This is a genomic window from Nocardioides aequoreus (assembly GCF_000720335.1).
Classification (GTDB): Bacteria; Actinomycetota; Actinomycetes; order Propionibacteriales; family Nocardioidaceae; genus Marmoricola; species Marmoricola aequoreus.
On sequence record NZ_JOJN01000001.1, the window covers coordinates 57,672 to 114,810 of the forward strand.

51 protein-coding genes (2 of these 51 only partly in view) are annotated in these 57,139 nt (G+C 73.4%); 16 read left to right on the plus strand and 35 right to left on the minus strand.

Going from position 1 to position 57,139, the window contains the following annotated elements; all coding sequences use genetic code 11:
• The 3 genes in view from IG63_RS0100245 to IG63_RS0100255 are tightly spaced (at most 57 nt apart) and all read right to left on the minus strand, a layout consistent with a single transcriptional unit that may run on beyond the window.
• A protein-coding gene (locus IG63_RS0100245) for a hypothetical protein (protein ID WP_030482371.1) crosses the window boundary here: on the minus strand, positions 1-629 show its 5' portion. Its footprint begins 391 nt before the window's first position; only the first 629 of its 1,020 coding nucleotides appear in the window; it begins with the start codon at positions 627-629; its stop codon lies off the left edge, out of view.
• Positions 626-1,600 carry a bifunctional riboflavin kinase/FAD synthetase gene (locus IG63_RS0100250; RefSeq protein ID WP_051706064.1) on the minus strand — a complete coding sequence of 325 codons (975 nt, stop codon included), beginning with the start codon at positions 1,598-1,600 and terminating at the stop codon, positions 626-628. The genes IG63_RS0100245 and IG63_RS0100250 overlap by 4 nt, the downstream gene beginning before the upstream one ends.
• 57 nt (positions 1,601-1,657) lie before the next feature.
• Positions 1,658-3,628: a PTS mannitol transporter subunit IICBA gene (locus IG63_RS0100255; protein WP_030482373.1), complete on the minus strand. Its 1,971-nt coding sequence runs from the start codon at positions 3,626-3,628 to the stop codon at positions 1,658-1,660.
• 194 nt (positions 3,629-3,822) lie between these two features.
• Between IG63_RS0100255 and IG63_RS0100260 the strand changes: the two genes are divergently transcribed.
• On the plus strand, positions 3,823-4,881 hold the full coding sequence (locus tag IG63_RS0100260) for a zinc-dependent dehydrogenase (RefSeq protein WP_030482374.1): 1,059 nt from the start codon (positions 3,823-3,825) through the stop codon (positions 4,879-4,881).
• Between the two features lie 674 nt (positions 4,882-5,555).
• Here the strand turns inward: IG63_RS0100260 and IG63_RS0100265 are convergent.
• Positions 5,556-7,280 (minus strand): phosphoenolpyruvate--protein phosphotransferase, encoded by a 1,725-nt coding sequence (locus tag IG63_RS0100265; RefSeq protein ID WP_030482375.1) that lies wholly within the window; start codon positions 7,278-7,280, stop codon positions 5,556-5,558.
• Between the two features lie 100 nt (positions 7,281-7,380).
• On the opposite strand from IG63_RS0100265, the gene IG63_RS0100270 reads away from it, so the two are divergent.
• The 4 genes from IG63_RS0100270 to IG63_RS0100285 all read left to right on the plus strand — a co-directional run bounded on the left by IG63_RS0100270 (position 7,381) and on the right by IG63_RS0100285 (position 11,537).
• Positions 7,381-8,142 carry a DeoR/GlpR family DNA-binding transcription regulator gene (locus IG63_RS0100270; RefSeq protein WP_030482376.1) on the plus strand — a complete coding sequence of 254 codons (762 nt, stop codon included), beginning with the start codon at positions 7,381-7,383 and terminating at the stop codon, positions 8,140-8,142.
• Entirely contained in the window at positions 8,139-9,095 is a 957-nt protein-coding gene (locus IG63_RS0100275; protein WP_030482377.1) for a 1-phosphofructokinase family hexose kinase, read from the plus strand. Before IG63_RS0100270 ends, IG63_RS0100275 begins: the two co-directional genes overlap by 4 nt.
• Positions 9,096-9,146: 51 nt before the next feature.
• Positions 9,147-9,404 (plus strand): HPr family phosphocarrier protein, encoded by a 258-nt coding sequence (locus IG63_RS0100280; RefSeq protein ID WP_030482378.1) that lies wholly within the window; start codon positions 9,147-9,149, stop codon positions 9,402-9,404.
• 66 nt (positions 9,405-9,470) lie between these two features.
• Positions 9,471-11,537: a PTS fructose transporter subunit IIABC gene (locus IG63_RS0100285; RefSeq protein ID WP_030482379.1), complete on the plus strand. Its 2,067-nt coding sequence runs from the start codon at positions 9,471-9,473 to the stop codon at positions 11,535-11,537.
• A gap of 34 nt (positions 11,538-11,571) precedes the next feature.
• Here IG63_RS0100285 and truB read toward each other — a convergent pair whose 3' ends face one another.
• The 4 genes from truB to IG63_RS0100305 all read right to left on the minus strand — a co-directional run bounded on the left by truB (position 11,572) and on the right by IG63_RS0100305 (position 16,416).
• Positions 11,572-12,438, minus strand: coding sequence for a tRNA pseudouridine(55) synthase TruB (gene truB / locus IG63_RS0100290; protein ID WP_030482380.1), 867 nt, complete (start codon positions 12,436-12,438; stop codon positions 11,572-11,574).
• Positions 12,435-12,884 carry a 30S ribosome-binding factor RbfA gene (gene rbfA, locus IG63_RS0100295; RefSeq protein ID WP_030482381.1) on the minus strand — a complete coding sequence of 150 codons (450 nt, stop codon included), beginning with the start codon at positions 12,882-12,884 and terminating at the stop codon, positions 12,435-12,437. The genes truB and rbfA overlap by 4 nt, the downstream gene beginning before the upstream one ends.
• A 136-nt stretch (positions 12,885-13,020) precedes the next feature.
• Positions 13,021-15,942, minus strand: coding sequence for a translation initiation factor IF-2 (gene infB / locus IG63_RS0100300; protein WP_030482382.1), 2,922 nt, complete (start codon positions 15,940-15,942; stop codon positions 13,021-13,023).
• An 84-nt stretch (positions 15,943-16,026) separates the two neighbouring features.
• A complete protein-coding gene (locus IG63_RS0100305; RefSeq protein ID WP_084596424.1) occupies positions 16,027-16,416 on the minus strand; it encodes a YlxR family protein in 390 nt (129 codons plus the stop codon).
• Positions 16,417-16,547: 131 nt separating this feature from the next.
• Between IG63_RS0100305 and IG63_RS0100310 the strand changes: the two genes are divergently transcribed.
• The gene (locus IG63_RS0100310) at positions 16,548-17,291 is read left to right on the plus strand and encodes a glycoside hydrolase family 16 protein (protein ID WP_030482384.1); all 744 of its coding nucleotides are present in this window, start codon (positions 16,548-16,550) and stop codon (positions 17,289-17,291) included.
• Positions 17,292-17,485: 194 nt separating this feature from the next.
• Here IG63_RS0100310 and nusA read toward each other — a convergent pair whose 3' ends face one another.
• On the minus strand, positions 17,486-18,466 hold the full coding sequence (nusA, locus tag IG63_RS0100315) for a transcription termination factor NusA (protein WP_030482385.1): 981 nt from the start codon (positions 18,464-18,466) through the stop codon (positions 17,486-17,488).
• Positions 18,466-18,927 (minus strand): ribosome maturation factor RimP, encoded by a 462-nt coding sequence (rimP, locus tag IG63_RS0100320; RefSeq protein ID WP_030482386.1) that lies wholly within the window; start codon positions 18,925-18,927, stop codon positions 18,466-18,468. Before rimP ends, nusA begins: the two co-directional genes overlap by 1 nt.
• Before the next feature lie 75 nt (positions 18,928-19,002).
• Between rimP and IG63_RS22950 the strand changes: the two genes are divergently transcribed.
• The 4 genes from IG63_RS22950 to IG63_RS0100340 are packed head-to-tail and all read left to right on the plus strand — an operon-like array spanning position 19,003 to position 22,824.
• Positions 19,003-19,518: a hypothetical protein gene (locus IG63_RS22950; RefSeq protein WP_030482387.1), complete on the plus strand. Its 516-nt coding sequence runs from the start codon at positions 19,003-19,005 to the stop codon at positions 19,516-19,518.
• Positions 19,503-19,967, plus strand: a complete 465-nt coding sequence (locus IG63_RS22955; RefSeq protein WP_051705993.1) for a DUF4439 domain-containing protein — start codon at positions 19,503-19,505, stop codon at positions 19,965-19,967. Before IG63_RS22950 ends, IG63_RS22955 begins: the two co-directional genes overlap by 16 nt.
• 23 nt (positions 19,968-19,990) lie before the next feature.
• Entirely contained in the window at positions 19,991-21,430 is a 1,440-nt protein-coding gene (locus tag IG63_RS0100335; RefSeq protein ID WP_030482389.1) for a TldD/PmbA family protein, read from the plus strand.
• Positions 21,427-22,824, plus strand: coding sequence for a TldD/PmbA family protein (locus IG63_RS0100340; RefSeq protein ID WP_030482390.1), 1,398 nt, complete (start codon positions 21,427-21,429; stop codon positions 22,822-22,824). The genes IG63_RS0100335 and IG63_RS0100340 overlap by 4 nt, the downstream gene beginning before the upstream one ends.
• Positions 22,825-22,873: 49 nt before the next feature.
• Here the strand turns inward: IG63_RS0100340 and IG63_RS0100345 are convergent, their stop codons facing one another.
• Positions 22,874-24,136 (minus strand): acetamidase/formamidase family protein, encoded by a 1,263-nt coding sequence (locus IG63_RS0100345; RefSeq protein ID WP_030482391.1) that lies wholly within the window; start codon positions 24,134-24,136, stop codon positions 22,874-22,876.
• A gap of 302 nt (positions 24,137-24,438) precedes the next feature.
• On the opposite strand from IG63_RS0100345, the gene IG63_RS20260 reads away from it, so the two are divergent.
• Positions 24,439-25,245: an aldo/keto reductase gene (locus IG63_RS20260; RefSeq protein ID WP_245604268.1), complete on the plus strand. Its 807-nt coding sequence runs from the start codon at positions 24,439-24,441 to the stop codon at positions 25,243-25,245.
• A 310-nt stretch (positions 25,246-25,555) separates the two neighbouring features.
• On the opposite strand, the gene IG63_RS0100355 is transcribed toward IG63_RS20260, so the two are convergent.
• The 6 genes from IG63_RS0100355 to IG63_RS0100380 are packed head-to-tail and all read right to left on the minus strand — an operon-like array spanning position 25,556 to position 32,768.
• Positions 25,556-26,488 carry a formylglycine-generating enzyme family protein gene (locus tag IG63_RS0100355; RefSeq protein WP_245604205.1) on the minus strand — a complete coding sequence of 311 codons (933 nt, stop codon included), beginning with the start codon at positions 26,486-26,488 and terminating at the stop codon, positions 25,556-25,558.
• Positions 26,485-28,152 (minus strand): dipeptide ABC transporter ATP-binding protein, encoded by a 1,668-nt coding sequence (locus IG63_RS0100360; RefSeq protein WP_030482393.1) that lies wholly within the window; start codon positions 28,150-28,152, stop codon positions 26,485-26,487. The genes IG63_RS0100355 and IG63_RS0100360 overlap by 4 nt, the downstream gene beginning before the upstream one ends.
• A gap of 27 nt (positions 28,153-28,179) precedes the next feature.
• Positions 28,180-29,043: an ABC transporter permease gene (locus tag IG63_RS0100365; RefSeq protein ID WP_030482394.1), complete on the minus strand. Its 864-nt coding sequence runs from the start codon at positions 29,041-29,043 to the stop codon at positions 28,180-28,182.
• Positions 29,040-29,996 carry an ABC transporter permease gene (locus IG63_RS0100370; protein WP_030482395.1) on the minus strand — a complete coding sequence of 319 codons (957 nt, stop codon included), beginning with the start codon at positions 29,994-29,996 and terminating at the stop codon, positions 29,040-29,042. Before IG63_RS0100370 ends, IG63_RS0100365 begins: the two co-directional genes overlap by 4 nt.
• A 7-nt stretch (positions 29,997-30,003) precedes the next feature.
• Positions 30,004-31,578: an ABC transporter substrate-binding protein gene (locus IG63_RS0100375; protein ID WP_030482396.1), complete on the minus strand. Its 1,575-nt coding sequence runs from the start codon at positions 31,576-31,578 to the stop codon at positions 30,004-30,006.
• Positions 31,575-32,768, minus strand: coding sequence for an ROK family transcriptional regulator (locus IG63_RS0100380; protein ID WP_169741737.1), 1,194 nt, complete (start codon positions 32,766-32,768; stop codon positions 31,575-31,577). The genes IG63_RS0100375 and IG63_RS0100380 overlap by 4 nt, the downstream gene beginning before the upstream one ends.
• Positions 32,769-32,945: 177 nt before the next feature.
• Here IG63_RS0100380 and IG63_RS0100385 point away from each other — a divergent pair, with 177 nt between their 5' ends.
• Complete coding sequence (locus IG63_RS0100385) at positions 32,946-35,216, plus strand: arylsulfatase (RefSeq protein WP_211249153.1); 2,271 nt, start codon at positions 32,946-32,948, stop codon at positions 35,214-35,216.
• A gap of 32 nt (positions 35,217-35,248) precedes the next feature.
• Positions 35,249-36,202: a TauD/TfdA dioxygenase family protein gene (locus tag IG63_RS0100390; RefSeq protein WP_030482399.1), complete on the plus strand. Its 954-nt coding sequence runs from the start codon at positions 35,249-35,251 to the stop codon at positions 36,200-36,202.
• Positions 36,203-36,307: 105 nt separating this feature from the next.
• On the opposite strand, the gene IG63_RS0100395 is transcribed toward IG63_RS0100390, so the two are convergent.
• Entirely contained in the window at positions 36,308-38,071 is a 1,764-nt protein-coding gene (locus tag IG63_RS0100395) for a proline--tRNA ligase (RefSeq protein WP_030482400.1), read from the minus strand.
• A 95-nt stretch (positions 38,072-38,166) separates the two neighbouring features.
• Positions 38,167-39,009, minus strand: a complete 843-nt coding sequence (locus IG63_RS0100400; protein WP_030482401.1) for a GNAT family N-acetyltransferase — start codon at positions 39,007-39,009, stop codon at positions 38,167-38,169.
• Between the two features lie 113 nt (positions 39,010-39,122).
• Between IG63_RS0100400 and IG63_RS0100405 the strand changes: the two genes are divergently transcribed.
• Positions 39,123-39,797, plus strand: a complete 675-nt coding sequence (locus IG63_RS0100405) for a hypothetical protein (protein ID WP_030482402.1) — start codon at positions 39,123-39,125, stop codon at positions 39,795-39,797.
• A gap of 53 nt (positions 39,798-39,850) precedes the next feature.
• Positions 39,851-41,290, plus strand: a complete 1,440-nt coding sequence (locus IG63_RS0100410; protein ID WP_030482403.1) for a hypothetical protein — start codon at positions 39,851-39,853, stop codon at positions 41,288-41,290.
• A gap of 120 nt (positions 41,291-41,410) precedes the next feature.
• Here IG63_RS0100410 and ispG read toward each other — a convergent pair whose 3' ends face one another.
• The 12 genes from ispG to IG63_RS0100465 all read right to left on the minus strand — a co-directional run bounded on the left by ispG (position 41,411) and on the right by IG63_RS0100465 (position 53,342).
• Positions 41,411-42,562: a flavodoxin-dependent (E)-4-hydroxy-3-methylbut-2-enyl-diphosphate synthase gene (gene ispG / locus IG63_RS0100415; protein WP_030482404.1), complete on the minus strand. Its 1,152-nt coding sequence runs from the start codon at positions 42,560-42,562 to the stop codon at positions 41,411-41,413.
• 10 nt (positions 42,563-42,572) lie between these two features.
• Positions 42,573-43,853 carry a polysaccharide pyruvyl transferase family protein gene (locus IG63_RS0100420; protein ID WP_245604206.1) on the minus strand — a complete coding sequence of 427 codons (1,281 nt, stop codon included), beginning with the start codon at positions 43,851-43,853 and terminating at the stop codon, positions 42,573-42,575.
• A gap of 223 nt (positions 43,854-44,076) precedes the next feature.
• Positions 44,077-45,405, minus strand: a complete 1,329-nt coding sequence (locus IG63_RS0100425; protein WP_030482406.1) for a M50 family metallopeptidase — start codon at positions 45,403-45,405, stop codon at positions 44,077-44,079.
• Positions 45,402-46,526: a 1-deoxy-D-xylulose-5-phosphate reductoisomerase gene (locus tag IG63_RS0100430; RefSeq protein ID WP_030482407.1), complete on the minus strand. Its 1,125-nt coding sequence runs from the start codon at positions 46,524-46,526 to the stop codon at positions 45,402-45,404. The genes IG63_RS0100425 and IG63_RS0100430 overlap by 4 nt, the downstream gene beginning before the upstream one ends.
• Positions 46,523-47,989 carry an NAD-dependent succinate-semialdehyde dehydrogenase gene (locus tag IG63_RS0100435; protein WP_030482408.1) on the minus strand — a complete coding sequence of 489 codons (1,467 nt, stop codon included), beginning with the start codon at positions 47,987-47,989 and terminating at the stop codon, positions 46,523-46,525. The genes IG63_RS0100430 and IG63_RS0100435 overlap by 4 nt, the downstream gene beginning before the upstream one ends.
• Before the next feature lie 23 nt (positions 47,990-48,012).
• Positions 48,013-48,549, minus strand: a complete 537-nt coding sequence (locus tag IG63_RS0100440; RefSeq protein WP_211249154.1) for an AMP-binding protein — start codon at positions 48,547-48,549, stop codon at positions 48,013-48,015.
• 82 nt (positions 48,550-48,631) lie between these two features.
• Entirely contained in the window at positions 48,632-49,699 is a 1,068-nt protein-coding gene (locus IG63_RS0100445) for an adenylate/guanylate cyclase domain-containing protein (RefSeq protein ID WP_245604208.1), read from the minus strand.
• Positions 49,696-50,121 (minus strand): Crp/Fnr family transcriptional regulator, encoded by a 426-nt coding sequence (locus tag IG63_RS0100450; protein WP_084596432.1) that lies wholly within the window; start codon positions 50,119-50,121, stop codon positions 49,696-49,698. Before IG63_RS0100450 ends, IG63_RS0100445 begins: the two co-directional genes overlap by 4 nt.
• Before the next feature lie 109 nt (positions 50,122-50,230).
• Positions 50,231-51,223, minus strand: a complete 993-nt coding sequence (locus tag IG63_RS20265; protein ID WP_245604210.1) for a glycosyltransferase family 4 protein — start codon at positions 51,221-51,223, stop codon at positions 50,231-50,233.
• Entirely contained in the window at positions 51,172-51,351 is a 180-nt protein-coding gene (locus IG63_RS23425) for a hypothetical protein (protein ID WP_245604211.1), read from the minus strand. The genes IG63_RS20265 and IG63_RS23425 overlap by 52 nt, the downstream gene beginning before the upstream one ends.
• Before the next feature lie 96 nt (positions 51,352-51,447).
• A complete protein-coding gene (gene rlmN, locus IG63_RS0100460; protein WP_051705995.1) occupies positions 51,448-52,608 on the minus strand; it encodes a dual-specificity RNA methyltransferase RlmN in 1,161 nt (386 codons plus the stop codon).
• Positions 52,605-53,342: a YwaF family protein gene (locus tag IG63_RS0100465; protein ID WP_030482413.1), complete on the minus strand. Its 738-nt coding sequence runs from the start codon at positions 53,340-53,342 to the stop codon at positions 52,605-52,607. Before IG63_RS0100465 ends, rlmN begins: the two co-directional genes overlap by 4 nt.
• Positions 53,343-53,425: 83 nt before the next feature.
• On the opposite strand from IG63_RS0100465, the gene IG63_RS0100470 reads away from it, so the two are divergent.
• A complete protein-coding gene (locus IG63_RS0100470; RefSeq protein WP_211249155.1) occupies positions 53,426-54,517 on the plus strand; it encodes a DNA polymerase IV in 1,092 nt (363 codons plus the stop codon).
• Here the strand turns inward: IG63_RS0100470 and IG63_RS0100475 are convergent.
• From IG63_RS0100475 to tsf, 4 genes are all read right to left on the minus strand, one after another.
• Complete coding sequence (locus tag IG63_RS0100475) at positions 54,502-55,374, minus strand: phosphatidate cytidylyltransferase (RefSeq protein WP_030482415.1); 873 nt, start codon at positions 55,372-55,374, stop codon at positions 54,502-54,504. The two genes, IG63_RS0100470 and IG63_RS0100475, sit on opposite strands and share 16 nt — an antisense overlap.
• A 17-nt stretch (positions 55,375-55,391) precedes the next feature.
• A complete protein-coding gene (gene frr, locus IG63_RS0100480; protein ID WP_211249173.1) occupies positions 55,392-55,946 on the minus strand; it encodes a ribosome recycling factor in 555 nt (184 codons plus the stop codon).
• A 36-nt stretch (positions 55,947-55,982) separates the two neighbouring features.
• Complete coding sequence (gene pyrH / locus IG63_RS0100485) at positions 55,983-56,708, minus strand: UMP kinase (RefSeq protein WP_030482417.1); 726 nt, start codon at positions 56,706-56,708, stop codon at positions 55,983-55,985.
• 200 nt (positions 56,709-56,908) lie between these two features.
• A protein-coding gene (tsf, locus tag IG63_RS0100490; protein ID WP_030482418.1) for a translation elongation factor Ts crosses the window boundary here: on the minus strand, positions 56,909-57,139 show its 3' end. The gene runs 582 nt beyond the window's last position; the window shows 231 of its 813 coding nt (coding positions 583-813); its start codon lies beyond the right edge, outside the window; the stop codon is at positions 56,909-56,911.

Sequence of the window (57,139 nt, forward strand, 5' to 3'; positions counted from 1 at the left end):
TCCGCCCGCGAGGCGGGGTCGGCGGCGGGGTCGGCCAGCAGCCGCTCGCAGTCGGCCTGCATCGGCGTGCCGGCACAGGTGCGCCGCAGGAAGGCGTCGTCGACGTGGTCGTCGACCAAGTCGACCTCCTCCGGCAGCCGCACCAGCAGGAAGGCCACGGCCAGGCCGCTGAAGAGCAGCACGGTCAGCCACAGCTCGCCGGGCCGCAGCGAGGCGGTCAGCTGCCACACCTCGGCGTTGATGAAGAGGAAGGTCACGAAGAGCAGCAGCAGCGGCAGCGCGCGGCTGAGCATCGGCAGCATCACGCGGACGCCGACCAGGGTGTGGGTCAGCGCCCAGCCGACGATCGAGCGGGCCCGCAGCGCCGTGAGGGCGTACCAGACGACGCTGCCGATCACGAGGGTGAGCAGCACGGCGGGGCCGACGCTGAAGGTGCTGGCGACCCAGGCCAGCGAGGCGGCCGTGGCGGCGGCGAGCACGACCACGACGAGCAGCAGCGGCACCAGCCGGCGCGGCTGGAGCGCGCGGCGCACCCGCCCGCGCTCCTCGGGCACGAAGTAGGCGAGCCCGTTGCCGGAGAACCACTGGTCGGTGGCCGCCAGCGGGTCCTCGCGGGTCGTCCGCCTCACGAGGGCAGTCCCAGCACCTCGCGGGTACGCCGCACGTCGTCGGCCATCTGCACCAGCAGCGCGTCGACGGAGTCGAAGGCCACCATGCCGCGCAGCTGCTCGACGAAGGTCACCTCCACGAGCCGGTCGTAGAGCTGCAGCTCGGGGGGCCGGTCGGAGCCCGAGGGGTCGAGGACGTAGGACTCGACGCGCCGCTCGCGCTCCCCGGCGAAGGTCGGGTTGGTGCCGACGCTGATCGCCGCGGGCAGCCGCTGCGCGGCCGCGAGCGGGTCGTCGTGGTCGACCACGCGCAGCCAGCCGGCGTACACGCCGTCGGCGGGCACCAGGCCGGCGTCGGCGTCGACGGGCACGTTGGCCGTGGGGTAGCCGAGACCCGCGCCGCGCTGGTCACCGCGCACGACCCGGCCCTCGACCTGGACCGGGCGGCCCAGCGCCTCGGCCGCCGCCACGACGTCTCCGGCGGCGATCCGGTCGCGCACGAAGGTCGATGACCACACCTGCTCCCCGCCCGCGAGGTCGAGGCCCTCGACGGTGAAGTCGTGCTCCCTCCCCATCGCGCGCAGGGAGTCGACGTCGCCCGCGGCCCGGGCCCCGAAGCGGAAGTTCTCCCCCACCACGACCACCGCGGCGTGCAGCGTCTCGACCAGGATCCGGCGCACGAACTCCTCGGGCGGCCACGACGCCACCTCCCGGGAGAAGGGCAGCACCAGCACGTCGTGGACGCCGCAGGCCTCCAGCAGCCGGGCGCGGGTCTCGATGCCGGTGAGCCGCACCGGCGCCCGCTCGGGCAGCAGCACCTGCATCGGGTGCGGGTCGAAGGTGATGGCGACGACGCGGCGCTCGCCCGCGACCTCGCGCGCGCGGCGTACGACGGCCTGGTGGCCACGGTGCACGCCGTCGAAGTTGCCGATGACCACGACGGTCCGGTCGAGGTCGTCGGGCACGGCGTCCCAGGATCGCCAGAGGGGCACGGGCGCCACCCTAGAGGTTGTGGCGCCCGTGCCCCTCGGCCGGGACGGTCGTCCGCGTCAGACGCTCACGCCCTGCAGCACGGCGAGCACGTCGTCGGCGGACTCCGCCGCCTCGAGGCGGGCGATGGCCGCCTCGTCGGAGAAGACCGTGGCCAGCTGACGCAGCAGTGCCAGGTGGTCGTCGCCCGCGCCGGCGATGCCGACGACGAACTTGGTCTCCTTGCCGTTCCAGTCGATGCCGCCGGGGTAGCGCACGAAGCTCAGCGCGGAGCGCCGGATCGCCCCCTTCGACTCGTTGGTCCCGTGCGGGATGGCGAGCAGGTTGCCCATGTGCGTGGAGACCGAGGTCTCCCGCTCGTGCATCGCCGCGACGTACGACGCCTCGACGGCGCCGGCGTCGACCAGCAGCTGGCCGGCCTCGTCGATGGCGCCGTCACGGGTGTCGGCCGCGCCGGCGAGCACGATGGAGTCGCGCGAGAGCACGTCGCCACCCAGGTCGGCCGGGCCGTCGGCGCTGTCGACCTCGGACGTCGTCGCGCCCCCGGAGGCGCCGTTGCGCTCGCGCACCAGCTCGACGATCTCGTCGTAGCGCGGGCTGCCCATGAAGTTGTCGACCGACACGTGCATCGCCGAGCCGGCCCGCTGCCGGGCGCGGTCGGTGAGGTCCTTGTGCGTGACCACGACGTCCTGGTCGTCACCGAGGGAGGCGATCGCCTTGTTGACCACCGTGACGTCGGTGAAGCCGGCGCCGTGCACCTTCTTGCGCAGCACCGAGGCGCCCATGGCGGAGGACCCCATGCCGGCGTCGCAGGCGAAGACGATCCGCTCGACGCGACCGGTGTGGGAGCCGCCGGTGAGCGCCGAGGCGACCGAGGACTTCTTGCCCTTCATCTGCTCCATGCTGGCGGTGGCGGAGGCGAGGTCGCCCTCGTCGTCGCTCCGGTCGGTCTTGAGCAGCAGCGAGGCGACCGCGAAGGTCACCGCCGCCGAGCCGAAGACGGCCAGGGTGACGCCGAGGAAGCCACCGGCGGCGACCTGGGCGTAGACCGCGAAGATCGAGCCAGGAGCGGCCGGCGCGCGCAGCCCCACGTCGAAGGCGACGTTGATGGCGACACCGGTCATGCCGCCGGCGATCATCGCGACGATCAGCTTGGGCTTCATCAGCACGTAGGGGAAGTAGATCTCGTGGATGCCGCCGAAGAAGTGGATGATCGCGGCGCCGGGAGCGGTCGCCTTCGCCACGCCCTTGCCGAAGAAGGCGAAGGCGAGCAGCAGGCCGAGGCCGGGGCCGGGGTTGGCCTCGAGCAGGAAGAGCACGGACTTGCCGGTCTCGGTGGCCTCCTGGATGCCCAGGGGCGTCAGCACGCCGTGGTTGATCGCGTTGTTGAGGAAGAAGACCTTGGCCGGCTCGATGAGGATCGAGGTCAGCGGCAGCAGGTTGTTGTCGACCAGCGTCTCCACGATGCTGCCCGCGACGTCCATGACGCCGTTGACCAGGCGTGCCACCGCGAAGAAGCCGACGAGGGCCATCACGAAGGCGGTGATGCCCGCGGAGAACATGTTGACGAGCATCTCGAAGCCCGGCCGGATCTTGCCGTCCCACAGCGCGTCGAGGCGCTTCATCACGTAGGCGCTGAGCGGACCGAGGATCATCGCGCCGATGAACATGTGGACCTGGCCGAGCGGGGGCTCGCCCTCGGGGAGGGTGGCGTTGAAGTTGGCCACCAGCAGGTCGGAGCCGGCGATCGCGCCCATCGTGGCGAAGGCGCCGACGACCGCGCCGCGGTCGCCGTAGACCATCCGGCCCCCGGTGCCCGCGATGAGGATCGGGAGCAGGTAGTGGATCGCGGGGCCGACCATGGTGGCGAGGTCGGCGTTGGGCAGCCAGCCCACGTCGATGAACAGGGCCGTCAGGAGGCCCCACGCGATCAGTGCCGGGATGTTGGGCATGATCATGTTGGACAAGAAGGTGCCGAACTGCTGCACCTTGACGCGCGCTCCGCCGCTGGCGGGTGCTGTGGTGGCCATGTGAGGGCCCTCTCCATCTCTCGTGCTCGCGTGACGTGGGTCACGCCTCTGCTCAGCAGTATGCAACCAATCGGGCACGTTGCCAAGCACTCGGGCATACTCAAATCGCTGACGTGTGGCTTTTTGTGTGTTTGAGCAGTAGCGTCGCCACGAGAACCCCACAGAACTCACGACGACGTGATGGAGGCCCCGAGATGAAGGCGCTGCGTTTCTACGCTCCCGAGGACGTCCGGCTCGAGGACGTGCCCGAGCCCGAGTGCGGCCCCGACGAGGTGAAGCTGCGGGTGCGCAACTGCTCCACCTGCGGCACCGACGTCAAGATCTTCCACAACGGCCACCAGAACCTCACGCCTCCGCGCACCATCGGCCACGAGATCGCCGGTGAGGTCGTCGAGGTGGGCGACCAGGTCAACGCGACGTACGGCTCCTCCTGGGAGGTCGGCGACCGCGCCCAGGTCATCGCCGCCGTGCCGTGCGGTGAGTGCCACGAGTGCACGAAGGGCTGGATGGCGGTCTGCCAGAACCAGACCTCGGTCGGCTACCAGTACGACGGCGGCTTCGCCGAGTACATGATCGTGCCGAAGCAGGTGCTCAAGGTCGACGGCCTCAACCGGATCCCCGACAACGTGGGGTACGACGAGGCCAGCGCCGCCGAGCCCTTCGCCTGTGCCATCAACGCCCAGGAGCTGCTCGGCATCGAGCCCGGCGACACCGTCGTCGTCTTCGGCGCCGGCCCGATCGGCTGCATGCACATCCGCATCGCCCGCGGCGTCCACGAGTGCGGCCCGGTCTACCTCGTCGACGTCAACGCCGAGCGGCTGCAGATGTCGGCCGACGCCGTCCAGCCCGAGGAGACCATCAACGGCGCCGAGGTCGACGTCGTCGAGCGCGTCATGGAGCTGACCGGCGGTCGCGGCGCCGACGTCGTCATCACCGCGACCGCGGCCAACGTCACGCAGGAGCAGGCCATCGCCATGGCCGCCCGCAACGGCCGGATCTCCTTCTTCGGCGGCCTGCCGAAGACTGACCCGACGATCACCTGCGACTCCAACGTCGTGCACTACCGCCAGCTGCACATCCACGGCGCCAACGGCTCGGCTCCCGAGCACAACAAGCGCGCCCTGGAGTACATCTCCACCGGCCAGGTGCCGGTCAAGGACCTCATCACCCGCCACATCCCCCTCGACGACGTCCTCGACGCCTTCACCATCGTCAAGAACGGCGAGGCCATCAAGGTCACGGTCGAACCGTAAGACCGAGAAACGAGGTCTGACGGTTCAAGACCGGGAGGTCGAGGTGCGAGCAGTCCAGGCCCGACGGAGGAGGGCCAGGACCGCGAGCCTCGAGACCCGGCGAGGTGCGCTTCGTGCGAGGGTCTCGAGACGGTTGCTGCGCAACCTCCTCGACCACCCGAGGCGACGGGGGTAGGTCTCGACCGGCTCGACCGACAGGCCGCCGGGTGGTCGAGGAAGGCGCGCAGCGCCTGTCTCGAGACCCGGCGAGGTGGGCAGGCGCGCGGGTCTCGAGACGGTTGCTGCGCAACCTCCTCGACCACCCGAGGCGGATGGGTCTCGACAGGCTCGACCGACAGACCCCCGGGTGGTCGAGGAAGGCGCGCAGCGCCTGTCTCGAGACCCGACGAGGTGCGCAGGCGCGCGGGTCTCGAGACGGTTGCTGCGCAACCTCCTCGACCACCTCGAGGCGGATGGGTCTCGACAGGCTCGACCGACAGGCCCCCGGGTGGTCGAGGAAGGCGCGCAGCGCCTGTCTCGAGACCCGGCGAGGGGCGCTTCGTGCGGGGGTCTCGAGACGGTTGCTGCGCAACCTCCTCGACCACCCGAGGCGAGGCGGGTAGGTCTCGACAGGCTCGACCGACAGACCCGGGTGGGGCGCGTGGGTCTCGACGGGTTCGACCTCCCGGCCGGCGTCAGGCGCCGGCCAGCACCTCCCGCGCGGCGTCGCGGGCGGCGTGGGGGTCGCGGGTCTGCATGGCGGCCTTGGCCGCCTCCCGGCACTGCTCGAGCGTGACCCGGCCGAGCTGGGCGCCGACGGCGCGCACCGAGGCGGCGGCCATCGACAGCGAGGTCACGCCGAGGCCGACGAGGACGCACGCGAGCATCGGGTCGGCCGCGGCCTCGCCGCAGACGCCCACGGGCTTGTCGGCGCGCTGGCCCGCGGCCGCCGTGGCGGCGACGAGGTGCAGGACCGCGGGCTGCCAGGGGTCGGTCAGGTGCACCAGGTCGGTGGCCATCCGGTCGGCGGCCATCGTGTACTGCGTCAGGTCGTTGGTGCCGATCGAGACGAAGTCGACGTGCTCGAGGATCTGGTCGGCCAGCAGCGCGGCGCTGGGCACCTCGACCATGACGCCGGGCTTGAGGCCGCGCGCCCGGGCGAGCGCGGCGAACTCCGCCGCCTCGTCGGAGGTCGCGATCATCGGGGCCATCACCCACGGCGTGGTGCCGACCCGCTCCCCCGCCAGCTTGAGCGCGTCGAGCTGGTGCTCCATCAGCTCGGGCTTGTCGGTGGCGAGGCGGTAGCCGCGCACCCCGAGGGCGGGGTTCTCCTCGTTGCTGAGGGTGGCGTAGGCGATCGGCTTGTCGGAGCCGGCGTCGAGGGTGCGGGTGACGACGTAGCGACCGGTGTCGGACTCCGTCCCGAAGGGCGAGAGCACGGCCTCGTAGAGCTCGGCCTGCTCCTCCACCGTCGGCTCCTGCGGCAGGCCGAGGAAGGCCAGCTCGGTGCGGAAGAGGCCCACGCCCTCGATGGGGCCGTCGGCGGCCGACGCGGCGGAGGCGCCGTCGGCGACGTTGGCCAGCAGCTTGACCGCGATGCCGTCGGCGGTCTGCGCCGGACCCGTCCAGCTCTCCAGCTCCTCGCGCTCGCGGCGGTACGTCGCCACGCGACGCTCGGCGTCGGCCTCGTCGACCTCGGTCTCCACCGTGCCGGCCGCGGCGTCGACCAGCACGACGGCGCCGGCCTCCAGCGCGAGCGCACCGGTCACGCCGACCAGGCACGGGATGCCGAGCTGCCGGGCGATGATCGCGGTGTGGCTGGTGGCGCCCCCGCGTTCCATCACCAGGGCGGCCACCCGGGAGGCGTCGAGTCCGGCGGAGTCGGCCGGAGCGAGGTCGTCGGCGACGAGCACCGAGACCACCTCGGGCCTCGGCACGCCCGGCTCGGGCAGGCCCACCAGCCGCGCGGTCGTGCGCCGTCCGATGTCGCGCAGGTCGGTGACCCGCTCGGCCATCAGCCCGCCCATGGTGCTGAACAGGCTGGCGAAGTGCTCGACGGCGTCGTCGAGCGCGTCGAGCAGGCCGGCGCCGGAGCTGAGGTTCTTGCGCACCATGGTGCGCAAGCCCTTGTCGCGGGCCAGCTTGGCGCTCGCGCCGAGCACCTCCGCGGCGGCGTCGCTGGCCTGCTCGGCGCGGCGCTCGAAGCCGTCGGCGACGGCCGCCACCGCCTCGTCGTACGCCGCGAGCGCCTCGTCGACGTCGACCGGGCCGGACTCGCGGTGCGCGGCGACGACCGCGGGGTCGAGGTCGGTGCGCACGACCACGACCGGGGCGCACACGACACCGGCGACGACGGGGGTGCCGCGGAGCACGGCCTCGGCGGCGCTGGCGGTGGTGGACTCGGGCGATGAAGTGACCATGACCACAAGTCAACGCGCGTCAGCCTTGACAAGTCAACATGTTCGGGCATAAAAACGCAGTGAAACCCAAACGATTCCAACTTCGAGGGGAGCGCGGGCCGTGTACGCCGAGGAACGCCAGCAGGCCATCGCCGACTCCGTGCTGCGGCACGGACGGGTCTCGGTGACCGAGCTCGCGTCGTCCTTCGAGGTCACCACCGAGACGGTGCGCCGCGACCTGTCGGCCCTCGAGCAGACCGGGCTGATCCGCCGCGTGCACGGCGGCGCCGTGCCGAGCCGCTCGGTGATGGAGACCCGGCTCGCCGAGCGCGACGAGGCCCGCACCGAGGAGAAGGCCCGCATCGCCCGCGCCGCGGTCGGCCTGCTGCCGCCCGGGCAGGCCAGCCTGCTGATCGACGCCGGGAGCACCGTGGGCAGGCTCGCCGCCCACCTCCCCCACGACCGCAACCTGATGGTCTTCACCCACGCGCTGACCACCGCCGTGCGCCTGGGCCAGAGCAGCAACGTCGAGCTGCACGTGCTGCCCGGCCGCGTCCGGTCGGCGACGCAGGCGGCGGTCGGCGCCGACACCGTCGCCGCCCTCGAGCGGCTGCGCGTCGAGATCGCCTTCGTCGGCACCAACGGCCTGACCGTGCGCCACGGCCTCTCCACGCCCGACAGCGAGGAGGCCGCGGCCAAGCGGGCCATGGTGGCCGCCGCCGACCGCGTCGTGGTGCTGGCCGACGCCGACAAGCTCGGCCAGGAGCACCCCGTGCGCTTCGCCTCGCTGGAGGAGGTCGACACCCTCGTCACCGACGCCCGGGTCAGCGACCGCGACGTCTCGCGGCTCGAGAGCGCCGGCCTCACGGTGGTGGTCGCATGATCCTCACGCTGACCGCCAACCCCAGCCTCGACCGCACCGCGGTGCTGCCCACCCCGCTCTCCCGGGGCGCGGTGCACCGCCTGGAGTCGGTCTCGATGCAGGCCGCCGGCAAGGGCGTCAACATCAGCCGCGCCGCGGTCGCCGCGGGCGTCGCGACGCTGGCGGTGCTGCCGGCCCTGGAGCAGGACCCGTACGTCGCCGAGCTGGTCGCGCACGGCATCCCGGTGCGCCCGGTGCTGCCCGCGGGCAACGTGCGCATCAACCTCTCGATCACCGAGCCCGACGGCACCACCACCAAGCTCAACTCCCCCGGCGACACCGTCGGCCCCGACGACCTGCGCCGCCTCGCCGACGTGCTCCTCGAGCAGGCTGCGGCGTGCACCGCCGACGACTGGGTGGTGCTCGCCGGCTCGGTGCCGCCCGGCACCCCTGCGGACTGGTACGCCGACCTGGTCGGCGAGCTGCGCGCCACCCCGCCCCGCGTCGCCGTCGACACCAGCGACGCCCCGCTGCGCGCCCTCGTCGACGGCCTGCCGGGCAGCGCCCCCCACCTGATCAAGCCCAACGGCGAGGAGCTCGCCACCGTCACCGGATCCACCCGTCGGGTCGACTCCGACCCCGTGGCCGCCGCCGAGGTGGCGCGCGAGCTGGTCGCCTCCGGCATCGAGCGGGTGCTCGTCACCCTCGGCGGCCACGGCGCGGTGCTCGTCGACGCCGAGGGCGCCTGGCACGCCTTCGCGCCGCCGGTCGACGTCGTCAGCACGGTCGGCGCCGGCGACTCCAGCCTCTTCGGCTACCTGCTCGGGCACGACCGCGACCTCCCGCCCGAGGGCCGGCTCGCGCTCGCCGTCGCCTACGGCCGCGCCGCCGTCACCCTGCACGGCACCACGATCCCGGACCCCAGCCACGTCGACGCCGACGTCGTCGAGGTCCGCGCGCTCAGCCACGCCTGAGCCCCACCGCTTCCCCACCCGTCAGTCAGCACCCCACTCGCAGGAGGACCCATGCCCACCAAGAGCGTCGTCGTCGGATCGTCCGTCGGACTCCACGCCCGCCCGGCCGCGATCATCAGCGAGGCCGCGGCCGAGCTCGGCAGCGACGTCATGCTGGCCACCCCCGGTGGAGACCCGGTCGACGCCGCCTCCTCCCTGATGATCATGACCCTCGGCGCCGGTCCCGGCGACACCGTGGAGGTCTCCGGCGACGACGCCGCGGCGGTCGACAAGATCGCCGCGCTCGTCGAGCAGGACCTCGACGCCTGAGCGTCCCCGTCCCACCCGATCCACCCACCCCGCAGCACCCCTCTGCAGCACCCCCGGAGCCCCCTCATGACCGAACGCCTGCTCACCCCCGACCTCGTGCGTCTCGACGCCGACCTCGGCGACGACAAGGAGACCGCCATCCGCCGGCTGGCCGCCTTCGCCGCCGAGGGTGGCCGCACCACCGACCCCGACCAGCTCGCCGGTGACGCGCTGGCCCGCGAGTCCACGGCCGCCACCGGGCTGCCCGGCGGCATCGCCATCCCGCACTGCCGCACCGCGGCCGTGCAGGTGCCGACGCTGGTCTTCGCGCGGCCCGCCACGCCCGTCGCCTTCGGGGCCAAGGACGGACCGGCCGACCTGGTCTTCCTGATCGCGGCGCCCGAGGGCGGGGGGCAGACCCACCTGCAGGTGCTCACCAAGCTCGCCCGCGCCCTGGTCCGGCCCGACTTCACCGCCTCGCTGCGCGCGGCCGCCACCCCCGACGAGGTGGCCGCTCTGGTCGGCGAGGTGGTCGACGAGGCTCCCGCGCCCGCTCCGGCCGCGGCCCCCGCGGCCGCGCCGGAGGCACCGGCGCCCGACGAGACGACGTCCGCGGCTCCCGCCCGGCGCCGCTCCCTGGTGGCGGTCACCGCGTGCCCCACCGGCATCGCCCACACCTACATGGCCGCCGAGGCGCTCGAGACCGCCGCGGCCAAGGCCGGGGTCGACATCGCGGTCGAGACGCAGGGCTCGGCCGGCGCCACCCCGCTCCCCCGCGAGGTCATCGAGCGGGCCGACGCCGTGATCTTCTCCGTCGACGTGGGCGTGCGGGAGAAGCACCGCTTCGCCGGCAAGCCCGTGGTCGCCACCGGCGTCAAGCGCGCGATCGAGGACGGCGACGGCCTGGTCGCGCTCGCCCTCGCCCACGCCGACGACCCCTCGGCCCCGCGGGTGCAGGCAGACGGCGGCGACGCCGGTGCCTCGGCCACCAGCTCCTCGGAGTCCGAGTCGTGGGGCGCCCGCACCCGGCGGGTGCTGATGACCGGCGTCTCCTACATGATCCCCTTCGTCGCGGCCGGCGGCCTGCTGATCGCGCTGGGCTTCCTGCTCGGCGGCTACTCGATCACCGGGCCGGGCCAGGACATCGCCCTGAACAACTCGCTCTTCAACCTCCCCGACCTGGGCGAGGCGGGGCTCTCCGACGTGCCCTTCGACAGCCCCCTGCTGGCCTACTTCGGGGCGCTCGCCTTCACCCTGGGCGCGGCCGCCTTCGGCTTCCTGGTGCCGGCCCTGGCCGGCTACATCGCCTTCGCCATCGCCGACCGACCGGGCATCGCGCCCGGCTTCGTCATGGGCGCGATCGCGGTGACGCTGCAGTCGGGCTTCCTCGGCGGCATCGTCGGCGGCGTGCTCGCCGGTGTGGTCGCGCTGTGGATCTCGCGCTGGAGGATCCCCGCCTGGGCCCGCGGCCTGATGCCGGTCGTGGTGATCCCGCTGCTCGCCACCGTGATCGCCGGCCTCGTCATGGTCGTCGTCCTGGCCCGCCCGCTGGCCGGCCTGATGTCGGCGCTGACCGACGGGCTCAACAGCCTCGACGGTGGCTCGGCGATCCTGCTCGGCGCGATCCTCGGCCTGATGATGGCCTTCGACATGGGCGGCCCGCTCAACAAGACCGCCTACGCCTTCGCCACCGCCGGCCTCGGCGCCGCCGCCGCGGCCTCCGGCGACTCCCCGGAGCTGCGCATCATGGCGTCGGTCATGCTCGCCGGCATGGTGCCGCCGCTGGCCCTGGCGCTGGCCACCGTCGTCCGTCCCCGCCTCTTCACCCCGGTGGAGCGGGAGAACGGCAAGGCCGCCTGGCTGCTGGGTGCCTCGTTCATCACCGAGGGGGCCATCCCCTTCGCCGCCGCCGACCCGCTGCGCGTGATCCCCTCGATCATGCTGGGCAGCGCGGTCACCGGCGCCATCTCGATGGCCGGCGACGTGACCCTGCGTGCCCCGCACGGCGGCATCTTCGTGCTCTTCGCCGTGGGCAACATCCTGTGGTTCCTGGTGGCCCTGGTCATCGGCACCCTGGTCGCGACCGCGAGCGTGGTGGCCCTCAAGCAGCTCGCCTCGAGCTCGGCCGACACCCGCGAGGCCGTCGCCGCCTGAGGCCGCGGACTCGGGAGGTCCCGGGCTCCGAGGCTCAGCCGGTGAAGACGGCGACCGCCCTGGCGTGGTCGCCGTCCTGCCGGTAGAGCGCCAGGAAGCGGCCGTCGGGCGCGAGCAGCGCCACCGGGTCGTCGCCGCCGAGGTCGGCGGCGATCCGGCGGCCGTAGCCCACGTCGGTCGCCTGCTCGCCGCTCAGCGGGTACGTCGGGAAGGCCAGCGCCACGGCCTGCTCCATCGTGAGCAGCCGCCCCGCGTCGACGTCGTCGAGCGGGCAGGCGACGTCGAGCGCGAAGGGGCCGACCGACGTACGCCGCAGCGCCGTCAGGTGGCCGCCGACGCCGAGGCTCGCCCCCAGGTCGCGCGCGATCGCCCGCACGTAGGTGCCGCTGGAGCAGCGCACCGCGACGTCGAGGTCCGGCAGCTCCAGGCGGCGTACGTCGAGGTTGTCGACGCGCACCCGGCGCGCGGGCAGCTCGACCTCCTCGCCGGCGCGCACGCGGGCGTAGGCGCGCTTGCCGTCGACCTTCACCGCGCTCACCGCGCTCGGCACCTGGTCGATCTCGCCGACCAGGTCGCCCAGACGGTCGCGGACCTCGGCCTCCGAGAGCCCGTCGGTCGCGGCCGTGCTCGTGACCTCGCCCTCGGCGTCGTCGGTCGTGGTGGTCGCGCCGAGCCGGATGGTGGCGTCGTAGGCCTTCTCGGTCAGCGTCAGCTGGCCCAGCAGCCGGGTCGCCCGACCGACACCGAGCACGAGCACGCCCGTCGCCATGGGGTCGAGCGTGCCGGCGTGGCCGACCTTGCGCGTGCCGAGGGCGCGGCGTACCCGCGCGACCACGTCGTGGCTGGTGATGCCCCCGGGCTTGTCGACGACGAGGAGGCCGTCGGGTCCGGACGCGGTCACTCCTCGTCGGCCTCGTCGAGCTCGTCGGGGTCGCGCGGCTTGCGGTAGGGGTCCGGCTCCCCGGCGTACGCCGCCCCCGCCGAGGCCTGCGCGGCCTGCTCGTCGGAGGCGCGCACCCGCTCCAGCAGGTCCTCGATGTGGCGGGCGTTCTCCGGCAGCGCGTCGTGCACGAACTCCAGCGTCGGCACGTGACGGATGCCGAGCTGCTTGCCGAGCTCGGTGCGGATCATGCCCTTGCTCGACGCGAGCGCCGCCGCCGACCCCTCGAGGTCGGCGTCCTGCCCGAGCACGGTGTAGAAGACCGTGGCGTGCTGCGTGTCGCCCGTGACCCGGACGTCGGTGATGGTCACGAACCCCAGCCGCGGGTCCTTGATCCGTCGCTCCAGCAGCTCCGCGACCACCACCTTGATCCGGTCGGCGATCCTGCGCACCCGTGGGTTGCTCATCTCTCTCCTTCAGACCCGGCGACCGAAGTCACTGGTCAACCAGTGACTCTGCCACTTCGCCACGGTCGTGTGCTTGGCGAAGTGGCGAAGTCACTGGTTGACCAGTGACTTCGCCACCCCGACCCGCAGACAGCACTCAGCTGCGCGGGATCTCCTTGAGCTCGAAGGCCTCGACGACATCGCCTTCCTTGATGTCGTTGTAGCCGCGGAGCACCAGACCGCACTCGAAGCCCTCGCGGACCTCGGAGACGTCGTCCTTCTCGCGGCGCAGCGAGGCCAGGTCGAGCTGGTCCTGGACGACGGCGCCGTCACGGATCAGGCGGACCTTGGCGTTGCGGCGGATCAGTCCGCTGGTGACCATGCAGCCGGCGATGTTGCCGATCTTGGAGCTGCGGAAGATCGCGCGGACCTCCGCCTGGCCCAGGACCTGCTCCTCGTACTCCGGCTTGAGCATGCCCTTGAGGGCTGCCTCGATCTCCTCGATGGCCTGGTAGATCACCGAGTAGTAGCGGATCTCCACGCCCTCCTTGTCGGCCATCTCGGTCGCCTTGCCCTGCGGGCGGACGTTGAAGCCGATGATGATGGCGTCGGAGGCGGCGGCGAGGTCGACGTTGGTCTCGGTGATCGCACCGACGCCGCGGTCGATGACGCGCAGCGACACCTCGTCGCCCACGTCGATCTGGGCCAGCGAGTCCTCGAGGGCCTCGACCGAGCCGGACACGTCGCCCTTGAGGATGAGGTTGAGCTCCTGGCTCTCGCCCTTCTCCATGGAGGCCATGAAGTCCTCGAGGCTGCGGCGCACACGGCGCTTGGCCTGCATCGCGGCCCGCTCGCGGGCCTCGCGCTTCTCGGCGATCTGACGAGCCATGCGGTCGTCCTCGACCACGATGAAGTTCTGGCCCGCACCCGGTACGCCGGAGAGCCCGAGCACCATGGCCGGACGCGCCGGCGAGGCCTCCTCGATGTTGTCGCCGTGCTCGTCGAGCATCGCGCGCACCCGGCCGTGGGCCGGTCCCGCGACGATCGAGTCGCCCACGCGCAGCGTGCCGCGCTGCACCAGGATCGTGGCGACGGGACCACGACCGCGGTCGAGGTGCGCCTCCACCACGAGGCCCTGGGCGTCCTGGTCGGGGTTGGCCCGCAGGTCCAGCGACGCGTCGGCCGTGAGGACGACGGCCTCGAGCAGCTTGTCGAGGTTGAGCTGGGCCTTGGCCGAGACGTCGACGAACATGACGTCGCCGCCGTACTCCTCGGGCACCAGGCCGTACTCGCTGAGCTGGCCGCGCACCTTGGTCGGGTCGGCGTCGGGCTTGTCGATCTTGTTGACCGCGACGACGATCGGCACCTCGGCGGCCTTGGCGTGGTTGAGCGCCTCGACCGTCTGCGGCATCACGCCGTCGTCGGCCGCGACCACCAGCACCGCGATGTCGGTGGCCTGCGCACCACGGGCACGCATGGCCGTGAAGGCCTCGTGACCGGGGGTGTCGATCAGGGTGATGCGACGGTCGTCGCCGTCGACCTCGGTGTGGACCTGGTAGGCACCGATGTGCTGGGTGATGCCACCGGCCTCCTTGTCGACGACGTTGGCGCTGCGCAGCGCGTCGAGGAGCTTGGTCTTTCCGTGGTCGACGTGACCCATGACGGTGACGACCGGCGGTCGCGCCGTCAGCGCGGCCTCGCCACCCTCGTCGGTGCCGAACTCCAGGTCGAAGCTCTCCAGCAGCTCGCGGTCCTCGTCCTCGGGGGAGACGACCTGCACCACGTAGTTGAGCTCCTCGCCGAGCAGCTCGAGGGTGGCCTCGTTGACCGACTCGGTCGCGGTGACCATCTCGCCGAGGTGGAAGAGCATCTGCACCAGCGAGGCCGGGTCGACGCCGATCTTCTCCGCGAAGTCGGTCAGCGAGGCGCCACGCGCCAGGCGCACGGTCTCGCCGTCGCCCTTGCGGACGCGCACGCCGCCGATGGTCGGGGCCTGCATGGCCTCGAACTCCTGACGACGCGCCCGCTTCGACTTGCGCCCACGGCGCGACGGGCCACCGGGACGACCGAAGGCGCCCTGCGTGCTGCCGCGACCCGTGGGTCGTCCGCGACCGGGACCACCGGGACGTCCCGCGGGGCCACCACCCATGCCGGGTGCGCCGCCGGGACCGCCACCGAAGCCGCCGCGACCCGGGGCGCCACCGCGCGCCGGAGCACCGCCGCGGCCGCCACCGGGACCACCGGGGCCACCGCGACCGGGACCACCCGGACCACGGCCGCCGGGACCGCCACCGAAGGCGGCGGGCGACTTGGGCATCATCGCCGGGTTGGGACGCGGCATGCCCTCGCGGCCACCGGGCCGCGGCGCGGCCTCGCCGCCGGGAGCAGCGGCACCCGGACGCGGAGCCGGACGACGGCCCATGCCCTGGGTGGAGCTGAAGGGGTTGTTGCCCGGACGCGGGGCGCCGGGACGCTGGGGACGCGGGCCGGGCTTGAAGCCGGCGCCGCTCGGACGCGGTGCCTCGCCGTCGCCCTGCTCCTCCTCGCCCGCGGGGCTCGGTCGCGGACCGGGCCGGGCCGCGGGGGGCTCGCCCTGGGCGGCGGGCGCTGCCGGCTCGGCGGTCTCGGCCGGCTCCGGGGTCTCGGGCTCGGCCAGGGGGCCGGGCTCGGTGGCCGCGGGCCGGGGGCCGGGACGCGGGCCGGGACGCGGAGCCGTCGAGGGCTCTGCGGACGGCGCCGCGGCCGCCGGGGCCACGGGGGCGGCCGGGGTCTCGGGGGCCTGCGCCGCAGCAGGAGCCTCGGGGGTCGCGGCAGCGGGGGCCGCGGAGGTCTCGGGGGCCTGCTCGGTCGCCGCAGCCTTCTTGGCGGGCGCCTTGCGGGCGGCCTTCTTGGCGGCGACGGCCTCGGCCTTGGCGGTCAGGTCCGCGCCGTAGGTGTCGTTGAAGCGCTTCTCGACGAGCGGGTTGATGCCCGACGACGGCGCCTTGACGAACTCGCCGAGGTCGCCGAGCAGGGAGATGACTTCCTTGCTCGGGACGCCGTACTTCTTGGCGAGATCGCTGACTCGGGTGTTAGCCACGTGTTTCCTCCTGGTCCGAACCCGTCCAGGAGGGCCGAACCGCTAGTTGATGTGCATGCTCATCGCGAAGAACTCATCGCAGGCTCATGAGCTGATGCTCCCGTTCTCGTTCGGTCGTGGTGCTGCTGCGGCGGCCAGGTGGTCGCGCAGCCTCTGCAGGTGGAGCGGTCCCCGCGCACCGGCGTCGTGACGCAACGCGCGGACGAAGGCCCGGGACCGCTCGGCACGTGCCAGGCACGTGTCGGTGGGGTGCAGGTGCGCCCCGCGACCCGGTGCGGAGCCGGCCGGATCGGGAGCGACGTACCAGGAGTCGTCCTGACCGTCGAAGCCCGAGCGAGCGACCACCCGCAACAGCTCACCTCTGGCGGCCCGCTGCCGGCACCCGACGCACGTCCGCAGGGGCGCATGACGGTTGCTCGGCTGTGTGACCACCGCCGTCCACCATACCGCTGTCGGGCGCCCGTCCCTAACCATGCGTCTCCGACGTCCCGGTCAACGGTCGTGACTCACGTCAGGAGCGAGCCGGTCCGAAGCCGACGGGGTCAGGTCCACCGGGTCCCGGCCGACCTCTCGTCGTTGTCGGAGCCCTCCCCTACCGTGGCGACGTGCGCGACGACTTCGACGCCCCGGCGCTCGACGAGCGGCTCTGGCTGCCGCACTACCTGCCGGAGTGGAGCTCTCGGGAGGCCACCCGGGCCTCCTACCGCCTCGACGCCGAGGGCCTCGTGCTCGAGGTGCCCCGCGAGCACCCGGTGTGGCTGCCCGAGGTGCACACCCCGGCGCTGCGGATCTCCGGGCTCCAGACCGGAAGTCGCTCCGGGCCGGTCGGCAGCACCGACGGCCAGCAGGCGGTCGTGCCGGGCCAGCGGGTCCGCGAGGCCCAGCCCGACTTCCGGGGGCACCTGCAGTCCGGCGGACACCTCGAGGTGCGCTGCCGCATGACGCTCTCGCCGCGGTCGATGGCCGCCCTGTGGCTCTGCGGCTTCCAGGAGCAGCCCGACGACTGCGGCGAGCTGTGCGTGGTCGAGGTCTTCGGCAAGGACGTCGTCGCCGGAGAGTCCGCGGAGGTGGGCGTGGGCGTCAAGGCCATCGCCGACCCGCGCCTCCGCGACGACTTCGCGGCGCCGCGGCTGCCGCTCGACGTCACGCAGCACCACACCTACGCCGTCGACCGGTCCTCCGACGAGGCCGTCTTCACCGTCGACGGCCAGGAGGTACGCCGCTGCGCCGCTCCCCCGGCCTACCCGCTGCAGGTCATGGTCGCCGTCTTCGACTGGCCCGGGCTCGGCGACGGCACCGACGACCACCTGGTGCCGCAGCTCGTCGTCGACCAGGTGGCCGCCTGGTAGGCCGAGACGTCCTGCCGGTCGAGCCCGTCGAGACCCCCTTGCCGGTCGAGCCTGTCGAGACCCCGGACGGTCATGGCCCGTCCCCGGCCCGGCAGGTCCCTCACCGGGGTTTCGACGCGCTGCCGCGACCTCGTGCCTCGGTCGCGCCGCTTGCTCAACCCTCCCGCCACGCTGACCTGCTCGTACCTCGCAGGTCAGGTGTCGGGAGCCTCGTCGGAGCGGATGTCGATGCGCCACCCGGTCATGCGGGCGGCCAGGCGGGCGTTCTGCCCCTCCTTGCCGATGGCGAGCGAGAGCTGGAAGTCGGGCACGATCACGCGGGCCGAGCGCGCGTCGGCGTCGACCACGATGACCCGGGAGACGCGAGCCGGGCTCAGCGCGTTGGCGACCAGCTGGGCCGGGTCGTCGCTCCAGTCGACGATGTCGATCTTCTCGCCGTGCAGCTCGCTCATCACGTTGCGCACCCGCGAGCCCATCGGACCGATGCAGGCGCCCTTGGCGTTGACGCCCGGGACGGTCGACTTCACCGCGATCTTGGTCCGGTGACCCGCCTCGCGGGCGATCCCGGCGATCTCGACGGTGCCGTCGGCGATCTCGGGCACCTCGAGGGCGAAGAGGCGCTTGACCAGGTTGGGGTGGGTGCGCGAGAGCATCACCTGCGGGCCACGCATGCCCTTGCGCACGCTGACCACCAGGCACTTGATCCGGGTGCCGTGGGAGTAGTCCTCGCCCGGCACCCGCTCCCCCGACGGCAGCAGTGCCTCGAGCGGGCCGAGGTCGACCATGGTGTCGTTGGGGTCGCGACCCTGCTGGATCACGCCGCTGACGATGTCGCCCTCCTTGCCGGAGAACTCCCCGAACTTGCGGTCGTCCTCGGCGTCGCGCAGCCGCTGCAGCATCACCTGCTTGGCGGTGGTGGCGGCGATGCGGCCGAAGCCCTCGGGGGTGTCGTCGTACTCGCCGACGACGTTGCCCTCCTCGTCGGTCTGCTGCGCCAGCACCACGACGTGACCGGTCTTGGTGTCGAGCTCGACCCTGGCCTGCGCCTCGGCGTGGTCCATGTCGATCTTGTGGTAGGCCGTGAGCAGGGCCTGCTCGATGGCCTCCACCAGCACCTCGAACGGGATCTCCTTGTCGCGCGCCAGCATGCGCAACAGGGACATGTCGATGTCCATCAGGACTCCTTCGTGAACTCGATCTGCACGAGCGCCTTGCGGACCTCGTCGTAGGCGACCCGGCGCGACGCCCCGGACACGTCGAGGTCGGCGCCGTCGTCGTCGGAGGCCAGGATGCGTCCGGTGAGCGTCTCGTCGTCGGTCGTCACCTTCACCAGGCGCCCGGTGTTGCGGCGCCAGTGGCGTGGGTGGGTGAGCGGGCGGTCGACGCCCGGGGAGGACACCTCGAGGGTGTAGGCGCGCTCGCCCATCAGGACGCGCTCGTCGAGCACGCGGGAGACCTCCCGCGTCGCCTCGGCGACGTCGTCGAGGGTGATCCCGCCGTCCTTGTCGACCGCGACCCGCAGCAGCCGGCGCTGCCCGGCGACCTTGACGTCGACACCCTCGAGGTCGAGGCCGAGCGCCTGCACAGGGACGGTCAGCTCCTCCGCGAGGCGGTCGCTGGTCTCTGCGGTGCTCATGGCTGCTGACCTCCGTGTGCTGTTGTGGGTGGAGCCTGCTCACCCTAGCGCGACTGGAGCACCTAACCTGACCCCGTGTCGGCCTCCCTGCCCGTGCTGTCGCGCCGCGCACTGCTGGCCACCGGCGCGGCCGGTGGGCTCGCGGCGCTGACTGCCTGCGAGGCCCCCGGCGACGGCCGCGCCGACGCCCTTCCCGCCGCCGAGGCGTCGCCCTCGCTGGCCCCCGACGTGGCGCTCGCGACGCTCGCGCTGGCCGAGATCCGCGCCGTACGCCGCGCGGTGGAGACCACGCGCCGGGCCTTCCCCGCGCGCACCGCCGGGCTGCGGGCCGTGGCCTCGATGCACCGCAGCCACGAGGCCGCCCTGGCCGACGCCGTCCCCGACGGCGCGCAGACGGCCCTCACGCCCCCGGCGTACGACGTGCCGGCCCGGGCGGCGCGGGCCTCGCGCCGGCTGCGGCAGCGCGAGGAGCAGCTGCGCCGGCGTCTCGACGCGCTGGCGCTCGACGCCGAGAGCGGCGCCTTCGCGAGCCTGCTGGCGAGCATGGGCGCCGGAGTGGCGCAGCGGGTGGCGACGTGGCCGACGACCTGACCGGCGGGGCGGACGACACCGCCGGGCCCCCGACCCCGCTCGAGGCGCTGCAGCGCGCGCTCGCGGCCGAGCACGCGGCCGTCTGGGTGCTCGCCTTCCTCGGCGCCCGGGTCCCGGCCACGGACTCGTCGGCGCTGGCCGACCGGCTGGCGGACGCCTTCGAGGAGCACCGCGCCTCCCGCGACGAGCTCACCGCGCTGGTGGCGCGAGCCGGGGCCGAGCCGGTCGCCTCGGCCACCGACTACGAGCTGCCCGACCCCGCGTCGTCGCCCGAGCAGCTGCGCGGGGCCGCCCGCACGGTCGAGGAGCGGGTCGCCCGGACGTGGGCCGAGACCGTGGGCGCCACGTCCGGTGACGACCGACGCCGCGCGATCGCCGGGCTGCGAGCCAGCGCGGTGCGTGCCCTCGGCTTCGGCGCCGCCCCCAGCGACCTGCCGGGACTCTCCTGACCCTGGTCTCCTATGGTCGGAGGATGAGCGACTTCGAGGCTGCCGAGGCAGCCGTCCAGGCCGCGCTCGACGCGGGAGCGTCGTACGCCGACGCCCGCCTCATGCACCGGCGCACCGAGCAGATGGGGGCCCGCGACGGCGACGTCGAGGACGTCAGCCAGCGCTCCGACGCCGGTCTGGGCGTGCGCGCGCTGGTGGGCTCCGGGTGGGGCTTCTTCGCCGTGCCCGACGTCGAGTTCGGCGCCGCGCGCCGGGCCGGCCACCGCGCCGCCGAGATCGCGGAGGCGAGCGCGCTGGTCTCCCGCGACGGCGCCGGGATGATCCCGAGCGAGCCCGTGGTGGGGTCGTGGGCCAACGAGTGCGAGGTCGACCCCCTGACCGTGCCGCTCTCGGTGAAGGGCGACCTGCTCACCGAGGCCACCCGGCTGATGCGCGAGCACGGCGCCGACGTCGCCACCGCGACCTACGACGTGTGGGACACCCGCAAGTGGTTCGTCTCCAGTGAGGGCGCCCGGATCGACCAGCACGTGCGCGAGTGCGGCGCCGGCATCCAGGCCACGGCGATCGGCGAGCACGAGACCCAGCGGCGCTCCTACCCCGCCTCGCGTGGGCAGTTCGCCACGCGCGGCTGGGAGTTCGTCGAGGCCCTCGACCTGCTCGGCAACGCTCCTCGCGTGGGCGCCGAGGCACGCGAGCTGCTGACCGCCCCGGAGTGCCCCTCGGGCCGCACCGACCTGGTGCTCGGCTCGGAGCAGCTCGCCCTGCAGATCCACGAGTCGGTCGGCCACGCCATCGAGCTCGACCGCATCCTGGGCTGGGAGGCGGCGTACGCCGGCACCTCGTGGCTCGACCTCTCGCGGCTGGGCAGCCTGCAGTACGGCTCCGAGCTGATGAACATCACCATCGACCCGACCATCCCCGGGGCGCTCGGCAGCTTCGGCTACGACGACGAGGGCACCCCGGCGGTCGCGCGCGACGCCGTGCGCGAGGGCGTGTGGGTGGGGGTGCTGGCCGGCCGGGACTCCGCGGCCGCCGCCGGGCTCGACTACGCCGGCAGCGTGCGCGCCGACGGCTGGTCACGGCTGCCGATGGTCCGGATGACCAACGTCGGGCTCGAGCCCGGGCCGCACAGCTTCGAGGAGATCATCGCCAGCACCGACGACGGGATCTACATGGAGAGCAACCGGTCGTGGTCGATCGACGACAAGCGGCTGAACTTCCAGTTCGGCACCGAGGTCGGCTACGAGATCAAGGGCGGCAGGCTCGGACGGCTGCTGCGCAACCCCACCTACACCGGCATCGGGCCCCAGTTCTGGGCCTCGCTCGACATGCTCTCGCACGAGTCGGTGGCGTGGGGTACCCCCAACTGCGGCAAGGGTCAGCCCGGCCAGACCGGTCACACGGGGCACCCCGCGGCGCCCGCCCGGTTCCGCGACGTCCGGGTGGGGGTGAGGGCTCGATGAACGACCAACGACAGCTGCCCGAGGAGGTCGTGCAGCGCGTCCGCGACGTGCTGCCCGGCGCGGAGGTCACGGTGCAGGTCGACCGCGACCGGCTCTCCCTGACCCGCTTCGCCACCTCGGTGATCCACCAGAACGTCGCGGAGGACACCACCACCGCACGGCTCGTGGTGCACCACGACGGTCGCACGGCGACCGGCACCACCACCGTCGCGACGCAGGACGACGTCGCCGGCCTCGTGGAGCGGGTGCGCGACGCCGTGGGGCACGCCCCGCTCGACCCGAGCTGGCCCGGGCTCACCTCCGCCGACGCCGACCGCCCGCGCAGCGCCGAGGTCGACCTCGCGACCGCGGGGGCGACGCCGCGCGACCGCGCCGAGGTGGTGCGCGGCTTCGTCGAGGGCGCCGACGGGCTGGAGACCGCGGGCTACGTCCGCACGGTGCACTGGACGGGTGGCTTCGCCTCCTCCAACGGCCGCGTCGTCGTGGGCGAGGCCACCGAGTGCGGCCTCTCCGGCATCGCCCGTCACGAGGCCGACGGCACCCGCTGGGACGGCCTGGCGCGGCTGGCGCCGCTGTCGATCGCCGAGCTCGACGGCGAGGTGCTCGGCGCCCGCGCCGCGGCCAAGGCACGCGCCATGGCCGGCGCCGAGGAGCTGCCGGCCGGGGCCTACGAGGTCGTGCTCGAGCCCGGCGCCGTGCTCGACCTGCTCGGCAACCTCGCCGCCCACGGCTACGGCGGGCGCGCCGTCGAGGAGGGCCGCTCCTTCGTGCGGCTCGGCGACCAGCAGCTCGACCCGGCACTGACGCTGCTTGACGACCCGCTCGAGGTCGGACGCACCTACGACGACGAGGGCACCCCGGCACGGCGGCTCCCGCTCGTCGAGGAGGGGCGCTCGGTCGGCATCGCGACCGACCGGCGTACGGCGGCGGCGCTGGGCGTGGAGAGCACGGGGCACTCCGCCCACGGCGGCTTCAGCTGGGGACCCACGCCGCTCCACCTCGCGCTGCAGCCGTCGGGCGACGACGAGGTGGCCGAGGAGGTCGACGGCCCGGCCGCCGACTCGTCGGTGGCGTCGCTGGTCGCTGGCGTCGAGCGCGGGATCCTGGTGACGGACTTCTGGTACACCCGGATGCTCGACCCGCGCTCGGTCTCCTTCACCGGCCTCACCCGCAACGGCACCTGGCTGGTCGAGGACGGCGTGGTGACGCGCCCGGTGAGCAACTTCCGCTTCACCCAGAGCTACGTCGACGCCCTGGCCGCCGGCCAGGTGCGCGGCGTCGGCCGCACGGCGACGCCCGTGCCCGGCGACACCTACTCCGCCACCTCGCCCCGCTTCTCGTGCCCCGCGCTGCACCTCGGCTCCTGGAACTTCACCGGCGGGGCCTCCGGCTGACGCCGACCCGGCGCGTGTGTGCGCACACGCGCCGGGTCAGCAGCAGGGATCAGCGGCCGAAGTCGGACTTCTTGATCAGCGCGTGGATCCCGGTGGTGCGGTCGACCACCTGCGAGACCTCGAAGTCGGTCGCGGCGGAGAGGTAGGCGTAGGCGACCGGTCCGGCCATCCCGATCTCCTCGGTCAGGAAGGCCAGCGCCTGGCGCACGGCGTCGCGCATCGCGACGTCGAGGTCGGTCTCGTTGCCGCCGCCCTCGGGACCGTCGGGGTCGGAGAGCCCGATCGGGACCCAGAAGTCGGGGGTCTCGGCGAAGGGGTGGTCGAAGGCCTGGCGCGGGACCTTGCGGCTGCCGGGCTTGAGCACGGTGAGCCGGAAGGTGGGCCGCAGCGAGCCCTCCATCGCGGTCAGCGCCACCTCGCCGTCGCCCTGCACCATGTGCGGGTCGCCGGCGAAGAACATCGCCCCCGGCACCTGCACCGGCAGGTAGAGCGTGGAGCCGAGGCCGAGCTCGTTGATGTCGATGTTGCCGCCGGCGTCGGTGGGCGGCACCGAGTCGACCACGGCGCTGGTGTCGCGGGCCACGCCCATCAGGCCCATGAAGGGCCGCAGGTCGAAGCCGACCGGCACGTCACCCGGCAGCCGGCCACGCAGGCCGCGGCGCGACCGCTCGACCGAGGCGAAGACGCTGATGTTGCCGCCCTCGTTGACGTACGCCGCGTTGGCCGGGTCGGCGACGAACTGCTCCGGGTACTCCCCCGGCAGCGCCCCCTTGCCGTGCCGGTTGCTGATCACGCCGTAGGGCACGCGCAGCGGCAGGTCGAGCACCTCGATGCGCAGCACGTCGCCCGGCTCGGCGCCGCGCACCGCGATCGGCCCGGTGACGACGTGCGGTCCGGGACCGTCGTGCGGCGTACGGCGCGCCACGGCGACGGCGTCGTCGAGCACCTGGCGGCGCGGCACGCCGTACTGCTCGAAGAAGCCGACGGGGTCCTGGCCCTGGTCCTCGAGCAGGCCCTCGTGCGAGATCGTGTCGAGCGTGACGACGTCACCGGAGCGCACCACCGCGACCGGCTGGGTGGTGCGGTTGGGCAGCCGGCCCCACAGCACCTCCTCCGGACGCGCCCGCAGGTAGCGGCCGCGGGTGCGGCCGACGCCGGGCTGCAGCACCGGGCCGAAGCGCGCGCGGCCGCGCGGCGAGGCCGACGCCGGGGCAGCGGCCGCACCCAGGGTCGTCCCGACCGCAGCGGCGCCGAGGAGCGAGCGGCGTCCGAGGAGGGCGGCGGCGAGAGGGGTGGACGGTGAGGGGTGCATGACAGGACCTCCGAGCTGGTGGGGTGGACCGGCTCACCCCACCAGTCGTGTGTTTCGTCCGCGTGACGCTCGCGGACCGGACGTCCGTGAGCGAGACGCCTCGCGTCACCGGCAGGCCGCGCCGCGCCGCGTCGCGAGCCGCTACCTAGGCTTGGCCGCGTGACCGACATGACCTACCGCCCCCTCGGCCGCTCCGGACTGATGGTCAGTGCCGTCGGCATCGGCTGCAACCCTTCAGCCGCCGTGTCGACCTCGACGGCGTCCGCGAGATCCTCGACGCCGCGCAGGACACCGGCGTCACGCTGCTCGACACCGCCGACGTCTACGGCGTCGAGCCCGGCGCGAGCGAGGAGCTGATGGGCGAGGCGCTGCAGGGGCGCCGCGACGACTTCGTGCTCGCCACGAAGTTCGGCGCCGACATGCAGGGCGCCAACGGCGCCGACCACGGCGTCCGCGGCTCGCGCCGCTACATCCGCCGTGCCGTCGAGGGCAGCCTGCGGCGGCTCCGCACCGACCACCTCGACCTCTACCAGCTGCACGTGCCCGACGCCGTCACGCCGATCGCCGAGACCCTGGGCGCGCTGAGCGAGCTGGTCGCGGAGGGCAAGGTGCGCTACGTCGGCTGCTCCAACTTCACCGGCTGGCAGGTCGCCGACGCCGCCTGGACCGCCGAGACGCGGGGCCTGGAGCCCTTCGTCTCCGCGCAGAACCGCTACTCCCTGCTCGACCGATCGCTGGAGCGCGAGGTCGTGCCTGCCTGCGAGCGCTTCGGCCTCGGCGTGCTGCCCTTCTTCCCGCTGGAGTACGGCCTGCTCACCGGCAAGTACCGCCGTGGCCAGGAGGCCCCCGGCGACTCCCGCGCCGCCCTCGACCCCACGCGCTCGCAGTGGCTCGCCGAGGCCGACTGGGACCGCATCGAGACGCTGGAGGCCTACGCCGCCGCCCGCGACCTGGAGGTCCTCGACGTGGCGATCGCCGGCCTCGCCGCCCAGCCCGGCGTCTCCAGCGTCATCTCCGGCGCTACGCGCGGCGCGCAGGTGCGACGTAACGCCGCGGCCCTGGCCTGGCAGCCCACCCCCGCCGACCTCGAGGAGCTCGCCGCGCTCTGAGGTCGGCGCCTGGGTCACCGGGTCTCGAGACAGGCGCTGCGCGCCTTCCTCGACCACCCGCTCGCCGGGTCTCGACAAGCTCGACCGCCCGGGTGGTCGAGGAGGTTGCGCAGCAACCGTCTCGAGACCCCCACGCCGCCCACTCGCCGAGTCTCGACAAGCTCGACCGCCCGGGTGGTCGAGGAGGTTGCGCAGCAACCGTCTCGAGACCCCCCACACCGCCCGCCCACCAGGCCTCGACAGGCTCGACCGCCCGGGTGGTCGAGGAGGTTGCGCAGCAACCGTCTCGAGACCCGTGCGCCGCCCGCCCTCACACGTCGGCGACGCAGCGGAAGCCGAGGTTGGCCGAGGCGGAGTCGGGGGTGTTGCCGGTGCGGGCGGCGACGCGGTAGCGGCGGCAGTAGGAGTCGTGGCACAGGTACGACCCGCCCCGCATCACCCGGTGGGTGCCGGTGTCCGGGCCGGTCGGCGCGACCCGCGGCGAGCGGGCGTAGTACGTCGGGTCGAACCAGTCGGCGCACCACTCCCAGACGTTGCCGACGGTGTTGAAGAGGCCGTGCCCGTTGGGGGCGTACGCCGTCGCGGGCGCCGTGGTGAGCCAGCCGTCGTCGAAGGTGTTGGTGTGCGGGAAGTCGCCCTGGAAGATGTTGCAGCGCCATCGCCCCTTGGGGGTGCGCTCGTCGCCCCACGGGTAGCGCGCCCCCGCGAGCCCGCCACGCGCGGCGTGCTCCCACTCGGCCTCGGTGGGCAGACGCTTGCCGGCCCACGCGGCGTACGCCGTCGCGTCGCGCCACGAGACGTGCACGACCGGGTGGCTGCCACGGGTCTCGACCGAGCTGTCCGGCCCCTCGGGGTGGCGCCAGTCGGCGCCGTCGACCGCCACCCACCAGGGGGCGTCGGCCAGCCGGTGGCGCACGTGCGGGCTGCCCGGGTCGACCGCGAGGTGGAAGACCGCGCCCACGCCGAGGTCCTCGGCGTCGGTGAGGTGACCCGTGGCGTCGACGAACGCGGCGAAGTCGGCGTTGGTCACGGTCGCCGGGTCGACGAGCAGGTCCGGCAGCTCGACCTCGTGCACCGGGGTCTCGCCGTCGCCCGGGTCGCCGTCGCCGTGGTGGTCGCCCATCGCGAAGGTGCCGCCCAGCACCAGCACCATGGCCTCGCGCCCCCGCACGGCACCCGAGGTGGCGGCACCGACCGCGTGGAGCCCCGAGCCCCCCACCGATCCGCTGCAGCAGGCGCTCACGAGACCCGGCGCGCCTGCGCCTCCTCCGCGGGCACGGGCTCGGGCACCGCCGCGACCAGGCGGCGGGTGTAGTCGTGCTCGGGCGCGCCGAAGACGCGCTCGGCGGGGCCCTGCTCGACGACCAGTCCTTCTCTCAGCACCACCACACGATCCGACACCTGGTGCACGACTGCCAAGTCGTGGCTGACGAAGAGGCACGCGAAGCCGAGCTCGCGCTGGAGCCGGGTGAAGAGCTCGAGCACCTCGGCCTGGATGGAGACGTCGAGCGCGCTGGTCGGCTCGTCGGCGATGAGCAGGGTCGGGTCGAGGGCCAGGCCCCGGGCCAGCGCGACCCGCTGGCGCTGGCCGCCGGAGAGCTGGTGGGGTCGGCGCTGGGCCAGCCCCGGGTCGAGGCGCACCGCGTCGAGCAGCTCGCTCACGCGGGCGGCCCGCGAGGCCGCGTCGCCCACCCGGTGCACGTCCAGCGGCTCGGCGATGCTCCGCGCCACGGTGAAGCGAGGGTCGAGCGAGGCGGCAGGGTCCTGCGGCACCAGCGCGAGCCCCCGGCGTACGCCGCGCAGCGCCCGCGCCGAGAGGGTCGCCAGGTCGGCGCCGCCGACATGCACCGTGCCGGCCGCGGCGGGGAGCAGCCCGGCGGCCGCGCGACCCAGGGTGGTCTTGCCCGAGCCGGACTCCCCGACCAGCCCGACCACCTCGCCGCGGCGCACCTCGAAGGTGACGCCGTCGACCGCGGTGAAGGCGGCCTGCCCGCGACGCGCGGGGTAGACGACGCGTACGTCGTCGAGGCGCAGCGCCGCGGCCGAGGCGCCCGCCTCCGGCGGTGGCGCGAGCGTCGGCGGCTCCGAGCCCGAGGGCAGTCGCGGCACCGCACCCAGCAGCTGCCGGGTGTAGGGGTGCTCGGGCTCGGCGAAGAGGCGGCGCACCGGCGCCTCCTCCACGACCCGGCCCTCGCGCAGCACGACGACGCGCTGGGCGAGTCGCGCGACCACCCCCATGTTGTGGGTGATGAGCAGCACGCCGGCGCCGGTCTCGTCGCGCAGCCGTCCGAGGAGGGCCAGGATCTCGGCCTGCACGGTGACGTCGAGCGCGGTCGTCGGCTCGTCGGCGAGGAGCAGGCTGGGCTCGTTGGCCAGGGCCAGCGCCAGCACGACCCGCTGCTTCTGACCGCCGGAGAGCTGGTGCGGGTAGTGGTCCACGCGCGTCTCGGGATCGGGGATCTCCACCTGACGCAGCAGCGCCACCGCGCGCTCGCGCGCCTCCGCCCGCGACACCGCACCGTGCGCACGCAGGGCCTCGCGCAGCTGCCAGCCGACGGTGCGCACCGGGTTGGGGGCGGTCTGCGGCTCCTGGAAGACCATCGCCACGCCGGCCCCGCGCAGCCGGCGCAGGTCCTCCTCGGAGGCGCCGAGCACCTCGCGGCCCTCCAGCTCGATCGAGCCGGTGGCGACGGCACCGCGCGGCAGCAGCCCGATGACCGCGCGCGCCGTCATCGACTTCCCGGAGCCCGACTCCCCCACCAGGGCCACGATCTCGCCGCGGCCGACGGTCACGTCGATCCCCTCCACGGCCGGTCGCGGGTGGGCGAAGTCGATGCGCAGGTCGCGCACCCGCAGCAGCGGTGGGGCCGCCGTCTGGTCGGCGCGGTGCAGGTGGGGAACGGTCATGGGAGCTCCTGGGCGGGAGGGTGGGCCTCAGCGGCGACGCTGGGCAGAGATGGCCTGGGCGACCAGCAGGAAGCCGAGCACGAGCATGCTGACCACCACGAGGGGTCCGACGACGAAGAAGGGGGCCTCCCACACGTTGCGGATGCCGTCCTTGATCAGCGACCCGAGCGAGGGGTCGGGCGGGCGCACGCCGAGGCCGAGGAAGCTCATCGCGCCCTCGATGAAGACCGCGACCGACATCGACACGGCGAGCTGCACCGTCAGCGGCTCCAGCGAGTTGGGCAGCACGTGCTTGCGCAGCAGCCACGTCTCGCCGGCGCCCATGACACGGGCCGACTCGACGTAGGGCAGCGCCCGAACCTTGAGCACCGAGGTGCGGGCCAGCCGACCGAAGATCGGCAGCTCGGCGAGCACGATGACCACCGCGATGGTGCGCAGGCCGGGGCCCATCGCCGCGGTGGCGGTGATCGCGAGGATCAGCACCGGGAAGGCGAGCAGCACGTCGAGCAGCCGCTGCGTGGCCACGTCGGCCCAGGCGTGCAGCGGCGACAGCAGCCCGAGGGCGACGCCGAGCGCGGCGCCGACGGGCACGGCGAGGAAGACCACGACGAGGTCGATCCGGATGCCGTGCAGCACCCGGGAGAGGATGTCGCGGTTGACCTCGTCGGTGCCGAGCCAGTGGGCAGCGCTCGGCGGTGCCAGGTTGGCGCCGGGGATCTGCTGGGTGGGGTCGTAGGGCGCCAGCACGGGAGCCAGCAGGCCGGCCACGACCACCAGCGCCACCATGACCACGCCGACGAGGCCCTGACCGTGCGCCAGCGCCCCCCAGCGCAGCCGCCGGGCACGCACGCCCTCGGCGGGTGCGACCTCGGTGACGGCGGCGGTGCTCACGAGGCCCCCAGCCGGATCCGCGGGTCGAGCAGCGCCTGCACGACGTCGGTGAGCAGCTGGGTCGCGACGAAGACGGCGACCGAGAGCAGCAGCAGCGTCTGCACGAGCGGGTAGTCGCGCGAGGAGATCGCCTGCTCGGCCAGCATCCCGAGCCCGGGCCAGGCGAAGATCGCCTCGACCAGGACCGCCCCGCCGAGCAGGGTCCCGACCTGGACGCCGAGCACGGTCACCGCCGCGGGCAGCGCGTTGGGCAGCGCCTGGGTGAGCACCAGCCGCCGCCGGCCGACCCCGAGCGCGCGGGCCGTGGTGGCGTACGGCTGCTCCAGCTCGGTGCGTAACGCCTCGGAGAGGAAGCGGGTCAGCGCGGCGGCGGCGGGCAGCGCCAGGCACAGCGCCGGCATCAGCAGGAACTGCACGCTGATGTCGGGCCGCGCCCAGAAGCCCTCGGGTGGGGTGCCGCCCGCCGGCAGCACCGGCAGCAGCACCGCGAAGAGCAGCACCAGCAGCGGCCCGGTGACGAAGGTGGGCAGGGCCACGGCTGCGGTGTTGACGCCGTTGAGCAGGGTGTCCACCCCACGGCGGTGGGCGAGGACCCCGCCCACCGCCGCCACCAGGGTCAGCACGACGGCCAGCAGCAGCGCGCCGCCCGCCAGCACCAGGGTGTTGACCAGTCCCTCCCGCACGAGCCGGCTGATGTCGCCGCCCACGAGGTAGGACTGGCCGGGGTCGAGCCGCACCATCGCAGCCAGCCACTGCAGGTACTGCACGACCACGGGCTCGTCGAGCCCGAGCTCGGCACGGATCGCGTCCCGTGCCTCCGGCGTGGCGTCGGGGCCGGCGAGCGTGGCCACCGGGTCGCCCGGCACCAGCCGGATCACCGAGAAGATCACCACCGACGCCGCCAGCACGACCAGCACCGCCGACGGCAGCCGCCGCAGCACGTAGCGGGTCATGCCGGCCTCACCGGTCCAGCCAGGTCTCACCGAAGGTGAGCTCGCTGCGCTTGGTCCAGCTGACGCCCTCCAAGTCGGCCTTCGAGACGGCCTGCATGAAGGTGGTGCTCAGCTCGATCAGGAAGAGGTTGTCGAGCAGGTCGGCGTTGAGGTCGGCGTAGGCCGCCTCGGCCTCCGGGCCGGCCGGGTCGGGCTGCTTCCACGCCGCGTCGGCGTGCGCGGCGTACTGGTCGTCGAGGAAGTTGGAGGTGTTCTTGGCCGCGTTGAAGGGGTAGGCCGAGACCGCCAGCGACGACGGGGTGTACTGCGCGTAGGCGTGGTCGAGGATCCACAGCGCCTCGAAGGAGCCGCCGATCAGCTTCTCGATCTGCTGTGCCTGCTCGTTGGGCACCAGCTCGACGTCGAGACCCACCTGCTTGAGGTCCGCCTGCACGATCTGCGCGATGGCCTCGTTGTTGGGGTTGGCGGTGGAGTACTCCAGCGGCAGCGGCGGGAGGTCCTTGCCCTCGAGCAGCGACCGGGCCTCGTCGAGGTCCTGCTGGAGGGACTCGTTGGCCTCGGGGTCGTACGCCGGGGAGTACTCCGGCCACGGCAGCGCGATCGGGTAGCCGACGCCGCGGTAGACCTCCTCGACGACGCGGTCCCGGTCGACCGAGAGCGCGATGGCGCGGCGGACGTCGGGGTCGGACAGCGCGGGGTTCTCCACGTTGGTGCCGACGTAGGTCTGCCGCTCGGAGCCCTCGAAGGTGATCTGGTCGAAGTCGCCGGTCCCGGCCAGCGACTCGATGTCGCGGTTGGAGGCGCCCTGGGCCAGGTCGAGCTGGCCGCTGCGGAGCTGGGAGACCAGCGACTGCGCGTCGGGCACGATGTCGATCTCGACGCCGTCGAGCCGGGGCGTGTCGCCCCAGTAGTCGTCGTTGCGGTCGAGGACGAGCTTGGACTGCGGCGTCCACGACTCGAAGGTGAAGGGCCCGGTGCCGACGTAGGCCTCGCCCTTCTCGAGCTGGTCGATCGTCTCGGAGTCGATGATCGGCAGGATGTCGAGCAGGTCGAGCACGTTGTTCATCGGGTGGTCGAAGCCCAGCGTGATGCTGTGCTCCTCGGAGGTGTCGAACTCCGTGATCGCGGCGGCGGTGCGCTGGAACTGGACCGTCCACTTCGGGTCGGCCCACTGCCGGATGCTGAACTCCACGTCCTCGGAGGTGAAGGGGCGCCCGGAGTGGAAGGTCACGTCGTCCCGCAGCTGCAAGGTGATCGAGGTGCCGTCCTCGGCCAGCTCCCAGCTCTCCGCCAGGCTCGGCTCGGCCTCGAGGCTGTCGATCGGGTAGTCGACGAGGGAGTCGAAGACCTGGCCGATGACGAGGTTGATGGTGTCGTTGGAGTTGGTGAAGATCGCGGCCGGCACGAGGTCGGTCACGGTGCCGACCTTGAGGACGCCGCCCGACTGGGGCTCGCCGGACCCACCGGAGCCGCCGTCGCCGACGGCGGAGGAGCAGGCGGTGAGCAGGCCGAGGGCGGTGACGGCGGCAGCCAGCGCGAGCGCGGGCCGGCGGCGACGGGACAGGGAGGGACGAGGGCTCATCGGGACCTTCTGTGGGGTGGGGTGGGCAGAGCGGGCAGGTCGAGCTCGGCAGCGGTGGCGAGCGGGTCGTCGTAGACGGTGCGGAGCGCGACGTCGCAGGCGGCGACCGCCTGCACGTCGCCGACCACACGGGTGGTCGAGAGCGGGAGGCGGGCGGAGGTCGCCGTGTGGTGGAGGAAGGAGCGACGTACGGCGTCGAGCGCGGGCGGGTAGTCGGTGAAGGCCTGGCCGCAGAGCACGACCCGGTCGGGGTGGACCATGTCGGCGACGACGGCGACCACCTCACCCAGGGCCTCCCCCCGGGCCGCGAGCAGGCGGTGGGCGCGGTCGTCGCCGAGCACGGCGGCCCGGGTCACGTCGCGCACGCCCGCCTCCACCGGCAGCCCCTCGGCACGCGCGGCGCGCACCACCGAGTCGCTGCTGACGACGGTCTCCAGGCACCCGCTGCGTCCGCAGCGGCACGGGGGCCGGGGGCCGTCGGCGGACCTCGCGGGGAAGTGGCCGAGGCGCCCGACGCGTGAGATCTCCATCCCGGCCTGCACCTGGTTGGCCATCACGTAGCCGACCGTGTCGCGGGCGTAGAGGTAGAGGGTCGAGCCCGGGAGCTCGTCGTCGCGGGCGAGGTACTCCGCCGCCGCGAGGGCCGGGATCATCTCCCAGGAGCTGACCTCGAGCCCCAGCGCGTTCTCCAGCAGCCTCGCGAGGTGCTCCTCGCCGTGCGACAGGTCGCCCCACGGCCCGACCAGGCCGGCACCGACGACCACCCGCTCCGGCTCCTCCGCCAGGAGCGCGGTGAGCGCCCGGTTGGCCGTGACGGCCAGCTCGTGGGCGTCGTCCGGGGTCGTCACCGTCGTGCGGCGCAGCACGCGCCCACCGAGGTCGCCCAGCGCCAGCGTGGTCAGCCGGCGACCGACGTGGATGCCGAGGGTCACGTGCGAGCGGGTGTCGACGGCCACGGGGATGCTCGGACGACCCGGCACCCGCTCGTGCAGGAGGTCGGGACGCTCCACCAGGAGGCCCGCGTCGACCAGCGCGCCCAGGGTGCGCGCCACCGTCGAGGCGCTGAGCCCGGTCAGCCGCGCCAGCTCCTCGCGCGTGGTCGGCCCCGTGCGGCGGACCTGCGTCAGCACACGGCTGTGCGGCGAGCCGAAGCGGCCCAGCGGCAGCACGATCATCACGGCGGCGTCCAATCTCGATAAAGTCAATCGACTTAGCCGAAGACTAGGCCCTCGCCCGCCGCCTCCGTCGTAGCGCCACATCGTGGACGGCGATGTCGTCACCGTGGTCGAAACGGTTGCCGCCGCGACGCCACGGTCCCCACGCTGGCTGACCTCCCCCGCCCACCCGGAGACCCCGAGGAGTCCCGCGTGACCTCACGCCACGACCTGACCGCCAGCGCCACCCCCGTCACCGCACCTGCCGGCGCCCCCAACGTGCTGGTCGTGCTGCTCGACGACATGGGGTTCGGGGCGTCCTCGGCCTTCGGGGGTCCGTGCCGGATGCCGGTTGCGGAGCAGCTCGCGGCCGACGGGCTGCGCTACACGCGCTTCCACACCACCGCGCTGTGCTCGCCCACCCGCAGCGCGCTGCTCACGGGCCGCAACCACCACAGCGTCGGCATGGGCACGGTCACCAACCTCGCCGTCGACGCCCCCGGCTACGACGCCATGCGCAGCCCCAGCAAGGCGACCCTGGCGCGCACGCTGAGCCTCAACGGCTACGCCACCGGCGCCTTCGGCAAGATGCACCAGACGCCCAACGCCGAGCTGACGCCCGCCGGCCCCTTCACCCACTGGCCGACGCAGGAGGGCTTCGACCGGTTCTACGGCTTCCTCGGCGGCGAGACCGACCAGTTCGTGCCCAACCTCGTCGACGGCACGACGTACGTCGACCCGCCCGCGACGCCGGAGGAGGGCTACCACTTCTCCGAGGACGTCGTCGACAAGGCGGCCGAGTGGATCCGCGGCGTCCGCCGGCACGACCCCGCGAAGCCGTGGTTCTGCTACCTGCCCTTCGGGGCGACCCACGCGCCCTTCCACGTGCCGGAGGCGTGGCGCGACCGCTACCGCGGCGAGTTCTCCCACGGCTGGGACGAGCAGCGCGAGCGCACGCTCGCCCGGCAGCAGCAGCTCGGGATCGTGCCCGAGGACGCCGAGCTGGCCCCGTGGGCCCCCGGCGCGCCGCACTGGGACGAGCTCGACGACGACGACCGGCGCGTGGCCGAGCGGCTGATGGAGGTGTACGCCGCCTTCGCCGAGCACACCGACGCCCAGGTCGGGCGACTGGTCGAGCAGCTGCGCCAGCTCGGCGAGCTCGACAACACGCTCGTGCTCTACGTGCTCGGCGACAACGGCGCCTCCTGCGAGGGCGGCCTGGAGGGCACGCTCAACGAGACGCTGCGGCTCAACGGCCTCCCCGACACGACGGCGCGGATCCTCGAGCAGCTCGACGACATCGGCAGCCCGACGACCTACCCGCACTACAACGTGGGCTGGGCGCTGGCGATGGACACGCCCTACCAGTGGGCCAAGCAGGTCGCCTCGCACTACGGCGGCACCCGCAACGGCCTGGTCGTGCACTGGCCGGCCGGCACCACCGGACGCGGCGAGCTGCGGCACCAGTGGCACCACGTGATCGACGTGGCCCCCACGATCCTCGAGGCCGCGGGGCTCCCCCACCCGACGTCGGTCGACGGCGTGCCGCAGGACCCGATCGAGGGCACGTCCTTCGCCTACTCGCTGCGCGACGCCGGCGCCGCCGAGCGCCACACCACGCAGTACTTCGAGATGCACGGCAACCGCGGGATCTACCACGAGGGGTGGACCGCGGTCACCAAGCACCGCACCCCGTGGACCGTCGGGCAGGTCGAGCTCTCCGACTTCGACGAGGACGTCTGGGAGCTCTACGACACCGCGACCGACTGGACGCAGGCCCGCGACGTGGCGCACCTGCACCCCGAGCGGCTGGCGCAGCTGCAGGCGCTCTTCCTGGTGGAGGCCGAGCGGCACCACGTGCTCCCCCTCGACGACCGCTTCCTGGAGCGGCTGCTCCCCGAGCTCAACGGCAAGCAGGAGGCACCGCCCGTGCTGCGGCTCGACACCTCGTCGGTCAACGTCCACGAGCGCGCGGCCCCCAACCTCAAGAACACCTCGTACGCCGTCACCGCGGCCGTCGAGGGCGCCGAGGGGGCGGACGGCGTGCTGGTCGCGCAGGGCGGCGAGTTCGGCGGCTGGGCGCTCTTCGTGGCCCGGGGGCGGCTGGTGCACGCCTACAACTACTTCGGCGTCGAGACCACCCACACCCGCTCCCCCGGGCCCCTGGGCGCGGGGCCGCACGAGGTCGGCGTCCGCTTCACCTACGACGGCGGCGGGCTCGGCCGCGGCGGCCACCTCGAGCTGTTCGTCGACGGCGCGACCGTCGCGACCTCACGGCTCGAGCGCACCGCGCCCTTCAGCTTCTCCATCGTCGAGGGCCTCGACGTCGGCCGCGACCGCGGCCGCGCCGTCAGCCCGGAGTACCCCCGCGGCGACGGCAACGCCTTCACCGGCGTGCTCCACCACGTCACCCTCCGCTCCGGCGACGACGCCGTGCGCCCCACGCCGGAGCAGGAGCTCGCCTCCGTCCTCACCGTCCACTGACCACCGCGCGACCCACCGGAAGGAAACCCCTCATGACCTCCACCCTCGACACCGCCGCCCGGCTCGACCACAGCAGCGGCGTGCGCGTCACCCGGCTCGGCGGGCGCATCGGCGCCCAGATCGACGGCGTCACGCTCGGCCCTGACCTGCCGGCCGACCAGCTCGCGGCCGTCCGTGCCGCCCTGCTCGAGCACAAGGTCGTCTTCTTCCGCGACCAGCACCAGCTCGACGACGACGGCCAGGTCGCCTTCGCCGATCAGCTCGGCACCACGACCACCGCGCACCCGACGGTCAACACCGGCAGCGCCAAGGTGCTCTCGCTCAACGCGACCCGCGGCATGGCCGCCAACTCCTGGCACACCGACGTCACCTTCGTCGACCGCGTGCCGGCGCTGAGCATCCTGCGCGGCGTCGTCATCCCGGCGTACGGCGGCAGCACGGTGTGGGCCAACACCGTCGCGGCGTACGACCACCTGCCGGCGCCGCTGCGCGCGCTGGTCGACGGCCTGTGGGCGGTGCACAGCAACGACTACGACTACGCCCAGCAGACCGAGAGCGACGCGGAGAAGAGCGACGAGAACCTGCAGTTCAGCCGCTCGCAGTTCGCCCGCGAGGTCTACGAGACCGAGCACCCCGTCGTCCGCGTGCACCCCGAGACCGGCGAGCGGTCGCTGCTGCTCGGCCACTTCGTGCGCAAGTTCGTCGGCCTCAACTCCGCGGAGTCGACCGCGCTCTTCCAGCTGCTGCAGACCAGGGTGACCAAGCTGGAGAACACCTACCGCTGGTACTGGCGCGAGGGCGACGTGGCGCTGTGGGACAACCGCGCCACGCAGCACTACGCCGTCGCCGACTTCGACGCCCAGCGCCGCGAGGTGCGCCGCGTCACCGTCGCCGGCGACATCCCCCGCAGCATCTCCGGCGAGTCCAGCCGCCCCCTCGTCGGCAACGCCGAGGCCTTCTCGATCGTGAACGAGCTGGTGAGCTGAGGCGCGCGGTTTCACAAGTCAACTGGTGATCCTGGCACTTCCCCACTGAAGCTTCGGTGGGGAAGTGCTGGTTTCACCAGTCAGCTTGTGAAACCTGCGTGCCTGTCAGCCCCGCACCACGCCCACGAGGTACGCCGCGGCGTCGCCGACGGGGACCTCGGTGCGCTCGCCGGAGCGGCGGTCCATGACCTCGACGTTGCCGTCGGCGAGGCCGCGGCCGACGGTGACGATGGTGGGGACGCCGATCAGCTCGGCGTCCTTGAACTTCACGCCGGGGCTGACCTTCGGGCGGTCGTCGTAGAGCACCTCGACACCCTCGGCGGAGAGCGACTCGGCCAGCGCGGCGGCGGCCTCGAAGACGGCGGCGTCCTTGCCCGTGGCGACGAGGTGGACGTCGGCGGGGGCGACCTCGCGGGGCCAGACCAGCCCGAGCTTGTCGTGGTTGCCCTCGGCGATCACCGGCACGGCGCGGGAGACCCCGACGCCGTAGGAGCCCATGGTGACGGTGACCAGCTTGCCGTGCTCGTCGAGGACCTTGAGGTCGAGCGCCTCGGCGTACTTGCGGCCCAGCTGGAAGACGTGACCCATCTCGATGCCGCGCGCGGTCTGCAGCGTGCCGTCGCAGCGTGGGCAGGGGTCGCCGTCGCGCACCTCGGCGGCCTCGATGGTGCCGTCGGGGGTGAAGTCGCGGCCGGCGACGAGGTCGTAGACGTGGTGTCCGCGCTCGTCGGCGCCGGTGATCCAGCGGGTGCCCTCGACCACGCGGGGGTCGACGAGGTAGCGGATGCCGGAGGCGCTCTCGGTGCCCAGCACGCCCGGGCCGATGTAGCCCTTGACGAGCGCGGGGTGCCGCGCCAGCTCGGCCTCGTCCATGGGCTCGACCTCGGTGGGCTCGAGCATGCCCTCGAGGCGCTTCTGGTCGACCTCGCGGTCGCCCGGCAGGCCGATGGCCAGCGGCTCGCGGGTGCCGTCGGCGTGCTTGAGCACGACGAGCACGTTCTTGAGCGTGTCCGCGCCGGTCCAGGGCCGGTCGTCGCGGGGGTACGCCGCGTTGGAGTGGTCGACCAGCGTCTGGATGGTCGGGGTGTCGGGGGTGTCCTCGACGTGGGCCGCGGGGGCGTCGTCGAAGGGCACGGGCGACGGCGGGCGCACCTGCACGGCCTCGACGTTGGCGGCGTAGTCGCACGAGGTGCACCGCACGTAGGTGTCCTCGCCCACCTCGCTGCGCGCCAGGAACTCCTCGCTCGCCGAGCCGCCCATCGCCCCGCTCGTGGCCTGAACGACGACGTAGTCGAAGCCGAAGCGGTCGAAGATCCGGTGGTACGCCGCGCGGTGGGCGGCGTACGACGCCTCCAGCCCGGCGTCGGTGGTGTCGAAGGAGTAGGAGTCCTTCATGGTGAACTCGCGCCCGCGGATCAGCCCGGCACGGGGCCGTGCCTCGTCGCGGTACTTGGTCTGGATCTGGTAGAGCCAGACCGGCAGGTCCTTGTAGGAGGAGTAGAGGTCCTTGACCAGGAGGGTGAACATCTCCTCGTGGGTGGGGCCGAGCAGGTAGTCGCCGCCCTTGCGGTCCTGGAGGCGGAAGATGCCGTCGCCGTAGTCGGTCCACCGGCCCGTCGCCTCGTAGGGCTCGCGCGGCAGCAGCGCCGGGAAGCGCACCTCCTGCGCGCCGATGGCGTCCATCTCCTCGCGCACGATCGCCTCGACCTTGCCGAAGACCCGCAGGCCCAGCGGCAGCCAGGTGTAGATGCCGGGGGCCGCACGGCGGATGTAGCCCGCCCGCACCAGCAGCCGGTGGCTCGGCACCTCGGCGTCCGCGGGGTCCTCGCGCAGCGTGCGCACGAACAGCGTCGACATCCTCAAGATCACGGGCGTCAGGGTACGGGGCCCCCGCCCACCTCCCCACCGGGTATCCGGCTGCGAGCCGTCCCCGCCGGGGTCGTCCGTCTTACCGGGTCTCGTGATCAGAGCATGATCGTGGAGAAGGTGTCGGTCTGGGTGAAGCCGGCCCGGGCGTACGCCGCGCGGGCCGCGGTGTTGTGGGCGTTGACGTAGAGCGAGACCACGGGGGCGATCTCGCGCAGGCAGATCGCCACGACCGCGGCCATGCCGGCCGTGGCGAGCCCCTGGCCGCGCAGCTCGGGGTCGACGTAGACGCCCTGCACCTGGCAGGCGGCGGGGCTGGCGCACGCCACCTCGGCCTTGAAGAGCACCCGGCCGTCCTCGATGCGGGAGAAGGACCAGCCGCGGCCGATGAGCTGGTTGACGCGGGCGCGGTAGAGGTCGCGGCCGCCGTCGACCTCGGGGCTGACCCCGACCTCCTCGGTGTACATCGCCACGCACGCGGGGTAGAGTACCTGGCTCTGCTCGCGCGTCGTACGCCGCACCGCGGGGTCGGCGGCGACCGCCGGCACCTCGCGGCACTCCAGGTGGGGCTGGTCCCAGCGCTCCTCGCGCGGCGTGGGCCAGTGGTCGGCGAGGCCCGCCCACAGGCGCTCGACGCGGCTGCGGGGGCCCACGATCGTGGAGCTGCGGCCGGTGGCACCAGCAGCGCGCTCGGCGAAGGCGTCGCAGGCCTCGTCGTCGGCGCCGACCGGCACCAGGTTGGCCCCGACGTGGCACAGCGAGACCAGCTCCTCGCCGCGCTGGTAGCCCCACATCTCCCCGCCCAGCCAGCGGGGGTCGAGCTGGGTGAGCCGGGTCCGGTAGTCGGCGAAGACGTTGACCACCGGGTCGCGGCCGACCACCTGCAGCGCCGCCGCGACGTCGGTCGGGCCGAGGACGCGCACACTGGTCCCGGTCCGCATCACGCCGCGAGCCTACGACAAGCCACGGCGGGCCCGCGGGCGCGTGACCGACGGCGGCGCGCGGTCTGCCCGAAGCCGGTCCGCGCCACCTCGCCAGCCTCTACGGTGACCCCATGCGCCCCTCGCTCGTCGTGCCGCTGGCCGCCGCGCTGCTCGTCCTCGCCGGCTGCGGCGGCTCCGACGACGAGCCCGGCGACGGCGGCGGCGAGCAGGAGGGCGCCAGCGACGCCGCGGTCGCCTGTCGCGACGACTGGCGCGACTTCGGGGAGGCACTGCAGGAGGCCCGGCCCGACGGTGGCGAGGACGCCGCGACGCCCTCGATGCTGCCTTCGCGCTGGGTGACCCTCGCCGCCGAGGTCGACTACTACGCCGGCTCCGCCTCCGCCGCCGACTGCGAGGAGCGGCTGCCCGCCGCGCAGCGGACGGTCCGGCAGCTCACCGACTTCGGCGAGTCGCTGCAGCGCTACGACATGGAGCGGCGCCTCGCGGGGTACGAGCGCGGCGCCGCGCTGGCGGCGTACGCCCGGCCCTCGGGTCGAGAGGGCCGGGCCGCGCCGTCGGCGCGCCAGGTGCGCACCGCCCTCACCGACCTGCGCCGGCTGGCCCCGCAGGCCACCGGCGAGCAGTCAGCGGCCTGGCAGCAGGCCGGCGTGGTCGAGCTGGGCGACGCCGAGGCGCGCGAGCAGGCCGTCGCCGACCTGCGCGTGGTCTCGGGCGAGAGCGAGGCCTACCGCGACGCCGCCGCGGCCGCGAGGCTGCTCGACCGCGCGGTCGCCGCGACCGAGTGACCAGGGGGTCGACCGGTCGGCCGCGGCCACCAACCACCTGACATGCTCGCCCCGTGCGCTCCCCCGCCCTCCGCCACGCCGCCGCGTGGCTCGGGCTCCTGGGCGGTGCGGCACTCGTCTGGTGGGCCTTCTGGTGGCCCGACGCCTCGGGCACCGAGGTCTACTCCCGCGCCCCGCGCAACGCCAACGACGACGCCGTCCCGCCGCTGCACGGGCTGTGGCAGCCGACCTGGTTCGGCCCCGGCACGCTGCCCGCGCTGCTGATCGCGCTGCTCTCCTGGAGGTACGCCGCCGCGCTCGCCGAGCGGCTGCCCTGGCGCCGGCTGCTGCTCGCGTCGTACGCCGCGGGGCTGGGCTGGATGCTCGCCCTCGCCCTGGTCGACGGCGAGTCGGGGCTCTCGCGGCAGCTGGGCAACCCCTGGGAGTACCTGGAGACCGCCCGGTCGGTCACCGACGTCGGCGCCCTGCTCCGGGGCTGGGTCGAGCGGATGCCGATGGACTCCCCCGACGCCTTCGTCACCCACGTCGCCGGCCACCCGCCGGCGGCGCTGCTCTTCTTCGTCGGTCTCGACCGCGTCGGCCTGGGCGGCGACCTCGCCGCCGGCGTCGTGGTCACGCTGCTCGCGGCCACCACGGCCCTGGGCGTGATGGTGACGCTGCGAGCGCTCGGCGCCGAGGAGGTCGCCCGACGGGCCGCGCCCTTCCTGGTGCTCGCACCGAGCGCGGTCTTCATGGCCGTCTCCTTCGACGCCGTGATCGCCGCCACCGCCGCCTGGGGGCTGGCCTGCCTCGCCCTCGGCGCGACCGCGGCCACGCGGCGTACGGCGCTGGCGTGGTCGGCCCTGGCGGGGCTCGTGCTCGGCACCCTCGTGATGCTCAGCTGGGGGATGCCGCTGATGGGGCTCGTGGCCCTCGCCGTGCTGGTCGCGGCGCGCTCGTGGCTGCCCCTCCCGGTCTCGGCGCTCACCGCCCTGCTCGTCGTGCTGGGCTTCGCGGCGGCGGGTTGGACCTGGTGGGAGGTCTATCCCCACCTGGTCGACCGCTACTACGAGGGCATCGCCAAGGACCGTCCCATCGACTACTGGCGCTGGGCCAACCTCGCGCTCCTCCTGATCTCCGCCGGCCCCCTGCTCGCCGCCGGCCTCGTCCACGCCCCGCTCGCGGCGCTCCGTGACCGGCAGTTTCACCGGCCGGCCGGTGAAACTGCCACCGGCACGACGAAACATCGGCCCGCCAGTGCCGAGATCGCGACCCCAGTGACCGCTTCGTCCCGTCGTACGGCGCTGCTGCTCGTGGTCGCGGCGGTCGGCTGCGTGGCGCTGGCCAGCTGGTCGGAGATGAGCAAGGCCGAGGTCGAGCGCATCTGGCTGCCCTTCATGCCGTGGCTGCTCGTCTCCTGCGCGCTGCTGCCCGCCGGCTGGCGCCGCTGGGGCCTCGGCCTGCAGCTCGCGACCGCGCTCGTCGTCCAGCACCTCTTCTACACGACCTGGTAGTCGTCCCAGGAGCCTCAGGTTTCACAAGTTGACTGGTGAAACTGACGCTCTCCCACGGAAGCTTCAGTGGGTCAGTGCTGGTTTCCCAAGTCAACTTGTGAATCCAGCACCACGCGACGATCAGCCGACGGTGACCTCGGCGGAGGCGCCGTCGGAGGCCTCCATGTCCTCGGCGATGCGCATGGCCTCCTCGATGAGGGTCTCGACGATCTGGCTCTCGGGGACGGTCTTGATGACCTCACCCTTGACGAAGATCTGGCCCTTGCCGTTGCCGCTGGCGACGCCGAGGTCGGCCTCGCGGGCCTCGCCGGGACCGTTGACGACGCAGCCCATGACGGCCACCCGGAGCGGGACCTCGAGGCCGTCGAGGCCGGCGGTGACCTCGTCGGCGAGCTTGTAGACGTCGACCTGGGCGCGGCCGCAGGAGGGGCAGGAGACGATCTCGAGGCGTCGCGGCCGCAGGTTGAGCGACTCCAGGATCTGCAGCCCGACCTTGACCTCCTCGACCGGCGGCGCCGAGAGCGAGACCCGGATCGTGTCGCCGATGCCCTTGGAGAGCAGCGCACCGAAGGCGACCGAGCTCTTGATGGTGCCCTGGAAGGCGGGGCCGGCCTCGGTGACGCCGAGGTGCAGCGGCCAGTCACCGGCCTCCGCGAGCAGCTCGTAGGCGCGCACCATCACCACGGGGTCGTTGTGCTTGACCGAGATCTTGAAGTCGTGGAAGTCGTGCTCCTCGAAGAGGGAGGCCTCCCAGACCGCCGACTCGACCAGCGCCTCGGGCGTGGCCTTGCCGTACTTGTCCATGATCCGCTTGTCGAGCGAGCCCGCGTTGACGCCGATCCGGATCGAGGTGCCGTGGTCCTTGGCGGCCTGCGCGATCTCCTTGACCTGGTCGTCGAACTTGCGGATGTTGCCCGGGTTGACGCGCACGGCGGCGCACCCGGCCTCGATCGCCGCGAAGACGTACTTCGGCTGGAAGTGGATGTCGGCGATCACCGGGATCTGCGACTTGGTCGCGATGGCGGGCAGCGCCTCGGCGTCGTCCTGCGAGGGACAGGCCACCCGCACGATGTCGCACCCGGACGCCGTCAGCTCGGCGATCTGCTGGAGCGTGGCGTTGACGTCGCTGGTCAGCGTGGTCGTCATCGACTGCACCGAGACCGGGTGGTCGCTGCCGACCCCCACCTTGCCCACCTGGATCTGACGGGTCTGGCGGCGGGGGGCGAGCACGGGCGGAGGGGCCGCCGGCATGCCCAGGCTGATCGCGGTCATGACCCCCAGGCTACTTGTCGCCCTGCGGCCGCGCGGAGCCGACGGCCCCGCCCAGCCGACGCCGCACGCGGCCCGCCGTACGCCGCCACGTCGGCGCCGGGGCGGGGTCCTGCCTCGCCGCACGCGCCTCCTCGAGCTCGCGCCGGGTGCGGCGCAGCGCCCGCTCCAGGGCGAGGGTGTGCTCGTCCTCCTCGGCGCGGCGGGCGACCAGCCGCTCGTAGGCCGTGATGCGGGCCTGGGCCACCTTGGCCCGCTCACCCGGGTCGGAGCGCACCAGCTCACGCACCCGGTCGGCGATGTCGCGGGCGTTGTCGTCGGCCAGCCGCGTGAGGCGCTCAGCCGACTCGCGGACGTCGGCGCGGTCGGCGTCGGCCAAGGCGGTGGCCACCGCGGCGTCGAGGTCGGGGACCAGGACGTTGGAGGGCATCAGCGGGTCCCAGTGGCGGGCGTAGTGCGCCGGCTTGTAGCGCTCCAGCGTCACCCGGGGCACGCCGTACGACGCCGCCACGATGCGCATGTGCAGCGAGGTGCTGATGACGACCTGCGAGCGGCGCACGACGTCGACGATGTCCATCGGCCGGCGCTGGGTGTCGACCATCACCTCACGGCCCGGCGTGACCTCCTGCACCCTCGCGGCCAGGCGCTCGAGGGTCTCGATGGAGTCGTGGCCGTTGGCGACCCCGGCCGCGACGAACTGCAGCGGCATCGGGGCCAGCGCCTCGCTGGTGGCCAGGGCGTGCACCACGGCGTCCTCGCCGTAGAGACGCAGCTGGCTGTCGGAGATCTGCACCACGGCGGTGCCGGAGGTGCGCACCTCCTCGGCCGGGAAGAGCGCGGCCAGCGCGTGCACGACGTCGGGCACCAGCCGGTGCTCCACGTGCAGTCGCTGCATCGCGTTGCTGGAGCGTGGGTCGCGCACCGAGACCACGTCGGTGGCCCGGAGCACGTCGACGACCTCCTCGCGCAGGTGGGGAGCGATCTTCTCGGTGCCGGAGAGACCCACCGAGTTGGCCACCGTGACGGCGCCGGCGTTGCGCGGGAAGGCGCCCGGCGTCGGCAGGTAGGCCAGTCCGAGCGGGGCGTCGTGGTAGGAGCTGCGCAGCTTGCGGCGACGGTCCTCCAGGGGCGCCTGCTTCAGGGCCGCGACCTGCTCGGGGGTGTGCGACATCCGGAAGGCCGACTGCATGGTGACGCTGCCGATCTGGCCGCCGACGCTCCAGATCGCGTCGACGTCGTGCTCGGCGAGGTAGTCGCCGTAGGCGACGATCTCGTGGTCGAGCAGCTCGGTCATGTCGCTGGCGAAGGGCGCGCCGGCGACCACGTCGAAGTCGGGCAGGTACTTCTCGGTGACGACGAGGAAGAGCAGGTCGCCGAAGTTGTCGCGCTCGTAGGGTCCGACCGTGAGCAGGCGCGGCCTGCCCGGCGTCGTGTCCGGCGTCGTGTCGTGGGAGTCGGGGATGACTCGTCCTCCTGGTGCGGGGCCCGATCTTGACGAGCCAATGTCTATCGGAATACTAGGTGATGCGGATGGGCGCGAGGATGTCGGCCGCCACGAGGACGACGCTCACCACGAGGATCACCGCGGCCATCGCATAGGTCACTGGTAGCAGCCGGGCGCTGTCGACGCCACCCGGGTCCGGCCGGCCGCGCAGCCGCGCCCAGCGCCGGCGCAGCGACTCGTAGATCGTCGTGGCGATGCCGGCGCCGTCGAAGGGCGGCAGCGGCAGCAGGTTGACCAGCCCGAGGAAGAGGTTGAGCCCGGCGAGCAGGGAGATGATGGTGATCAGCCGGTCCATGGCCGGGATCCGGTCCTCGGAGGCGATGTCGCCGGCGATCCGCCCCGCGCCGACCACGCTCATCGGTCCCTCGGGGTCGCGCTCCTGCAGGCCGAGCGCCGCGCTCCCGGCCTCCCAGACGCGCACGGGCATCGTCCCGATGATGTAGAGCACCCGCTCGGTGCTGTCGACCATGGTCGTGACGACGTAGCCGAGGTCCTGCCGCTCCCGCTCGGTGGCGGGCACGACGCCGAGGAAGCCGACCTCGGTGAGCTCCTCGGGGTCCTCCGCGTCGATCGGCATCGCCGTCACCGCCGTGGTCGGGCGCAGCGTCAGCTCCTCGCCGTCGCGCTCGACGACGATCGTGGCGGTGCGGTCGCCGTTGTCGCGGATCAGCTCCTGGGTCTGCTCCCAGTCGTCGGTGGCCTGGCCGTTGATCGAGACGAAGCGGTCGCCGGGCTCGAAGCCCGCCGCCGCGGCCGGCGACCGGGGGTCGTCGTCGGTGCAGGCGCGCCGGGCCTCCGAGGCGGGGGCGTCGTCGCGCACGGCGACGACGCACTGCGAGACGCTCTGCACCGTGGTGGTCGGCTCGTAGGTGCCGTAGCCGACGAAGACCAGGGTGAAGAGCAGGAAGGAGAGGACCAGGTTGATCGCCACGCCCGATCCCATGATCACCACGCGCTGCCAGGCCGGCTTGTCGTAGAAGAGCCGGCCGTGGTCGTGCGGGCCCACGTGCTCGTACTCCGCGGCCTTGGTGTCGCTCACGAGCTGGGCGAACATGCCGGTGTTGCGGCTGCGGACGAGGTCGTCGGTCTGCTCGGGGTCCTCGTTGGGAGGCACCATCCCCACGAGCTTGCAGTAGCCGCCGAGCGGGATCGCCTTCAGGCCGTACTCGGTCTCGCCGCGCTGCGTCGACCACACCGTGCGCCCGAAGCCGACGAAGAACTGGGTGACCTTGACGCGGAAGAGCTTGCCCGGGATCAGATGACCGGCCTCGTGGAGGCCGATCGACACCGCGAGCCCGACGAGGAAGAGCAGCACGCCGAGCACGTAGGTCAGGACGGTCATCCGGTCTCTCTCAGCAGCTGCTCGACGTGGTCACGGGCCCAGCGGTCGGCCGCCAGCACGTCGTCGACGGTGAGCGGCCCCGTGGGCCCCCCCGAGGGTACGTCGTGGGCGGCGAGCGCACGGGCCACCACGTCGACGATGCCGGTGAAGGGCAGCCGTCCCTGCCGGAAGTGCTCCACGCACACCTCGTTGGCGGCGTTGTAGACCGCCGGCGCCGTGCCGCCCCGCGAGCCGGCCTCGCGCGCGAGCCGGACGGCGGGGAAGGCCTCGTCGTCGAGCGGGTGGAAGTCCCAGGTCTGCCGCGTGGTCCAGTCGACGGCCGGCGCGGTGCCGGGCACCCGGTCCGGCCACGCCAGTCCGAGGGCGATCGGGATCAGCATCGTGGGCGGGCTGGCCTGCGCCAGCGTCGAGCCGTCGGTGAACTCCACCATCGAGTGCACCACGCTCGTCGGGTGCACCACGACCTCGATGTCCTCGAAGGGGACGCCGAAGAGCAGGTGGGCCTCGATCACCTCCAGGCCCTTGTTGACCAGCGTCGCCGAGTTGATGGTCACCACCGGTCCCATGTCCCAGGTCGGGTGGTCCAGCGCCTCCTCGACGGTGACCTCCGCCAGCTGCTCGCGGGTGCGGCCGCGGAAGGGGCCCCCGCTGGCAGTGAGCACGAGGCGGCGTACCTCCGAGGCCCGGCCGCCGCGCAGGCACTGCGCCAGCGCGGAGTGCTCGCTGTCGACGGGCACGATCTGCCCCGGCCGCGCCAGGTCGGTCACCACCGGGCCGCCGATGATCAGCGACTCCTTGTTGGCCAGCGCCAGGGTGTTGCCCGCCTCGAGCGCAGCCACCGTGGGCCGCAGCCCGACCGCGCCGGTGATGCCGTTGAGCACCACGTCGCAGGCCATGCCGGCCGCCTCCACGCTGGCCTGCTCACCGGTGCCGGAGTACGCCGGGCGCCACTCGGCCACCTGCTGCTCGAAGAGCTCGGGCTGCGAGCCGCCCGCCGTCAGCGCCACCACCCGGAAGCGGTCGGGGTGGGCGCGCACCACCTCGAGCGCCTGGGTGCCGATCGATCCCGTGGAGCCCAGCACGACGACGTCGCGCCGCGCGGGTCCGGGCGTGCTGGTCACCGCTTGATCGCGACGTACTTGGTCTCGAGGAACTCCGCGAGCCCCTCGTTGCCGCCCTCGCGACCGAGACCGGAGGCCTTCACGCCGCCGAAGGGGGCGCCGGCGTTGGAGACCAGACCCTGGTTGAGCCCGACCATGCCGCTCTCCAGCCGCTCGGCGACGCGCAGGGCGCGGTCGAGGTCGCGGGTGAAGAGGTAGGACACCAGGCCGTACTCCGTGTCGTTGGCGCGGGCGATCGCCTCGTCCTCGTCGGTGAAGGTGGAGATGGGGGCGACCGGGCCGAAGATCTCCTCCTTGAGCAGCCGCGCGTCGGCGGTGACGCCGGTGAGCACGGTGGGCTCGAAGAAGTAGCCCGCGCCGTCGCGGGGCCCACCCCCCGTCAGGGCCCGGGCGCCCTTGTCGACCGCGTCCGTGACCAGCTCGGTGACCTTGCCGCGCTGGTCGGCGTCGATCAGCGGACCGACCTCGGTGCCCTCGTCGGCGCCGTGGCCCAGCGTCAGCGCCGACATCCGCTCGGCGAGCCGGCCGGCGAACTCCTCGGCGACCGACGCGTGCACGTAGAAGCGGTTGGCCGAGGTGCAGGCCTCCCCCATGTTGCGCATCTTGGCCACCATCGCGCCCTCGACCGCGGCGTCGAGGTCGGCGTCGTCGAAGACCAGGAAGGGGGCGTTGCCACCGAGCTCCATGCTGACCTTGAGCACCTGGTCGGCGGCCTGCGCGATCAGCAGGCGACCGACCTCGGTGGAGCCGGTGAAGCTGAGCTTGCGCAGCCGCGGGTCGGCGATGATCGGCGCCGAGAGGTCGGGTGAGGACGAGGTGGGCACCACGTTGAGGACGCCCGGCGGCAGGCCGGCCTCCTCGAGCAGGGCCGCCAGGGCGAGCATCGAGAGCGGGGTCTGCTCCGCGGGCTTGACCACCATGGTGCAGCCGGCCGCGATCGCGGGCGCGATCTTGCGGGTGCCCATGGCGGCCGGGAAGTTCCACGGCGTGATGAAGAAGCAGGGACCGACCGGCTGCTTGAGCACCATGACGCGGCTCTGGCCGTTGGCGGCGTCCTTGACGTAGCCGTCGACGCGCAGCGCCTCCCCGGAGTTCCACCGGAAGAACTCCGCGGCGTAGGCCACCTCGCCCTTGGCCTCGGCGAGCGACTTGCCCATCTCGAGCGTCATCAGCAGCGCGAGGTCGTCGCTGCGCTGCTGCATCAGCTGGAAGGCCCGGTAGAGGATCTCCGAGCGCTCCTGCGGCGGCGTGGCCGCCCAGCCGGCCTGGGCGGCCACGGCGGCGTCGAGCGCGGCCGCGCCGTCGGCGACGCTCGCGTCGGCGACCTCGCAGAGCGTCTCGCCCGTGGCGGGGTCCTCGACCGGCAGCGTCGCGCCCCCGGTCGCGTCCCGCCACTGCCCGCCCACGAGGAGCTGGCGGGGTACGTCGGCGAGCACGCGGGCGGCGTCGGGGTGGTTCGTCATGCCTCCGAGACTAGGAGATGTCGCTAGGCCTGGAGCAGCGCCCTCAGGTCACCGACCTGGTGGGGTGCGGGGTGAGCGGCGAGCACGTCGAGCTGCTCCCCGACCGTGCGCTCCGGTGAGTAGGCCGCCGTCGCCGTCAGCACCTCGCACGGCGCCGGGTCGGTGCGACCGGCGCGCAGCATGACGGTCCAGTCGAGGTCGGGCTCCGCCACGCCCTCGCCCCTGACCAGCCGCACCTGCTCGGCCTCCACGTCGCTGCCCTCGGAGGCGACGACCACCGGGGCGCTCCCCTCCGTGGCCACGACGGCGCCGAGCCGCGCGGTGGCGAGCGCGGCCACCACGGCCTCGACGTCGTGGTCAGCGCCGAGCGCGAGCCGCACCCGCGTGCCGGGCTGCGCACCCAGGTGCCGCAGCACGCCGCCCATGGCGGCCACCTCCTCGAGCAGCCTGGCGTGGCTCCAGGCACGGTCGCCGTCGAGGAGGACCGGCTCCTCGGCACGGCCCTCGATGACGGGGAGGTCGAGCACGTGGAAGCTGACGTTCGGCACGGGCGTCACCACGGCTGCGATGCTACTCAGCGCCCGCTGTGTCGCCCGCTGTGTCGCCCGCTGTGGCGCCCCCTGTGGCGCCCGCCGGCCCCGGTCAGCGCCACTTCAGCCGCCACGGCTCGAGCCGCCGGTAGCCGCGCACCGAGGTACGGCCGATCCGGCGCAGCGAGACCTCGGGGTCGTCGTCGAGCTGCTCGGCCAGGGCGCGGTCGATGAGCACGGTGCCGGGGCGGGCGGTGGAGGTGAGCCGCGCGGCGAGGTTGACGACCGGCCCGAGCACGTCGCCGAGCCGCGCGAGCGCCGGGCCCCAGGCCAGTCCGACCCGCAGGTCGGGGAAGTCGTCGCGCTCGCCCTCCGCCACGAGCGCGAGCCCGATCCGCGCGAGCGCACCGGGGGTGTCGGCCACGAGCATGATCTCGTCGCCGATCGTCTTGATGATCCGGCCCTCGTGCTCGGTGACGATCTCGAGGGCACGACCCTCGAAGTGGTCGACCAGGCGGGCGAGCTCACGACGCGAGAGCGAGCGGCTCTGCTTGGTGTAGCCGACGATGTCGGCGAAGCCCACGCCCGTGACCGTCCCCTCGACGTCGTCGCCCGGCGCCCCGGCGTCCCCCTCGCGACCGCTCCCCTGCCCCGACTCCTGCCCCGACTCCTGCGCCGTCTCGTGCGCCGCTTCCTGGGCCAGCACCATCCGCGACGCCGCGAGCAGCGTGTGCCGCCGCCAGACGTAGCTCTGCAGCGCGTCGACCGACGGCGTCACCTGCTCCACGAGGGCCGCCATCTCGGCCAGCGTCATCCGCTCGGGGTCGACGGCGCGGGCGAGCAGGCCCATCTGCCACTCCGCCAACCGCGCGAAGCTGCGGCCGAGCGAGCGCACCAGCGCGTGCTGGTCCTCCCCGTCGACCACGCCGAGGCCGATCAGCTCCTCGGTACGCCGCAGCGCCTCCAGGTCGGCGCGGGTGAAGGCCACGACGTCGTCGCCGACGGCCGGGAAGCCGAGCGAGCGCCAGCGCTCGCGCGCCACGTCGAGGTCGAGCCCGACCTCGTCGGCGACCTGCGCCCCCGTGAGGCTCGGGGCCTCGCCCAGCAGGTGCTCCTCGAGCAGGTCGACGAGCTCGGACCGGTCGCGCGCGGGCCGGTCCAAGTCGCGCTCGGCGCTCACTCGCCGCGCGCGCCCAGCCGGTCGTTGGTGGTCTCGCGCAGCGCCTGGCCGAAGGCCGGCACCTCGTCGAGCAGCTCGGTGAGCGACTCCTTGGTGAAGTGGATGACCTCCACGGGCGTCACGCTGACCACGCTCGCCGAGCGCAGCTTGTGACCCACGATGGCCATCTCGCCGATCACGTCACCGGGGCCGAGCCGGGCGACCTCCTGCTTGCCCTTGCGCACCGCCACCTCGCCCTCCACGATCAGGTAGGCCTTGTCGGCCGGCGTCTTCTCCCAGATCAGCGACCAGTCGGCCGGCAGCTTGACGTGGCGGCCCTTGTCGATCACCCGCTTGAGGTCCTTGTCGCTGAGCGACTCGAGACGGTTGAGCCTGCCCAGCCGCTCAGGCTCGGGCTCTCCGTGGGGCTCCTGCTCGGTCATCGACGGTCTCCCTCGTACGCCAGACGTGCGGTGGGTCCGCACTATCCCGACAACGACCGAGGCTGTCCATCGCTACGCGCCGGGTGGTGCGAGGAGCGTCACGCGCGACCTACACGGGCGCCGGGGTACGGCACACGGCCCGGTAGTGACCGAGCAGCTGGTCGCCCACCGCGCTCCACGACCGGTCGGCCACCCCGGCCCGTGCCGCCTCGCCCATCCGGCGCCGCTGCGCGTCGTCGGCGAGCAGGCCGACGACGTGGGCGCGCAGCGCGCCGGCGTCGCCCGGTGGGTAGAGCAGCCCGTTGACGCCGGGACGCACCAGGTCGAGCGGACCGCCGGCCGCCGGAGCCACGACCGGCACGCCGGAGGCCAGCGCCTCCTGGGCCGACTGGCAGAAGGTCTCGGTGCTCCCGGTGTGGCAGAAGACGTCGAAGGAGGCGACCAGCCGGCCGAGGTCGGCGCCGCGGCGTACGCCGTCGAAGTGGGCGCGCGGCAGCAGCGCGCGCAGCCGCGCCTCCTCCGGCCCGCCCCCGACGAGCACGAGGGCGGTGCCGGGCAGGTCCTGCACGGCCGCGAGCAGGTCCAGCTCCTTCTCCGCCGCCAGCCGGCCCACGTAGCCGACCACCCGCTCCACCCCCAGCTCCCGCCGCAGCCGGTCGCTGCGATGGCCGGGAGCGAACTGGGCGGTGTCGACCCCGCGGCCCCACAGGTGCACCCGCTCGACGCCCAGCTCGGCCAGCTGGTGGCGGCTGGCCGTGCTCGGCGCGAGCGTGCGCTCGGCCGGCCGGTGCACCCGCCTCGTCAGGCCGCGCATCGCGGCCGCCGCTCCTGGGATCGGATAGCGCTCGGCGAAGCCGACCAGGTCGGTCTGGTAGACCGCCACGACAGGGACGCCGCGCCGCCGAGCGACCTCCCCCGCCTGGTGCCCCAGCCAGGCGGGCGAGGCCAGGTGCACCACGTCGGGGTCGAAGGCCCACACCAGGTTGTCGAGGGTGCGGCGCGTGGCCGTGCCGACCGGGAAGTCGCGGTAGGTCGGCATGGCGACGCTGCTCACCACCCGGACCCGGGCGCCGGCGTACCACTCGGGCCCGGAGGGGGCCACGACGAGTGCCTCGTGCCCCGCTCCTGCAGGTGCTCCAGGGTGCGGCAGACCGAGTTGGTCACGCCGTTGACCTGGGGCAGGAACGACTCGGTGACGATCAGCACCCGCAGCGGCCGCTCGTGGTCCATGGGCCCATTGCGCCGGGCGCGGGTGAACGGACCGCCCCCTCGCGGCCTCGTGTCGGTGAAGGGTGCGTGGCCCGGACGGGCCGGTGGTGACCGGGCTCAGCCGTCGGCGGCGAGCTGGCCGCAGGCGGCGTCGATCTCGTCGCCGCGGGTGTCGCGGATCGTGGTCGGCACCCCGCGGGCCTGCAGCCGGCGCACGAACTCGTCGGTGTCGGCGTCGCGCGAGCGGGTGAAGCGCGACCCCTTCACCTCGTTGAGCGGGATCAGGTTGACGTGCACCCAGCCCCAGTCGCCGCGGGCCTGCAGCACGTCGGCGAGCAGGTCGGCGCGCCAGGCCTGGTCGTTGATGTCGCGCATCATGGCGTACTCGATGGAGACGCGGCGCTTGGTGACCTCGGCGTAGTTCCAGGCGGCGTCGACGACCTCGTCGACCTTCCAGCGGGTGTTGACCGGCACCAGCTCGTCGCGCAGCTCGTCGTCGGGCGCGTGCAGGCTGAGCGCCAGCGTCACCGGCAGGCCCTCCTCGGCCAGCTGCCGCATCCGGGGCACGAGTCCCACGGTGCTCACCGTGATGCCCCGTGCCGACATGCCGAGGCCGTCGGGGGCGGGGTCGGTCAGGCGGCGACAGGCGCCCACGACCGCCTTGTAGTTGGCCATCGGCTCGCCCATGCCCATGAAGACGACGTTGTTGACGCGGCCGGGACCGCCCGGCACCTCCCCACGCGCCAGCGAGCGCGCCCCGGCGACGACCTGCTCGACGATCTCGGCTGTGCTCATGTTGCGCTGCAGCCCGCCCTGGCCGGTGGCGCAGAAGGGACAGGCCATGCCGCAGCCCGCCTGGCTCGAGACGCACATCGTGGTCCTGCCGCTGCTCGAGCCGGTCGAGGAGTAGCGCATCAGCACCGACTCGACCAGGGCACCGTCGAAGAGCCGCCACAGCGTCTTGCGGGTGGTGCCGCGGTCGGCCTCCTGGGTGCGCAGCGCCGTCATCAGCGAGGGCAGCAGGCCCTCGGCCAGCTCCTGGCGCTGCGCGGCGGGCAGGTCGGTCATCTCCGCCGGGTCGTCGACCAGCCGGGCGAAGTAGTGCGCGGAGACCTGGCGGGCGCGGAAGCCGGGCAGCCCGAGCTCCTCGAGGCGCGCCTTGCGCTCGGCGGGGGTGAGGTCGGCGAGGTGGCGCGGCGGCTTGCCGCGGCCGCGCGGCTCCTCGAAGACGAGGGGAAGGGACTTCACAGGCTCGGCCTGCTCTCGGGTCTCACTCACGACCCCACCAGTGTCGCACCCTGCCCGCGCCGGCTCCGAATCCACGGCAGCGTCATGAGCGCCCAGACGGCCGCCACCACGAGCAGCTCGACCACGACGTAGGTCGGCCACTCGGGGAGCAGGTCGAGCGCCGAGGCGCCGCGCGGCTTGGCGTTGAGGAAGCCGTAGTTGGTGCCGATCGCAGCGTTGAGCGCCATCACCGACGCGGCCCACCCGAGGGTCACCAGCACGGCCAGGCGGTAGCCGCGCCAGGTGAAGCGGGCACCGGGCCCCCACGACAGGTAGGCCGCGACCCACACGACCAGCAGGTGCATGCCCCAGAACATCAGGTAGCGCGGGTGCGGGAAGCCCTCCACCAGGTCGGGGGTCAGGATCGCCTGCGGCACCAGGGTCAGCCCCCAGTAGTAGAGCAGCTGCACCGCCCGCGGGTCGCGCGTCCACAACGCCAGCGCGGCGAGCATCCACGACAGGTCGCACAGCTGGATCGGCAGCGAGGTGGCCAGCGACCACTCGCCGGGCAGCCACTGCAGCACCTGCAGCGGCGCGGTGACCGCCACCAGCAGCAGTGCCACGCCGCGGTCGGTGCGGCGCAGGGACGACGGCTCCACCCCCCGAGCTCGGAGCCGCCGCCCCCACCACACGGCGGCCGCCGCGCCCACCAGCGCGAGACCGACGAGCGCCAGGTGGTCGGCGCCGAAGGTCTCGAAGGTGCGAGCCGCGAGCGGTTGCCGCATGAGGGGATCCTGTTCGCCGGCGGGGGGTGCCGTCATGAGTCGTGCTACTCAGATCATCGTGGGTGTCGGGGCACGATGTGCTCATGCCCGAGGGTCCCGACGGTCGCGAGACGGTGCGCTGGGTGCTGCACGTCGACATGGACCAGTTCATCGCCGCCGTCGAGGTGCTCCGGCGTCCCGAGCTCGCCGGGCTGCCCGTGGTGGTCGGGGGTCGCGGCGACCCCACCGAGCGTGCCGTGGTGAGCACCGCGTCGTACGAGGCCCGCGAGCACGGCGTGCGCTCGGGGATCCCGCTGCGGGTGGCGGCCCGCCGCTGCCCCGACGCCGTCTTCCTGCCCGTCGACCACGCGGCGTACGACGCGGCCTCGGAGGTGGTGATGGCGACGCTGCGCTCGTTGCCCGGGGCGGTCGTGCAGGTGCTCGGCTGGGACGAGGCCTTCGTCGGCATCGAGCTGCCCGCCACCGAGGAGCCCGAGGCGTACGCCGCGCGGCTGCGCGCGGCGGTGCTCGACGCCACCCGGCTGCACTGCTCGGTCGGGATCGGCGACACCACGGTGCGGGCCAAGAACGCCACCGACCTCGGCAAGCCGCAGGGCACCTTCCGGCTGACCCGGCACAACTGGCTCGCGGTGATGGGCGCCCGGCCCGTGCGCGACCTGTGGGGCGTGGGCCCACGGACCTCCGAGCGCCTCGCCGCCCTCGGGGTGAGCACGGTCGACGACCTCGCCCGCACGCCCGACGAGCCGCTGGCGGAGGAGTTCGGCCCCACCATCGGCCCCGGCGTGGGGCGCCTGGGTCGCGGCGTGGGGCCCGACGTGGTCGACGACACCCCGTGGGTGGCGCGGGCGCACGGCCGCGAGACCACCTACCAGCGCGACCTCGAGACGCCCGAGGAGATCGACGCGGCGGTGCGCGCGCTCGCCCGTCAGGTCGTCGACGACGTGCGCGCCGAGGGCCGGCGCGCCGTCCGGGTCTTCCTCAAGGTGCGCTTCCGGCCCTTCTTCACCGTCAACCGCAGCCGCAAGCTCGCCGAGCCGACCTACGACCCGGACGTGCTGGCCGACACCGCCCTGGCACTGCTCGCCGCGCTCGACGACCAGCGTCCGGTGCGCCTGCTCGGCGTCCGCGCCGAGATGGAGCCGCCCCCGGACGGCGAGGGTCAGAAGACGGCGTAGTGCAGCAGCAGCCAGATCGGGGCGACGCTGGCGAGCAGCGAGTCGAGCCGGTCCATCAGGCCGCCGTGGCCGGGGATGACCTGGCTCATGTCCTTGATGCCGAGGTCGCGCTTCATCACCGACTCGCACAGGTCACCCAGGGTGGCCATGACGACGGCGATGACCCCGAGGGCGACGCCGATCCACCAGTCGGCGTCGAGCAGGTAGACCATCAGCAGGACGCCCGCCGCCACGCAGGCCAGCGCGGAGCCGGCGAAGCCCTCCCAGGACTTCTTCGGGGAGATCACCGGGGCCATCGGGTGCTTGCCGAAGAGGACGCCGGCGATGTAGCCGCCGATGTCGGAGGCGATGGTGACCACGATGAAGGTGGCGACCGCCTTGACCCCGTCGGAGCCCTGCTCGGCCAGGAGCAGCGCCACGAAGGAGCCGAGGAAGGGCACGTAGATCAGCGTGAAGACCGAGGCCGTGGAGTTCTTGACGTAGTCGTCGACGCCGCGGCGCAGCAGCCACAGCATCGTCACCAGGGCGGTGACGGCGGTGGCGGTCACCAGCGGCCCGGTGCCGCCGACGTAGGCGACCACGACCATCACCGAGCCGCCGAGCATCAGTGGCTCCTGCGGGATGTCGATGCCCCGGGCCTGCAGCCCCTGGTGCATCTCCCAGACCGCCACGCACACCGCGGCGACCACGATGATCATGAAGGCCGGCTTCCAGAAGACCAGCGAGAGGATGATCGCCGCGCCGAGGCCGACGCCCGAGCCGATGGCGGCGGGCAGGTTGCGGCCCGCGCGCCCGCTGGAGGCGGTCGCCTGCGCGGTGGGGGTCTCCTCGGAGGACGGCTGGGAGCTCTCGGTCATGGGGTGAGCCATCGAGGTCAGACCTCGAGCAGCTCGCCTTCCTTGGCCTTGAGCATCTCGTCGATCTGGTCGACGTGCTTCTTGGTGGTGCCGTCGAGCCGCTTCTCCGCGCCGGTGACGTCGTCCTTGCCGACCTCGCCGTCTTTCTCCAGCTTTTCCAGCGCCTGCTTGGCGGTGCGACGGATGTTGCGCACCGACACCCGACCGTCCTCGGCCTTGGCCCGGGCGATCTTGATGAACTCCTTGCGGCGCTCCTCGGTCAGGTCGGGGAAGACGCAGCGGATCTGGCGACCGTCGTTGGAGGGGTTGACGCCCAGGTCGGAGTCGCGGATCGAGCGCTCGATCGCGCCGAGCGCCCCGACGTCGTACGGCTGCACCAGGATCACGCGCGCCTCGGGCGCGGTGAAGCCGGCGAGCTGCTGCAGCGGCGTCTGGGTGCCGTAGTAGTCGGCGGTGAGCTTGGCGAACATCGAGGGGTGCGCCCGGCCGGCGCGGATCGCGGCGAACTCCTCGCGGGTCACCTCGACGGCCTTGCCCATCTTCTGGTCGGCCTCGGAGAGGGTCTGGTTGATCGTCACGGGTGGTGTCTCCTTGATGCGTCGGTGCGGTCAGCCGAGAGCGGGACCGGCGCTGACCAGCGTGCCGATCTTCTCACCCTCGACGACGCGCAGGATGTTGCCGGGCGGGGTCATCCCGAAGACGACCATCGGCAGGCTGTTCTCCATGCACAGCGCGAAGGCCGTGGCGTCGGCGACCTTGAGCCCTTGGCGCAGCGCGTCGGAGAAGCTCAGCTCGTCGTACTTCGTGGCGTCGGGGTGGGTGCGCGGGTCGGCGTCGTAGACGCCGTCGACGCCGCTCTTGCCCATCAGCACGACCTCGCACTTGGTCTCCAATGCGCGCTGCGCGGCGACCGTGTCGGTGGAGAAGTAGGGCAGCCCGGCGCCGGCACCGAAGATGACCACGCGGCCCTTCTCCAGGTGCCGGATCGCGCGGCGCGGGATGTAGGGCTCCGCGACCTGGCCCATCGTGATGGCGGTCTGCACCCGGGTCTCGACGCCCTCCTTCTCCAGGAAGTCCTGGAGGGCCAGGCAGTTCATCACGATGCCGAGCATGCCCATGTAGTCGGCGCGGGCACGGTCCATGCCGTGCTGCTGCAGCTCGGCACCGCGGAAGAAGTTGCCCCCGCCGGTGACGATCGCGATCTGCACCCCGGCGCGCTGCACCTCCGCGATCTCGCGGGCGATCGCGCGCACCACCTCCGGGTCGACGCCGACCTTGCCGCCGCCGAAGACCTCACCGGAGAGCTTGAGCAGCACCCGTTCGTACGTCGCCATGCCCGTTCGCCCCGTCCCGTCGCCAGATTCCCGCCGAACCTACTCGACGCGCCGCCGCGCGTCCCCACCGCCTCCGGGCGAGTCCGGTCGACCGGAGACCACCGCCCTCGCCGCCGGGCCTGGCGGCACCCGCCGGACGCGACGAAGGGCGCCGTCCGGGTGGACGGCGCCCCTCGTGGGTGCTGCGGTGGTCGGCCGGGTCAGGCGCCGACCTCGAAGCGTGCGAAGCGCTTGACAGTCACGCCGGCCTCGTCGAGGACGGCCTTGACCGACTTCTTGCTCTCGGAGACCGACGGCTGCTCGAGCAGCACGACCTCCTTGAAGAAACCGTTGAGCCGGCCCTCGGCGACGCGCTCGATGATCTGCTCGGGCTTGCCCTCCTCGCGCGCGGTGGCCGCGCCGATCTCGCGCTCCTTGGCGACGAGCTCGGC

Excerpts from the sequence above, each read along its gene's own strand:
- IG63_RS0100450 (WP_084596432.1), bottom strand. The coding sequence starts at position 50,121 with ATGACCGAGCAGGAGCCCCACGGAGAGCCCGAGCCTGAGCGGCTGGGC.
- IG63_RS0100400 (WP_030482401.1), bottom strand. The coding sequence starts at position 39,009 with ATGCGGACCGGGACCAGTGTGCGCGTCCTCGGCCCGACCGACGTCGCG.
- IG63_RS0100375 (WP_030482396.1), bottom strand. The coding sequence starts at position 31,578 with ATGAGCCCTCGTCCCTCCCTGTCCCGTCGCCGCCGGCCCGCGCTCGCG.
- IG63_RS0100305 (WP_084596424.1), bottom strand. The coding sequence starts at position 16,416 with ATGGTTAGGGACGGGCGCCCGACAGCGGTATGGTGGACGGCGGTGGTC.
- IG63_RS0100255 (WP_030482373.1), bottom strand. The coding sequence starts at position 3,628 with ATGGCCACCACAGCACCCGCCAGCGGCGGAGCGCGCGTCAAGGTGCAG.
- IG63_RS0100260 (WP_030482374.1), top strand. The coding sequence starts at position 3,823 with ATGAAGGCGCTGCGTTTCTACGCTCCCGAGGACGTCCGGCTCGAGGAC.
- IG63_RS0100280 (WP_030482378.1), top strand. The coding sequence starts at position 9,147 with ATGCCCACCAAGAGCGTCGTCGTCGGATCGTCCGTCGGACTCCACGCC.
- pyrH (WP_030482417.1), bottom strand. The coding sequence starts at position 56,708 with ATGGCGACGTACGAACGGGTGCTGCTCAAGCTCTCCGGTGAGGTCTTC.
- IG63_RS0100390 (WP_030482399.1), top strand. The coding sequence starts at position 35,249 with ATGACCTCCACCCTCGACACCGCCGCCCGGCTCGACCACAGCAGCGGC.
- IG63_RS0100420 (WP_245604206.1), bottom strand. The coding sequence starts at position 43,853 with ATGACCGAGCTGCTCGACCACGAGATCGTCGCCTACGGCGACTACCTC.
- IG63_RS0100340 (WP_030482390.1), top strand. The coding sequence starts at position 21,427 with ATGAACGACCAACGACAGCTGCCCGAGGAGGTCGTGCAGCGCGTCCGC.
- IG63_RS0100275 (WP_030482377.1), top strand. The coding sequence starts at position 8,139 with ATGATCCTCACGCTGACCGCCAACCCCAGCCTCGACCGCACCGCGGTG.
- ispG (WP_030482404.1), bottom strand. The coding sequence starts at position 42,562 with ATGACCGCGATCAGCCTGGGCATGCCGGCGGCCCCTCCGCCCGTGCTC.
- IG63_RS0100345 (WP_030482391.1), bottom strand. The coding sequence starts at position 24,136 with ATGCACCCCTCACCGTCCACCCCTCTCGCCGCCGCCCTCCTCGGACGC.
- IG63_RS0100360 (WP_030482393.1), bottom strand. The coding sequence starts at position 28,152 with ATGACCGTTCCCCACCTGCACCGCGCCGACCAGACGGCGGCCCCACCG.
- nusA (WP_030482385.1), bottom strand. The coding sequence starts at position 18,466 with ATGGACATCGACATGTCCCTGTTGCGCATGCTGGCGCGCGACAAGGAG.
- IG63_RS0100435 (WP_030482408.1), bottom strand. The coding sequence starts at position 47,989 with ATGACGAACCACCCCGACGCCGCCCGCGTGCTCGCCGACGTACCCCGC.
- IG63_RS0100475 (WP_030482415.1), bottom strand. The coding sequence starts at position 55,374 with ATGACCGAGAGCTCCCAGCCGTCCTCCGAGGAGACCCCCACCGCGCAG.
- IG63_RS0100470 (WP_211249155.1), top strand. The coding sequence starts at position 53,426 with ATGCCCGAGGGTCCCGACGGTCGCGAGACGGTGCGCTGGGTGCTGCAC.
- IG63_RS0100405 (WP_030482402.1), top strand. The coding sequence starts at position 39,123 with ATGCGCCCCTCGCTCGTCGTGCCGCTGGCCGCCGCGCTGCTCGTCCTC.
- IG63_RS0100370 (WP_030482395.1), bottom strand. The coding sequence starts at position 29,996 with ATGACCCGCTACGTGCTGCGGCGGCTGCCGTCGGCGGTGCTGGTCGTG.
- IG63_RS0100425 (WP_030482406.1), bottom strand. The coding sequence starts at position 45,405 with ATGACCGTCCTGACCTACGTGCTCGGCGTGCTGCTCTTCCTCGTCGGG.
- rbfA (WP_030482381.1), bottom strand. The coding sequence starts at position 12,884 with ATGAGCAACCCACGGGTGCGCAGGATCGCCGACCGGATCAAGGTGGTG.
- IG63_RS0100465 (WP_030482413.1), bottom strand. The coding sequence starts at position 53,342 with ATGCGGCAACCGCTCGCGGCTCGCACCTTCGAGACCTTCGGCGCCGAC.
- rimP (WP_030482386.1), bottom strand. The coding sequence starts at position 18,927 with ATGAGCACCGCAGAGACCAGCGACCGCCTCGCGGAGGAGCTGACCGTC.
- IG63_RS23425 (WP_245604211.1), bottom strand. The coding sequence starts at position 51,351 with ATGGACCACGAGCGGCCGCTGCGGGTGCTGATCGTCACCGAGTCGTTC.
- IG63_RS0100335 (WP_030482389.1), top strand. The coding sequence starts at position 19,991 with ATGAGCGACTTCGAGGCTGCCGAGGCAGCCGTCCAGGCCGCGCTCGAC.
- IG63_RS0100265 (WP_030482375.1), bottom strand. The coding sequence starts at position 7,280 with ATGGTCACTTCATCGCCCGAGTCCACCACCGCCAGCGCCGCCGAGGCC.
- IG63_RS0100285 (WP_030482379.1), top strand. The coding sequence starts at position 9,471 with ATGACCGAACGCCTGCTCACCCCCGACCTCGTGCGTCTCGACGCCGAC.